The organism is Caballeronia telluris (genome assembly GCF_001544495.1).
Lineage (GTDB): Bacteria > Pseudomonadota > Gammaproteobacteria > Burkholderiales > Burkholderiaceae > Caballeronia > Caballeronia telluris.
The window spans coordinates 1-51,495 of record NZ_FCNZ02000030.1; the positions used below are offsets into that span (position 1 = coordinate 1).

The following is a 51,495-nucleotide window of genomic DNA, read 5'->3' on the forward strand; positions in this document are numbered from 1 at the left end:
AGGTTTGCAGGCTCGAGATCCTTTAATTCCCACGCCTCCAGCCTGATGATTAGATCGCGATACTTGGGCGCCGGCGCTCGTGATGCTGGACACCGACGCCCGGGATGCTGGACACCGACGCCATCAACATGATCGTGGTGGCCCGGAAGGCGAGCGTCGATCGATATGATCGCGAGCGTAAGTCGCTTGTTTGGGGTGGAGCGGTCGGTCGAACGTCCACATGAGAGCCGGTGCGAACGTCCGTAGCTGGCCGTTTGCCGAAGATCGCGATTCAGCGCCGTGCATCCGCCGCGCCCTCGGCCCGAACTTCTAGATCCGACCCAAATCAGTCACCCGAGGCCTCTTATTGCCAGCGTCTCATGCCGGTGGTCATGCGCTGCTCAGGCACTTCGGGTTCCACGCCGAAACGGAGCTCGTCGAAGCGAACAACGTCAAGGTCACTAGCGTGCACGGGCCGGGACCCTCGATATTCAGTGGCACGACGTACGCAAGGTGCAGCGGCAGCGTCGTTATAATCTCATCCATTACTATGAGGGATGTTAAACAGTGTTCACTATCATATATGACCGTTACAAACCAGCGAGAATGCACAGTATAGAGGCGAACGATTGGGTTCAGAGAACGATAGACTTTCTAGAGCAGCTGGAAAAAGGCGCGGACTTATCAATTTTGCACGACCGCCACGCGGCTACGATTGAAGCGGGGGAGATCTGCAGTGAAAGCGGCTTGACGCGGGACAGCATAAATGCTCTCAAGCAACTCAGTACATTTCTCCCGGAAATTGCTTCTAGGTGTGGAGTTTCGCCTGATTTTTTTGAGAATCGGGTCGGCGTTGGATTTTCGCTCTATCCTTTACTGCCGGAGCGTGGGCGACAAAAATTCACTAACGATAGGTATTTGGAAAATATATATAGCTACGTAGAAGATTTCTCAGAGTGCCCCGATGCTCATTCGTCGATCAAGTTTTATCTCGACTGTGGAAATGCTCGGACGCATATTTCTTCGAGGACCGTTGCGGCGCTAAAGGCTGCGCTCAATATGAAGAACGAGATAATCGGAATTCTAGCGTCGCAATCTATGTGGTATGCCGATGGCACGTTAATGCACACCAAAGCTGCCAAGGCACTTGAAAAGAAACTGTCCCCGTCCTTCCGCGATCTCCCATCAGTAGAAGCGCTGGTCAAGTATTTTCGAGTAAAACCCGGATCCACGCAGCCCAAGAAAAACAATGGGCAGGAATTTGAGACCAAACTTGAGGCAGTCTTTACCGCACTCGATGTTCCTTGCGAGCGCACGCCTGTTACAGGCGACTTCGGCGTCGATCTAATCATCTCGATCGGTTCAAAACGGATTGCCGTGCAGGCGAAAGACCATGCGGCCGCAATAGGGGTCTCCGCAGTAATGGCGGTGACGGCGGGAGCACGCCATTACCAATGTACAGATGCGGCGGTAATTTCAAAAGGAGACTTCACACCTGCCGCGCTCGAGCTTGCGAGAACAACTGGCACGACGCTGTTATCGGAAGGCGCCCTCTTGCAAATGCTTCGAGATCGAGTACATTCTCTTTTCTGAAGAAGAGTATCAATTTGCGATTTCATGCTGCTAACGGTTGTGCGGTTGACTGACCACAATAATCCTTTCCTCTGCACATCGGCGTGCTGGGGATAAACGCTATTGTCCTCTCCACTTTCAATGATGTTTCAGTCTAGCGTCGATCGGAGAGGTCGTTCGTCGGCTTCGAAAGGATTGCGGGCGCTCAAACCGCCGCCTCCTTCGATAGATGAGTGGCCGCTTTTGGCCGACTGCGGAAGTCCGATTCGTTATTCGCTCAGAAACACAGCGATTACTGGACCAGTGCGTTTTCGCGTACAGTGCCCTAAACAGCTGGAACGGCCGAGGGAGCGCACGATGAAACGGAGCTACGCATACAAGGCGTTCACGGTCGTCGTTGAGACAGATCCAGTTGTACCTGCGTCGCGCAACGCCAAACTGCAAGCGCCCGAAGGCTTCTTCGCCGTCGTACAAATCACATCCGGACAAGGCGCGCCCATCACTTCGCCGGTACGCCTTTCAGGTGTTGGCGAGCGCCCGTTTGCTAGCGAAGCTGAAGCGCTTATGAGCGGGCATACAGCCGGCCAGAGACTGATCGAGGATTTGGCCGAAGGCGAGCGGGACGAGCCTAGCTCGTAAATCCTCCTAAGAAGTAATCGTCGAGTGGGCAGTGCTCCAATCTGCATTAGACACATCGCTGCGGACGGCGGTCGAATCTCTGAACTCCTTACCCGACCTTAACGCGGTCGTTCAACGGTGACATGGCGCAATGAGCGCTGTCGAGACCATCAACCGCCGTAGCCGCCCAGGGAAAGTCGTGCCTCGTGCAGACGACGCTGCTCCGGTTGGCTAGCAAAGCGTCAACCCGCTGTCCCGCGGGCAATTTCGCTTCCACCGGCGGTCACAGGCGTTTGTGCGATGGTCGCTATGCTCGCGTCGTACCGCGATCCTCTGCCGCCGAGTGCAACAGTCGCCCGCCGCGCGCTGTGGAGCAAAGTCGCTAATGCGGAGTTAATGACCGCCGGAACATCGAACCGTCCTTTTGGCCCGGAAAGCGTCAACGCGCCCTGCAACTCCCCGAACGAGTCAAACACAGGCACTGACGCCGATGTCGTTTCGGGGTCCCGCTCCCCGAACGAGACGGCCCATAGCCGATCTCGAATCTCCTGCCAGCGCGGATCCAGCGTCTCGGTGAAAGCCAGCAATACTTTGCCGGAAGCGCCCTTATCGATTGCGAACTCTTCCCCGACGCGAATCGATACCCGCACGCTGCGGCTCGGCTCGAAGCGATAAAGCACGAGCCGATGATCGCCCTGACGCACGTAGAAGCTCGCCGTTTCACCAAGCTCCGTGCTCAACTGCTGTAGCAAGGGTTCGATGACAGGCCCCACCTGGAAGGATCGCTGATAGAGCGTCGCAAGCCTTAACGGCTGATGACCAATCGCATATTGCCCGTCGCTCAGTTTTCGAATGAAGCCGCCGTGTTCCAAAGCGCCGAGCAGTCGCAGAACCGTACTCTTATAAAGGTCGGTTCGGCGTGAAAGCTCGGTGAGCGTCAGGCGGTCGTCGGTTGGTCCGAACGCATCAAGTATGGCGAATGCCCGGTCCAAGACGGCGACGCCGCTGGACGCTTCTTTAGCGTCAGTGGACGGATTTTTCTTCGACGCCTCTTTGTTCATTGGACCTCCCCAGTTAGCGTTCCTCCACTATACAGTTCTGCGTGACAGAACTCCAGTTCTATAATTCTGGGTTAACCCTTCTTCTCTTGTTTCGGTGACGCGCCTATAGTTCTTACTAACGAAACATCATTCTGCCCAACAGAACTCAGGAGCAATATGAGCACCTCACGTCCTCAAGTCTTGATCAGCGAAGTCGGGCCGCGCGACGGTCTGCAAAGCATCAAGAGCGTCATGCCCACGGCGGCCAAACTTCGATGGATTTCGGCGCTGGCAGCAGCCGGACTTCAAGAAATCGAGGTGGGCTCTTTCGTTCCTCCCAAGCTCTTGCCGCAGATGGCCGACATTCGCGACGTCGTCGCGCACGCCTTGACCATTCCGGGCCTGCATGTCGCTGTTCTGGCCCCCAACCTGCGGGGCTCGCAGGGCGCTTTCGAAGCAGGCGTACATAAGATCACGTTGCCGGTGTCAGTAACCGATGAGCACGCATTGGCCAATATCCGTAAAACCACCGAGCAATTGATTGAAGAGGTACGCAAGATCGTCGCATTGCGCGACGAGCAGTTCCCCGGCATCGAGATCGAAGCGGGTGTTTCGGTTGCGTTCGGCTGCACCATCGCGGGCACGGTGACCGACGACCAAACGATTCGCATGTGCCTTGCAATGGCCGAATGCGGCGTCGACGAAATCGGCCTTTCTGACACGAGTGGCTATGCCAACCCCGTTCAGGTTCGTCGCCTGTTCCGTCGGCTGCAATCCGAAGTCGGGGAAAAGGCAGGCGGTGCCCACTTTCATAACACGCGCGGGCAGGGCCTCGCAAACGTCGTCGCCGCACTCGACGTCGGCGTGACCACCATCGATTCAAGCCAAGCGGGCCTCGGAGGCTGTCCCTACGCGCCCGGTGCAACGGGAAATATCGTCACTGAAGACCTTGCATTCCTGTTGGAAGCGATGGGCTACGACACAGGTGTCGATATCGACAAGCTCATCGCGGCACGGGCGATCCTCGCAGAGGCGCTTCCTGGCGAAGGGCTTTACGGACACGTGCAAGACGCGGGTTTGCCGAAAGGCTTCTCGTATGCAGACGGGCGCGCGCCGAGTGCGCCTCAACCGGAAGGCTGTTTGTTGGGAGCGGCGCAATGAGCGAAGTGCAATCGAACCAATCCTTGCCGTACAGCGGCGTGCGTGTCGTGGAGATGACGCACATGGTAATGGGGCCGACATGCGGCATGGTGCTGGCCGACCTCGGCGCGGAAGTCATCAAGGTGGAGCCGATCACCGGCGACAGTACCCGCAACCTTCGCGGTTCCGGAGCCGGCTTCTTCAGTACCTTCAACCGCAACAAGAAGAGCCTCGCCGTTGATCTCAAGGATCCACGGGGTTTGGAAATCGTCCACAAACTTCTTGCCGGCGCAGACGTGTTCAGCGAAAACTTCAAGAGCGGCACGATGGACAAGCTCGGCCTCGGTTATGCCGCGTTGTCCAAACTCAACTCCCGTCTGGTCTACGTTTCGCATAAAGGCTTCCTACCTGGCCCGTATGACCATCGCACCGCGCTCGATGAAGTTGTGCAGATGATGGGGGGCCTCGCCTATATGACTGGGCCCGAAGGAAGACCGCTGCGCGCAGGTACGAGCGTCAACGACATCATGGGCGGCATGTTCGGCGCAATCGGCGCAATGGCGGCGCTCGCGCAGCGCGAACGCACCGGACTTGGACAGGAAGTGCAAAGCGCCTTGTTCGAGAACAACGTGTTCCTCGTCGCGCAGCACATGATGCAGTACGCGGTCACCGGCAAGGCCGCCGCGCCGATGCCAAGCCGCATCTCGGCGTGGGCTGTCTACGATGTTTTCTCGGTCAAGGACGACGAGCAGATCTTTCTGGCGGTTGTCTCGGATACGCAATGGGCGCTCTTCTGCGACGCGTTCGGCCTCGACGAGCTGAAATCCGATGAGCGTATCACCAGCAACAATCAGCGCGTGCAAGCTCGCGAATGGCTGATGCCGCAACTTCGTGAGCATATGAAAGCGTTCTCCGCAGCAGAAATTAGCGCGATCTTCGAGCGCTGCGGACTGCCTTATGCGCCGATTACGAAACCGCAGGACCTGTTCGACGATCCGCATCTTCTTGCAACGGGCGGCCTAGCCGACGTCACCCTTCCTCCTGACGCAAGCGGTGCCGGCCAGTCAGTGTCCACGAAAACAGCACTGCTGCCCTTGACGCTTAGCGGCGAACGACTGCAGTTGCGCGCGGCTCCGCCCTCACTTGGCCAGGACACGCGCGCTCTGCTTCAACAGTTGGGTTACTCGTCAGAAGAGCTCAAGCAACTGGCGGACGCCGGCGTCGTCAAGTGCCAGGCAAGCCAGTCCGGCGATACGTCCAATCCATCTGCCAACGAACTGGCGAGCGCCTGAATCGGAAAGCACCTATTAGAAGCAATGCGCCGCGCGTCGGCATGACAGCGCGCGGCCCGGTGCTTCATCCGGAGACGAAGCATGACATCCATATCATCAAATATTGCGGCCGAAAGCGCCGTCAATACCACCCTTGAACAGCAGGCCGTTAGAAAAGCTGCGTGGCGTTTCATCCCTCTTCTTGCTCTCGCTTACTTCTTTAATTATCTCGATCGCACCAGCGTCGGCTTCGCGGCGCTGACGATGAACCGCGACCTCGGCCTGACCGCGACGCAGTTCGGCTGGGGTGCGGGCATCATGTTCGCGGGCTATTGCCTGTGCGAAGTGCCGAGCAATCTCGCGTTGTATCGGTTTGGCGCCCGACGGTGGCTCGCGCGCATCATGATCACCTGGGGCTTTTTCGCCGCCGCGACGGCGCTCGCGGTCGGACCGACCAGCTTTTATGCAATTCGTCTTCTGCTGGGTATCGGCGAGGCAGGTTTCTTTCCGGGCGTGATCTTCTTTCTGGCGGTGTGGTTTCCGGCCACCTATCGCACGCGAGTACTCGCATGGTTCACGGTCTCGACACCGCTTTCGTCATTGGTAGGCGGGCCTTTGTCCACCTGGCTTCTGAAGATGGACGGCGTCCTCGGGCTTGCCGGATGGAAGTGGATGTTTATTGTCGAAGGCCTGCCGGCGTGCATTTTGGGCTTCTTTGTTTTGAAGATGCTTGCGGACAAGCCCGCAGATGCGAAGTGGCTGTCGCCGGAAGAGCGTCAGGCACTGCAAAGCGCGTTTGACCGAGAGGGCACTGCAAGTTCGAAGAAAAAGAATTTCAGCGCAGCTTTGAAGGATGTACGAATGTACATCCTCGCGATGATCTCCTTCGGCTTCACGATGGGCTCATATGGCATCGGGATCTGGTTGCCGCAGATGCTCAAAGCTCATGGCATGAGCGTAACGCAGACGGGCTGGGTGTCCGCGATACCTTACTTCTTCGCGACCATCGCGCTTCTTTGGTGGGCAAAGCGGGTTGATCGTCGCGGCGGCCACATCGCCAATCTTGCAGCAGGTCTTTTTATCGGCGCGATGGCGCTCGGCGTTTCAACGTATTTCCAGCAGCTTACTCCGGCATTGACGGGCATTACATTGGCATTGATCGGCACTATTGCTGGCCGCACGATCTTTTACACGCTGCCGGCTCGGTTCCTGTCCGGTCAGGCGGCCGCCGGCGGACTCGCACTCATCAACTCTATCGGTGCACTGGGTGGTTTCGCCGGCCCATACCTCGTCGGCTACTTGAAGGACAGTTACGGCACCTTCACCGCAGGCATGCTTGGTTTGGCTGTCGTACTCGGTGTGACGACCTTGTTGACACTTTCCCTGTTGGCCTTCGAAAAGAGGAATCGCGCAGCATGAGCACAACCAGCAATTACCTCCCTGTCCGCGCGGAGTGGCTTGCGTCCGCAACGGAAGCGGCGCTCGAACCGGATATGCCCATTATCGACGCGCATCACCACTTATACGAGCGCCAGGGTTGGACCTATTTGCTCAATGAGTATTTGGAGGATGCGCGCTCGGGGCACAACATCACTGCATCCGTCTTCATGCAGGGACTGACTCGCTACCGCTCCACTGGCCCGGAACAGCTTCGTCCAGTCGGTGAGGTTGAGTATGTGGCTCAAGTCACCGCGCCCATGCAAAAGGAGAGGCCGCAGGTTGCTAAAGGTCTTGTGGGATACGCGGATCTCAGACGCGGCGCTGCGGTACGAGAGGTGCTTGAGGCAGAACTGGAGGCAGGCGACGGCCGCTTACGAGGTGTACGTCACCTGGTAACGTGGGATGCCGATGCGACCCTTGTGAATCCGCTGTCGGCCGTTCCGGGCGGTTTGCTGCTCGATCCCACTTACCGTGCAGGCGTCGCTCAGCTGAAGTCGTTGCGACTGTCTTACGACGCATGGCTGTTTTTTCCTCAACTCCCCGAGTTGTTCGATCTCGCCAAGGCGAATCCAGATACGCCTTTCATCATTAACCACTGCGGGGGCGTGGTGCGAATCGGCAGCTACACGGATCACCGAAGGGAAGTTTTTGATTCGTGGTCGCGCTCAATGCGCGAACTAGCGCGGTTGCCGAACGTTTATGTGAAGTTGGGTGGGCTCGGCATGCGGATCAACGGCTTCGACTTCGAAAAGGGTGAGAAGCCGCCGTCCTCCATCGAACTAGCCGAAACTTGGAAGCCCTGGATGCATACGTGCATCGAGGCGTTCGGTGCTAATCGCTGTATGTTTGAAAGCAATTTTCCGGTTGACAAAGGCTCCTACCCGTTCAGCAACGGCTGGAATGCGTTCAAACGACTTACCGCCGATGCAAGCGCACACGATCGCCACGCTCTGTTTCAGGGCACTGTAACAAACGTCTATCGTCTCGCCTGAGGCGCATACGCGTCGAATAAAGAATTACTAAGGGTTACCAAGGAGACATGCAGATGGCCAGCCTACCCGCCGACGGGATGAACCCGCCACACGTTTCACCGAGTGCCAGTGGACCGGAACGTATCAACGCACGCATCGACCGTCTGCCGGCGACGCGCTCGGTCTGGATGCTGGTATTCATGCTGTCGATCGGCGGATGGTTCGAGTTCTATGACCTGTTCTTTGCCGCGTACGTCGGTCCGGGCCTCGTCAAGAGCGGCTTATATTCCACCACGACGGCCTCGTTCTTCGGCTTCTCTGGACTTGGCGCGTTCGTCGCGGCATCGTTCGCGGGGCTTTTCATCGGCACGTTCTGTTTCACGCGCCTCGCTGACCGCTACGGACGCAAGACGATCTTCACCGTCTCGCTGCTCTGGTATTCGGTCGCGACGTTCGTGATGGCGTGGCAAGACAGCGCCTTTGCCATCAATCTGTGGCGTCTGATCGCGGGCATCGGCGTAGGAGTCGAACTGGTGACAATCGATACATACGTCAGTGAGTTGGTGCCGAAGAATCTGCGCGGCCGCGCTTTTGCGTTCGTGCATCTGGTGCAGTACACGGCGGTTCCCGCCGTCGCGCTGTTCGCGTGGTGGCTAGTGCCGCGCGCTCCGTTGGGCATCGACGGATGGCGCTGGGTCGTGATCATTGGTGCGCTGGGCGCTTTGGTGGTCTGGGCAATCCGCCGCCGCGTGCCCGAGAGCCCACGCTGGCTCGCGCAGCAAGGACGCCTGGACGAAGCCGAAAGCGTGATGCGCGCGCTGGAAGCCAAGGTCGAGCAACAATATGGCGAGATCCTTCCTGCGCCCGCCGAGAACGTCGGGCCCGCCGCCGTCGTCGGCAAGGCGCGCTTTAGCGAGATCTGGCAGCCGCCGTATCGTCGCCGCGCGATTACGATGCTCGTCTTCAACCTCTTCCAGGCCATCGGCTTCTACGGCTTCGCGTCATGGGTGCCGACGCTGCTAGTTTCCAAAGGGGTGACGGTCACGCATAGCCTGATGTACTCGTTCCTCATCGCTGCATCGAATCCTTTCGGGCCTTTGCTGGCGATGGCGTTCGCCGATCGAATCGAACGGAAGACGCTGATCGTACTCTCGGCGCTTGGTATCGCCGTCTTCGGCAGCTTGTTTGCGACGCAGACGTCGCCCGCCATGCTGATGGTGCTCGGCGTGTTGATAACGCTGTCGGGCACACTGCTCTCTGTTGGTTATCACGCATACCAGACTGAGCTTTTTCCAACGCGCATCCGCGCCACGGCGGTCGGCTTCGTCTATTCGATGTCGCGCCTCTCCGCCATGTTCTCGGGGTTCATGATCGCGTCCGCGCTGCGGCACTTCGGTGTCGAGGGTGTGTTCGGCTTAATCAGCGGCGCGATGCTGATGGTCATGGGAGCGATCGGTTTTTTCGGTCCGCGGACAAACAATCGCACACTAGATGAGGTTTCGCATTGAGCAGCGAATCGCGGCGCGACCGCGGCTGTTGTTCCCAGCGCAATGCGAGCGGGCGCGACGTCGCGAAGGGGAACCGATGCGGGGCGAGACCACTGCTACGGCAGGGCGCGGCCTGCAGAGGGCTTCCGTTCGCACAAGAATCACATGCTGAACACCACAGCCGGTCAAACCCAAACGTTCCTGAGTCAGTGACGTCATCCATCATCCGATAACGGTCCGCTGCCTGAGGTCAAGCGGACGTTCGAGCGTCCGAACGGTAGCGCAGTTCACCGACCGAATGTGGCCGATGAACTAAACCGCTCGCGCGGTAGGGGCTACGGTCTGACGCGAGAGGTCAGGGAGAGGCCGGTCACGCGGCTTTATGTTGGCGAATGAGGCAATCCGCCTCGCTCTCCAGCAGGAGCCGAATCATGACCTCCTTACCGGCAAACGCCAGCCCCTTGCGCCAACGCATGATCGACGACATGCGCATGCGACAGCTTGCCCCCAAGACGCAGGACATCTATCTGCACATCGTGCGTGAGTTCGCCCGCTTCCTCGGGCGCTCACCTGACACGGCCACCGTCGAGGACCTGCGCCGCTACCAGCTCTATATGGTCGACCACGGCACATCCGCCGTGTCGCTGAACCACGCGATTACCGGCCTGAAGTTTTTCTTCACAGTCACGCTCGACCGCCCCGAGCTGATGGTCAGGATGCAACCGGTGCGTGTGCCCCGCATATTGCCCGTCGTGCTCAGTCCCGATGAAGTGCGGCGACTCATCGAGGCGGCCGGCAACCTGAAGCACCAGACCGCGCTGTCGGTCGCGTACGGCGCGGGGCTACGCGCCAGCGAAGTGGTGGCGCTGAAGGTCACCGACGTCGACAGCGAACGCATGACACTGCGTATCGAGCAGGGCAAGGGCCGCCGTGACCGCTACGCGATGCTCTCGCCGGTGCTGCTCGAACGTCTGCGTGTGTGGTGGCGCGTGGCCCGTGCGCAGGGCAAGATGCTCGATGGTGGGTGGCTGTTTCCCGGACTCGATCCGCTCGATCAGTTGAGCACGCGACAGTTGAACCGTGCCATTCATGCCGCCGCCGAGACTGCGAACATCGACAAACGCGTGTCCATGCACACACTACGCCATAGCTTTGCGACACATCTCCTCGAACAGAAGGTGGATATCCGCGTGATCCAGGTGCTGCTCGGCCATGCAAAGCTCGAGAACACCGCGCTCTACGTCCAGGTGGCCACCGACCTGCTGCACGAGGTCACCAGTCCGCTGGACCGTCTGCCCTCAGAGTAGACCCGCGGGCTGTAACGCCTCATGCTGGAGGTTGCGGACATCTTCCGCAGCCACGGGCCAGCGTGGCGAGCCACGACACACTTGAGCCTGGGGCAGCTGAAGGTCATGTCGGCCATCGAACGGTGCCGCACGGCGGCACTGGGCGGACATGTGCTGCGCTGTTCAGGCTGCACAAGGACCGAGGTGTCCTTCAACTCGTGCCGGGACCGGCATTGCCCGAAGTGCCAGGCCAGCGCCGCACACCGCTGGCTAGAGGCGCGTCAGGCCGATCTGCTACCCGTCGAGTACTTCCACGTCGTCTTCACGCTGCCCGCGCCAATCAGCGCGATCGCCTGGTACAACAAGCGGGTCATCTACGGGCTGCTGTTCGACATCGCCGCCGACACGCTGCGCTCGATCGCCGAGGATCCCAGGCATCTCGGCGCCCAGATCGGCGCCACGCTCGTGCTGCACACTTGGGGATCGGCGCTCACGCATCACCCGCATGTGCACGGCATCGTCCCCGGTGGCGGGCTGTCGCCTGACGGTGAGCGCTGGATCGCCTGCCGGCCCGGCTTCTTCCTGCCCGTGCGCGTCCTCTCACGCCTGTTCCGACGCCGCTTCCTCGAGGCACTCCAGTCGGTTCACCACCGTGGCGACCTGCAGTTCTTCGGCGAGTACACCGGGCTCGCCGACCCCGCCACCTTCGCCCGATGGCTTGCGCCCCTACGTACTTGCGAATGGGTGGTCTACGCCAAGCGCCCGTTCGCCGGACCGAAGGCGGTGCTCGAGTACCTCTCACGCTACACGCACCGCGTCGCCATCTCCAACCAACGTCTGGTCGCCGTCGATGAGCGTGGCGTGACGTTCCGCTGGAAGGACTACCGTGCGAAGGGACGCACCCGCTACAAGACCATGACCCTCGAAACCGGCGAATTCATGCGCCGCTTCCTGCTCCATGTGCTGCCCGGTGGTTTCCATCGGATCCGCCACTTCGGGCTGCTCGCCAACCCGGTGCGCCGCGCCAATCTCGCAAAGGTGCGCGATCTGCTGCACGTCGCACCCGAGCTCAGCCCGTCGCCGGACGACGCCATCATCGAAACCCGCCCCGTCTTCATCTGTCGGCACTGCGGCGCACCGATGATCGTCATCGAAATCCTCGGGCGCAGCGCCCCGATCCGCGCACCGCCAATGCGCCGGGATCCGGCATGAACTCCACGGTTCCTCGACCTGCCTGTCGAACGTTGGCTCCGCGGCAACGCGGCCCAAGGATGGAAGCCTGCGCGTGTCGCTACGCGAAGCGCTTCGCCCAGCCGCCTCATCATCGCGAATGCACGACTAAACCACTTCGCTACGGCGTCAGCGCCCCTCCGGCACCCCGCCTGAGCTTGCCGCATCCGGCACCACTGACCATTCCGGTCTATCAATCGCCATAGCCGCGAACCCTCCAATCGCAGTGGGGCACTCCGCGGTTTCCTCCATCGGGTTTATTCGACGCCTGCCAACACGCGCAGAGGCACCGTCACATTCCTGTGATCGATGGCAGGCATCGAATAACCCTTAACGACCGCCGCCTGCCGCCGTCGGCTGAACCCGACCCTGAGCCGCCATTGGAACCGCCACTGCGTCAATGCCCGCTTCCGAGGCCCAACGGCCATCCGTGAGTCTGTGGCGGCCGGCACGTTGTCGGCCTAGGCGGCCATTGATACATCCGTGTGCGATTAATCGTGTCGTCAGCTACCGCTCGAGGACTCTGAGCTGACGGAGTTTGGCTACATAGGGAACCCTAAGGGCCCGCGCAAACCCGCCGTTGAATCCTGACGCCAAACGTCCCAGTCAGCCGCGCGCAACCGTGACAAAATGAGACCGGTGATTGGTTGCCGCCAGCGTTTTTCCGCGCGTCTCAAGCGTGGCATTCTTCGTGTAAGATGCAGTGGCCTACGCTGCCCGCTTGAGAAGCGGGAACGTCTCAAATGACTAGCGCATGGATCTCCTGAAAGAGGACGCCGACAGCAAGGTGCGAAACCGGCGTCAGACTTCAAGCGGCACGGGACGCCGGTGGCGCGAAGGCGATCGGAGTCGCAACGCGGGGATTCATGCTGCCGCCGATGTGATGGTGTCATGATCCGGTACGCCTTCATCACCGTTACGGACTGGAATTTCTTTCCCGGCACACTTGCGACCGTCAGCAGCGTGCTCGAATTTCACGCGCAGACGACCGTATACGTCATCAATAACGAGCCGCGGCGCGTGAGCGAATCACAAGCCGACTGCCTGTCCAACGACCCCCGGATACGCCTGATCGACTCATCGGCCTTCGCGCGCGATGGCCGACATATCGATGCATGGGAGCTCAAGGCCTATTGCATGTGCGACCTGGCCGAGCGCGGCGACTTCGATGTGCTAATCGGCATCGACTCAGACTGCGTGCTTTGCTCCGACGTCGATCGCGAAATCCGCATGTGCGCCGAGTCCGGCGGCTTCGTGGGCGGAGCGGACGGCGATGGCGCGCACTACAACGACACCTACGCGGCCTACGGTATCGACACGCCGGCGCACAACGCGCGCTACATGAGCACGTCCTTGTTCTTTTGCGCGGTTAACCCGGCGAATACCGCGATTGTGCGACGCTGGGCCGAGTGCTGCGCGGCGGCGGTGTTCAACGGACTCGGACCTTATCCTGGGCACGGCGACCAAGGCGTGCTGAACGCCGTACTTTATGCCGCCAACCGGTCGGCGAGCGTCCACCTGCTCGACAACGCGCTGTGGAGCCAGCACGGGATCTACTGGCAATCGACGATCGACTTCAAGCACGGCGCTTTCATCAACCACGCCGCCGGCAGACAAAGACAGCGGGCCTTCCATTGCGGTGGCAGCGACAAGTTCTGGGCCATCGAGCATCGCGACCACGTGTTCGGCGCGCATGCGGGCCAGGTCTATCCTTATGTCTGGTTCCTCGCGATGCTATGGTTCGGACGCTGCCGGAACTGGTCGGTCGATCCGTTCCAGTACCTTCCGCCGGCAGCACATCACCTCGCCGACGATCTCGTCCATGCGCTGCCGATGATCCTGCAGGTGTATCCGGTGGCGCGGCAGCGCTGGGACGCGCTGACCGACCGCATGATCGATCGCCTCCTGAACGGTATTCCGCGCGCGATGAGTCTGGGCGAGGGCAGCATGAACGAAACGATCGAACTCGTCGCGTCCTTCCCCGGCGTTCGCCGATATGTCGAGCTCGGTAGCTACGAAGGCGGATCGGTCCTCGCGCTCGGATTGCGATTCGCCAATCGCGACATCCATTTCTATTCGGTCGAATCGTTCGCGGGCAGCCTCGACGGCACGATGGATGGACACCGGCTGCCGTCGCGCAGCGCCTACCTGACCAACTTGTCGCGGTTTCCGTCGTTACGCGTGCAATACGTGCCGGGCGATTCGGCGAGCGCCGCCGCGTTGTTCGCGGACGGCAGCGTCGACATGCTGTTTATCGACGCGAGCCACGAGACCGACGCCGTGCTTCGCGATATTGACGCATGGCGCGCGAAGCTGAATCCTGACGGAATCATCGCGGGCGACGACTACGGCTGGCCATCGGTCGCGCGGGCGGTCGCGCAGCGCTTCCGGGAGATTTGCGTGTCGCCCTCGGGCTGCGTCTGGTGGACGCGGGCGAGCCCATGAGAAAGCTCATCCTGCGCAACGGCCAGTCTCCCGGCGACATCGTGATGCTGACTGCGGCCGTGCGTGACCTACATCGAACCTATCCTGGCGAGTTCGAGACCGACGTGCGCACGCCATGCCCGGAGATCTGGGAGAACAACCCGTACATCACGCCCGTCGCCGACGATGACCCGTCGGTCGAGACCATCGACTGCGAATATCCGCTGATCCATCGCAGCAACGTCACGCCGTATCACTTCATCCACGGCTTCATCGAGCACCTGAACGAGCGGCTCGGGCTGGCGGTGCGTCCCACGGAATTTCGCGGCGACATTCACCTCTCGGACCTCGAGAAGAGCTGGACTTCTCAGGTGGGCGAGATTGTCGGCGAGCAGTTGCCGTTCTGGATCGTGGTCGCGGGCGGCAAGAATGATTTCACGGCCAAGTGGTGGGACCCTGTCCGCTATCAGCGCGTTGTCGACTATTTCTCCGGGCACGTGCTGTTCGTCCAGGTGGGCGAGAACGGCCACGTGCATCCGCGGCTGCGCGGCGTCATCGACCTGCGCGGCAAGACCAGCCTTCGCCAGCTCATACGGCTCGTCTATCACTCGCAGGGCGCGCTGTGCCCGGTAACGATGATGATGCACATGGCCGCGGCGATCGAATGCCGGCCCGGCCTGCCGCGCAACCGGCCGTGCGTCGTCGTCGCGGGTGGTCGCGAGCCGCCGCAGTGGGAGGCCTATCCGCATCACCAGTTCCTGCATCGCGCGGGTGCGCTGCGCTGCTGCGACAACGGTGGATGCTGGCGGTCACGCGCCGTTCCGCTCGGGGATGGCGACGAGAAGGATGCGCCAGAGAACTGCTGCGTTGACGTGGTCGGCACGCTGCCGCGCTGTCTGGACCTGATCACGGCGGAGGACGCCATCCGCGCGATCGAGGTCTATTTCGCCGGCGGCGCCGTGGCATATCTTACGCCGGACGAGCGGCGCCGCGTAACGGAGCTTATGCGCTGAGCGGCAGCGAGCGTGGCTAGGGATTGTCGCTTTCGATGTTGAAGACGGCGTCGACGAACATCGTGTCGCGGATGTAGTGATGCACCTTGAGGAGGGCCGTGCTGTCGGGCGCGGAATTGCTATTGCTCGCCAGCGGCGGCAGAGGCGGCACTTCCTGCAGCGTCGGCAGGTCGCCTGGGAAATTGCTCCAACTGGTCGATGTCGGCAGTTGGACATAAGTTTTCGCCGTCGTGCTTGCCGGAACCCCGCCTTGCCAATAAGCCCGCAAGCGCTTTCCGTGCGGATCGACCAGTATTTGCGGCGTCGAAATTTCGCTGTCGAAATCCCAGACCTCGATGATCTTGCCGTTGTTCGGATCGGCGGCTGCATCGGTCAGGAACTTGTTGAGATAGACGCTCCCGTTGCTGAGCGTGGCAACGATCAGTTTCTTCGGTCGGGTGCAGATGCCATTGACGATGTTCGAATTGATGTCCTGCAGAATGTCGTGAATGACGTTGAACCACTCGCTTGTGGACAGCGTGTACTGAGCCTGCGTCAGGAACGGGAATATGGTCAGCCGATTGGCGGGCGCTCCGGCCCGGATGGCATCGACCATCTGGCCGCCGAGCCGATCGACGTAGGCAAACAATTGCTTCCAGTCCGTCCCACCGCTGGTGCCGGTCTTGGCAGGATAGTCCTGGTCCCTGTAGCCTGCCTGTCCAGGCGTTGGGTGGAAATAGAGGACGACATAGACGTCTGACGACAGATCGAAGCTGTCCGGATTGGGGATCGCGACGCCGAACCAGTTGGGTACTACGCTCACCGCGTTGCCTGTCGGCTTGTCGCGAAGCTCATAGAGAAATGCCTGATAGGCCAGCCCGTTTGCGTGCGTGAAATCGAGAAGCGTGTTGGGCTGGACGGGCACGCCATCGACGACCAGTTTGCTGTCGATCGTCTGCGCACCGGTGCCTCGCGTGAAGTTCGCCTGCGCGGCGAGTTCGATTCGGGTCACCTGAAAATCGCTGCTGGGCGCTCCTAACGGCTCGGTGCACGGCTGCTCGCTGCTGCTGGAGCTCGACGAACTGCTCGAGCTCGGCAAACTGCTGCTCGAATTCGATGAACTGCTCAAATTCGGTGGACTGCTGCTCGAACTCGACAAGCTGCTCGCGCTCGGCAAACTGCTGCTCGAACTCGACTGCGCACCAGGTATCGACGAACTGCTGAGCGCAGAAGAATTGCTGCTGCTCGATGGCTTCGACGAGGTGCTGCTCGTACCCGATAACGAAGAAGATGAAGGTACGCTGCTGCTCGACGACAGCATCGATGAACTGCTCGGCGGAGTGAGTCCGCTGCTCGAGCTGCTGCTGCGCGGCACGTAGCTGCTTGATCGTCCCGGCGGCGCTGAGCCGCTGCTACTGCTGCTTCCCGGCGGCGGGTGGACCGGCGCGCATGGCGGCGCGCAGCAATTCGGCGGATAGCCTGGAAAGGGCGGGAACGGTGGATAGGGAGGAAACGGTGGATACGGCGGATAAGGTGGAAAAGGAGGGTATGGCGGCGCGGGAGCAGTCGCTGCGCCTCCATCGGTGCACGACAGTCGATCGACGCACCGCCCGACCTCGCTTTGCAGGCGTTCGATTTGCAGCCGCAATTCGAAAACATCGCGTTCGCGCTCCGCGCGCTCGCGCCATTTGCCAATATCGCGGCGAAGTCGCTGAATCTCGATCAGCAGGTCATTGTCGCAGCCGCTGCTGCAGCTCTCCGGCGGCGGTTGTCCGTCATCGTCGTGGCCGCAGCAATCGCGGATGTCGTCTTTCAGCCCGACGATCGCGTCACGCAGGGTGTCGATCGCATCGAGCAGACGCGATTCCGGCGTCTCGGATGGCGTGCCCGAAGCGCCCGACGATGGCGAATCGCTGGCATCCGGCGCCGTGGAGGAGGCACCGAGGCGGCGCGACGTGCTGGATGAAGACGGTATGTCGGGCATCGGCTCCTCTCCCGTAACCACAGGTTAATTGACGATCACCTGGGGGACGCTGCTCGAACTGCTACTCGATGGCGGCATAGAAATCACGACGCGTCGCCAACTGCTCAGGCTGCTGCTTTGCGTCGACGATGACGGCGGATTGACCACCCGCGGTGGCGCGGGTACGGGTTCAGACTCAGCGGGTAGCGGCGGCGAACTGCATTTGGGGCATCCGCACGGCGCCGGCGCGCAACAGCAATTCGGCGGATACGGAGGAAATGGTGGATAAGGCGGGAATGAAGTGTAGGGAGGGTACGGCGGAAATGGCGGATAAGGCGGACTCGGCGCGCTCGAGCAAGTTACGCCGGTCACCGGACCCTCCGGACGGGCGCGGAGGCATTCGACCATGTAGCGCAGCCGCTCGACTTCCCGACGCAGGTCGCTCAATCCGCCATCGTGCTCGTGTCCACCTGCGACCGCGCTGCCGCCCTGGACCATCGCCTTGAATTCTTCGCGAAGCTGCATGAGACTCTCGCGTACCGCGCGTCGAGCGTCGATTGCACCTTCACCGGCGGCATCTTTCGATGACATGTAATCCTCCGCTCACGCGAGCAAAAAAAAGTATAGGGTATGGTCTAGGATATTGAAAGGTCGTTGAATTGCCGCGCAGCGCGAAGCAGCGATCGCGCTGAATACCGGAGGAGTGCCAAATGTCGCGAACTCGCCCGAGGCCGCCGTATCCGCCCTTTCCTCCCTACCCGCCTTATTCTCCCTATCCGCCGTATCCGCCTCATCCGCCCTACCCGGCGAATCCGTGTCAGCCATGCTCGCCGGCGGCCGATGCGTCAACGCACCCCGGCGATGCAGGCGATTCGCAGACTGGCATCGCTGCGCCGCCGGAGCAATCGTCTGACCCGCAAACGCCGGAGAGCGAGCAACATGACGGAAGTCAACCGACGTCCGACTCGACAAGTGTTGAGCCGCCCCCCGACGTACCATCTGCCCCCCAACCGCCGCCCTCCTCTGAAGACACGCCGATCACTCCCGGACGGATCTCCGTGCGACGGCCAGACGATCTGCTCGTGTTCGACGCGACCTTCAGCGGCTTTGTGCTGAAGACGGATCCTGCGCGACTCGTACGCTCCGCATCCGATGCATTCATCGTCATCGAATTCCCGCCGCAGAGCTTCGGCGAAGAAGCATTTCTCGAATCCGCCGGGCAGAAGTTCGATACGCCGCCCAAGGATGAAACGACTGAAGTCTCGGACGATCCACGCTATCCGAAGAAGAATGTTCCGGGAGACGACGAGAAGCCGCCGACAGCATTGCCGGCGGCGCGCGTGCGAATGGCCGGGCCGAGCCACGTGGCGGTGACGATGCCCGCAGCGCTTTCCACGACGGGCTACGACGTCGCGAGCCTCTTGCGTGCATTGCGCGACTGGCCGATGCGGCTGGACATCAATGCGGTGGCCGACCGCACCATCGATCTGGATGCGCTCCTCAAAGCCGCGCGCGCCGATGGCGTCGAGCAACTGACGATTGCCGCCGAGCCGATCATGGCCGCAAGCGCGGTAACGAGCGCGCCGGCTGTCGCCCCAAGTCCCGTCAGCGGCGTCGCGGGAGTCGACGATCTCGCCGCGGTCGCCGAAGCAGGCGTCCTCGCGCTGCAGCGTGCGCCGCACGAACCTGCTTCCACCGTGACAGCGCTGGAATTGCCCTATCGCGTCGTGACCTCGCCGCTTGCGCCGGCGCGGTGGCAGCATACGATCGCTCCTGTGGTGCACCGGTCGAGCACCGAGCTGTGGCACACACGTCTCACGACGAGCACCTCCGGGGCCGGCGCGGACATCGCGAGCCGGATCCGTGCATTGTGGTCGCCGGACTATCGCCCGAAGGAGCGAATGGACGAGTTGCTGGCGCTGCTCGTGGCGCCCGGACCGCCGGCCGATCCGCCCCAGCCGAACCCCGATCTCATTCGCATGAGTCTCGATCCGCTCGATCGTTCGATGCTGGTCACCGCGATGTCCGGGTTCGACGAAGAGATCGCAGGCGGCACGGCCTATCGGCCGATATCGAGCGAAGCGAAGCGGCTGCATCTGTCGGCGCTCGGTGCATTGCTAGATGCCGAGGGTACGTGGACGCGCACGCCCGAGCACATCGATTTGCAGCAATGGCGTCACGTCGCCACGCTCGGGCGCGACCAGTACGTGCGCGTGATGTATGCGGGCTACCTGTGGCCGTTCGGGCATGCTGCCTCGCTCATCAAGGTGACGGAGCGCAAGTTCGAGTCGCTCGACGGCAAGCTCTCGCAACGCGTGGCGCTGCTGCGCCAGCGCTTTTTCGTTGCGGTGCGCGAGCCCGTGCGGACCTACAACGGCGCGAACCACGAATTTCAGGGGCGCAACTTTCCATTCACGCGCGTTGAATTGCTCACCCGCGTGACGCCCGATCTGAGCGACCCGGGCGTCGGAGACAGTGCGCTGCAACCCGGGCACGGTGTGACAAAACTCTATGACGGGCTGTCGCAGCGCATGCTGTTCTGGGCGACCGTTCCAGCCGGCGGCGCCAAGCTGGCGGACGTGCCCTTCGACATCACAGCAATTGACATCGCCGGCCGGCCGGTGACGTTCTCGTTGCCGTTGCTGTTCGTCGGCAAGCTCGCCGATGCGAACCGCGCGGCAGACGTCTGCACGTCGTATAACGCCGCGCCCGCGGCAACCAAACGGCGCGCGACGACGGGCGGCGCCGTCGTCACCTATGCGCCGACGGGCCCTGCCGACAAGAGCGACACCGCGCTGCCGACTCAGACACTCGCATTTCGCGCAGCGGCACTGAAGTCGGGCACCCCCAAGGTTTATCCCGAGATCGAGACGGCGCAAGTCGGCATCAAGCCGATCCAGAAGCTGCTCGGGCAGCAGGATTTCATCGCCGAGGTCGCCTATCCCGACTTCTACGCCTCGCATGGATTCGATCCGGCGAAGAACGCTGGGCAGATCTTCCTCAAGCTGACCTCGTCGAAGAAGCTGCCCTTCGGCGGCTCGCCGCAGGACGCGAAGAGCGACACGCTCGGCGCATTGGCGACGCCGCAGATGAGTCTGCTCGGCCTCTCGAAGATCATGGGGCCGGTATCGGGCCAGGACGCCGGGACGGCGCAGCAAGTCGAAGACGGATTGAAGACCGTGAGGGACGGCGCCTTCGATCCCACCCAGTTCTTCCAGGACGCGACACTGCTCGGCGGCATCAGGCTCGCCGAGATTCTTCCGTTTGCGAGCAGCCTCGCCGGCACCGATGTTCCCAAGATGGTCGCGCACGATTTTCCAGATCGCGTCGAGGCGCGCTTCGAGTGGTCTGGCGGCGTCACGAAGAGCGATCAGCTCAATCTGCTCATTCCCACGGCTGACACGAGCAAGCCGCCGACGCGCCTGACGATGAACGGCCTCATGACCACGCCGCTCGATCCTGCGGCGAAGCCGAGCGCCGAAGCCACCGCGACCCTGACGAACTTCAAGCTGAACCTGTTCGGCTTCATCATCCTGTGGTTCGAAGAGGTCGCGTTCACCGCGAGGAACGGCCAGAAGCCCGATGTCACGGTGCAGCTTCGCGAGGGCGACGACGCCGTGTGCTTCGGCGGGCCGCTTGAGTTCGTCAATGATCTGCGGCGGTTCATTCCCGCCAACGGCTTCTCCGATCCGCCAGGGCTGGCCGTGACGCCAAGCGGACTGAGCGCCTCGTATTCGCTGACCCTGCCTTCCGTGGGCGTGGGCGTCTTCGCGCTGACGAACGCTTCGCTCGGCGCGGCGTTCAATCTGCCGTTCGATGGGAAGCCCGTCTCGGTGAAGTTCAACTTTTCTAAGCGCGAACAGCCGTTCAGCCTCACGGTATCAATGCTCGGCGGGGGCGGCTTCTTCGCGATCGGCGTGTCGGCGCGCGGCGTCGACGAGATCGAGGCAGCGCTGGAGTTCGGCGCCGCGATTGTGATCGATCTCGGCGTTGCTTCCGGCGGCGTCGAGGTCAAGGCCGGCATCTACTTTCACTGGCTCGAGGTCATCCCGAACCAAGGGTCAGTCGAGCTCGCCGGTTACGTTCGCATCCACGGCGAGTTGACGGTCCTCGCGATCATCTCGGTGTCCCTGACCTTCAACCTCCAGATCGGCTATCTGAAGGCCGACGGAAAGTCCATGGCGTATGGCGAGGCGACGCTCACGGTCGAAATCGAGATCCTGATGTTCAGTGCGGAGGTCTCGGTGAAATGCCGTCGTGAATTTGCCGGTGGCGCGGCCGATCCGCGCTTCCTCGACCTGATGCCCACACCGCAGTTGTGGGCCGATTACTGCGCCGCATTCGCGGACGAGGGGATCTGATGGCCCGCCAATCGCTGGTCTGGACCGCGCTGCCCAACGGCTACACGCCGGACCGTACCGGGCTGCGCGTTTCGGTAATGCTGTCGCCACGCCTCGATGCAGAAGACCCGCTCGGCCAGTCGCGCAAGCTGAGCGAGTTCTTCCCCGACTGGGAGGACTGGCCGAACACGCTCGCCGACGCGCGCTTCGAAGTCACCTACGGCGGCGAGACCCGATCGATTCCAACGACCGCAACTACCGGGCCGGATCGAATCGACGACACCGCGGGCGTCGCGGACTCGGCGGTGTGGAAGGCGCTGTTCGACGCGAACACCGGCGTGAAGACCTTCGCCTATCGCGATCTGTCGCCGTCGTTCGTGCTGTCGTACGACGCGCTCGCCATGGCGGAGACCGTCGCGAACCTCTACCGCGATCTCGCTCGGAGCGCGACGGACCGCATGCCGCGGGTCACCGAAGTCCTCGACAGCGAGCCCTGGCGGGCCTTCATGAACGCGGTGGCGCGGCTCGATGCTTCGTCGGTCGACCGGCGCACGGGCCTTCGCGATCCCGCCCGGCAATTCGAGTCGCTTCGCAATTCGCGCACGGCGAGCAATCTGCAGCGGTTCCAGCTCTTCCACACGCCGCCGGCGTCACCGGTCGTGAGGGACGTGACGCGCGTCGATGACTCGCGCGTGCAGGCGCGATGGCTCGAACACAAGCGGACCGATCTGCCCAAGCGCGAGGACATCGGCGCGACGATCGACTTCCATCAGATCGTGGCCGCGATGGGCTCGTATCCGACGCTGCTGCGGCGGCTCGGGCTGGTCGTGGATCTCGTGCTGGCGCCCGCCGGCTTCGCCCTGTCCGCGGCGGCCGACCTGTCCGTCAAGGTGGTATTCCCGGCGGGCGCGCTGCTCGTGCCGCGCGGCGCCGACGGGAATCCGGCCACGCGCACGCGGCTCTCCAACCCGCAGTTCGATGCAGTGCCCGATCCGGCCTCGGACGTGCAGCTTGCAGACGGCCTGCTCGACACCACGCCGCCCCGATTCGGGCTGCTGCAACTCGACGTCGATGGAGCGGGCCTCAAGGCGATGAACTTCGCGCGCTCCCTCGGACGCCGCTCCGATGTCGAGGCGCGCGTCGATCCGGTGACGCGCCAGGAAGACGAGATCGGCGCGTCCTCGCTCAGAACGGCCGGTTTGATGCTCATACAGCATGCGCGCAGCATGATCCTCAAAGACCGCTTCGACGCCAACAAGACGCGCAATACACAGCTGGAATCGCAACTCGGCGGCGCGTCCGCCGCTGTGGTGACCTTGCACGCACAGGACCTCGTGCGCGGCTACCGCATCGACGTCTGGGATTCGGTGACGCGCCGGTGGCACTCGCTGTGTCGGCGCAACGCGCGCTACGACCTCGACGACGGCGCCGTCACCGTCGAGGTCGCGCCCGAGGAAGAGACCACCGTGCGCCTCGCGGCGACGCGCTCGAGCGATGCCGCATCGAATGCCGACTTGTTGTACCTGCACGAGGCGCTCGTGTCCTGGATCGGGTGGAGCCTGGCCGCGCGCGTGCCGGGCCGCGCGATCGGCGTGGACGACAGCGTCGACAAGACTAGCGACGACAGCGACGCCGAGGTGCCGCCCGGGCTGAAGTTCAAGTCATCGTTCTCACCGGTGAAGGGATCGCTGCCGCGCCTGCGGTTTGGCCGCTCGTACTGGATCCGCGCGCGCGCAGTGGACCTCGCCGGCAATTCGCTGGACCCGTTCGAGAAGGACTACGGCAATGAGAAGCCGTCGACACACGCGCAGCCTTATCTGCGCTACGAGCCCGTTGCCGCGCCGGTGATCGCGTTGCTGTCGGAGTCCGGCACGATCGGCCGCCCGCTCGAAGGCGAATCGATGGCGCGCGTGGCGATTCGCACGTTCAATGACACGGCCGCCGACAACACGGTGCTCTCGGCGCAGGTCGCGCATCGCGTCGCCGCGCCGGCGCAGGTGAGCCTGCGCGATGCCGAGCAGCATGGAATGCTCGACGCGCAAGGCAAAGTCGACGCAAGCCTCTTCAATCTGCTCGCGCACCAGAAGGACCTCGATCCAAGCAATCCGGCTGCGGCGATCCGCGAAGAGAAGCTGCTCATGCAGGGGCCGCTCGATGCGCAAGCCGTCGAGACGACTTACGCCGTCTACGAAGCGGGACGCGCGCTAACATATCTGCCCGATCCACTGGCCGTGGAGGTCGTGGTGCGTGTGTTCGATCATCCGAACATCGCCGATTCGGACATCATCCGCATTCCCCTCTATACGAAGGACGTCTGGCCCGATGCCCAGCCGTTCGTGATCGACGTCTACGACGATCCTAACGAGGCGCCGCACTACGACGAGACGACACACCGCCTTCGCGTGCCGCTGCCCAAGGCGGTAAGAGCGAAGCTGCGGCTCTCGATGAGGCTGGCGCCCGACACACTCGCGTTGCTCGGCGTATTCCAGTGGCTGACCGCGACCGACCAGGACGCGCAGCGCGACCGTGCGCTCAAGGGTCAGCACTGGATGCTGACGCCGTGGACCGTCGTCGAAGCCGTGCATGCCGTGCAGCGTCCGCTGCTGAACCCTGACTTTGTCATGCTGTCGGTGCTCGATCGCTCGCCGGGGCAGACGTCGGCGCAACCGCTCATCCATGCACGCTGCAGCATCGACAGCACCGATCGCCTCGATCTGTACGGCGAGTGGCACGAACCCGACGACGATGCGGCATCGGCCGAGAGCGCGAACGGTCCCAGCGACCGGCAGCGGCGCGATGTCGCGTTTCAGGTCAAGGTGACGGGCCCCACGCACTATGCGAGCGATGGGGTTGCGCCCGGCGTGCCCGAGCACACCATCACCGCCACGGACGTCATCGCGATCAACGGCGCCGTGCATCAGCGGGTCGCGTCCAAGGCGCACGAATTCCACGACACCCGCTACCGTCGCATCGAATACTGGTTCGAAGCAACGACGCGATTCCGCGAGTTCCTGCCACCGAGCCTCCTGACGGCGCTCGTCGACGGACAGCGTGTGCCGAGCGTGGAGAACATCAAGGTCACCGGCGCACGGCAGGTGACCTGGGTCCCCAATTCGGCGCCGCCGCCCGCGGCCAAGGTGCTATACCTAGTGCCGACGTTCGCGTGGCGACGCGAGCTCGACGAGCACGGCATTCTATCGAGCTGGCGGCGCGGCGGCGGACTACGCGTGTACCTCGATCGCGGATGGAACGCCTCCGGCTATGGCGAGATGCTTGCGGTGGTGCTGCCGCCCAAGGGCTTCGCTGACGATCCCGACACGGCACCGGCGGGCGCGCCGTACAAGAAGTACGTGACGCTCTGGGGCAACGACCCGATCTGGGACTCGGCCTTCGTACCCGCTGTGGCACCGGCGCTCGCGCATTTCCCGCGCGCGCGCACGGCACCCGATCCGACGGGCGCGTGGCTGCCGCCGAACGCCCCAGTCACGGAAAGCGATCAGCGCCCCGGTGCGTTCCTCGTCAACTCGCTGCGCCCGGGCGGCTCGCAGGCCCGCACGGGCGCCGTGGATGTTGCACCTCACGACGTCTTCTACGACGACGAACGGCGGTTGTGGTACTGCGACATCGAGATCGAAGCGGGCGCGTCGTACTTTCCCTTCATTCGGATGGCGCTCGCGCGCTACCAGCCCACCGCGAGCCCGGGCGCGCACTTGTCGAACGCCGTGCTGAGCGACACCATTGCGTTGACGCCGGACCGCTGGCTGAACGTCACGCCGGCGGCCGACGACCGCCGCGTGCGTGTGGCCGTGTTCGGCGCGAGCTTCGACGGGTCGAGCGGGCATGACGAGGCATCGCGCGCGCCCTCGTCGGCGCGCAGAGGTCCGGTGACGGGCCTCGTCGAACTCGCGAGCCCGGCGTCGGTCGCCGAGCGCACTGTCGTCGAGGTGTGGCTCGAACGCCTCGATCCCCGATGGGGCGACGACCTCGGCTGGCAACGAGTCGGCGACGCGCTCGTGACGCAGCGCGTGCCGAGTCCGCAACCATTGCCCAGCGACTCGCCGGTAAGGCTCGAGTCCCTGCTAGGTCGCGCCGTGCAATTCACAACCTCTGCCAGAACGCCCGCTCCCGAACCTTTTGGAAGCCAGGCACATCTCGTGACCAACCAGGTGATCGACAAGATCCAGCTGTGGCAGACGCTCTGGGAAGGCGATGTCGCGTTTCCGCCATCCGATGGTTCACGGCATCGGCTCGTCGTCGTCGAGTACGAGGAATATCTGGTCGACGATGCGCGTCCCTACGACACGACACCGACACGCAAGGACCGGCGGATTGTGTTCGTCGAACATGTCGAACTCGCGTAGCGCGGACGGCGCTGTGCTGGTCAGCGCCTTTGCTGCGGAATGACCGATATTTGAGTGGAAGGGTCTCTCGAACGTCTGCATTGCGCGTTAGGCGAATGACCGCAGATGGCCGGGTCTTGCCTGTTGGGTATCCGCAGGACACCACCCGTCCGAGTCAGCCCCGTTTCGCAAAAGCACACCCTCCGCTACGAGCCAATTATCTCGGCGAAGTGGCAAACTCTCGTCGACAGCAACCCGCATTTGTAAGGTCGCTGGGGACGCGGGTTGTCGCGTCATGGCAAAACGCCTATAATGAGTGGGCATTTTGCCGATATGGAGCCTCGATGGAAACCATCGCTTTTATACCGACCGGCGCCGGAGATCCGCGCCGCGCGGAGTTCGCGTTTCTCGAACGCCTGTTGGCAAGCCGCATTCGCGGCGACGCTGACCTTGCCGACCTGGCTCATGAACGGGTCGACGTCGAGGTGATTGATCGACTCAGTGCGCAAGGCCTCAAGGCAGACGAGTTGACCTTCATTATCCCGCGGCGCACGCTGACGCACCGTCGACAGCAGCATGAACGACTATCGACGGAGGAATCCGACCGTGCCATTCGCCTGGCCAGAATTATCGCGCAGGCGCATGCGGCATTCGGTGGCAACGACAAGGCGATGCGTTGGTTGCGCAATCCACAAAATCGCTTCGCTGGTCGCAGCGCTCTTGTGATGGCGGGTACGGAACAGGGCGCCCGCTTGGTCGAGGAGGCGCTTGTACAGATCGACGAAGGGTATTTCGCTTGATGGTGCTCTGGCGGATCAGTAATTTCGCCGATCTGAAAGGAGTAGGCGGGCTGCGCGCCCCCGGGCGCTGGCATACCACGGGACGACCAGTCGTTTATCTGGCGGAGCATCCCGCCGGCGCGCTTCTGGAAACGCTCGTTCATCAGGAGATCGGCTCCGCCGCTGACCTGCCCGACACCTACCGATTGTTGCGCGTGGAGGTCGGTGAGCGAGTCAAGATCGCCGAGTTGGGAGAGGGCGCACTGCCCGAAGACTGGCGCGAAAATCCGTCCTGGACACAGGCTTCTGGCAGCGAATGGCTTCAGGGAGGCGCCACCGCGTTACTCAAGTTGCCCAGCGCTATCTTGCCCTTCGCATTCAATTACATTCTGAACCCGCTACACGAAGACGCGACCGATATCAGCGTAAGCATGGTCATCGATGTGCGTCATGACCCGCGGATCCTGCGCCTGTTGACACGAGCTTAGTTCGGTAGGGCTATGCTGCGGTTCGTCTATGCGCGGGCTATGCCGGCGTACTCCGCGACGGAGCGATCGCGGCGCGGCCCGCAATTGACTTGGCAACACGCAGCGCCATTTTTTGCTGACTCAGGCATGCTCATGGTGGGCCGTTGTTCGGGCGGAGCCGACGTTCGAACGTCCGCATGAAAGCGTGAGCCAACGTCCGTAGGTGGCCGGTTTGAGTCGGATGATCACGCGGTCCACCAGCATCTGCGGAGAATGGTACTGCTCTGCTCACCGCCATTTGCAAAATTCCTTCGGGTAGAGCTCAGCGCTCTGATCCAGGTCGCCCGTCGCTGCATAGATCAACGGATGGCCAGCCGGGATGAGCACCGCTCCATCGACCACTCGACCCATTACTAGCCGATGATCCCCAGCCTCGACGTCACTGACTACCTGACAGTCGAAGAAAGCTAGCGCGCCGTGCAACAGCGGTGCGCCCGTCCGGCCTGCTCGCCAGCGTATCCCCGCGAGCTTATCGACCGTGCGACCCGATTGTGTCCCGAAGTGCTTGGCCAACGCCTGCTGTTCCGCCCGCAAGACATTAATTGCGAACACCCGGCCGCCCTGAAGAAGCGTGTAAGACGCATGCGCCGGGTTGATGCTGATCGCGAGAAGTAACGGGCGAAAGGAGACTTGTACGACCCAACTTGCCGTAAATGCATTCCGGCGATCGCCGTCCGCAACGCCGATCACGTGGACGCCTGTCGTCAGATGCCTGAAAACGTTCGCGATGCCGTCACTCATAGCGCTTCACCTTTGGATCCCGTATCCTCCGAGCTAGGTCCGCCGCGACGAAAAGAAGCTGGGCCGCAAACCGGGACTCAGGGGGTCTCGATTCCATTGCGCGTCCGATATCGACAGCGACCGCCTGGCGGCTACCAACGTGATATCGTATCGTCGCCTTAGCTACCTTGCAAATGCGCGCGCCGATTCTCCCTTGCCCGCCTGTTGCCATCGTGAAGGTCACATGCCGTCGACCCGTAGCGGACGGTTGGCCTGGTGGCAGCCCAGAGGCAGATCCCAATCCACAACCGTCATTCGTGGCATCGGCGAACGCTTGTGATTCATACTCGGCTGCCTATAGCAAAACCCTTCCCCTGAAGGTCTTTGAAACACAGCTTGATAAGACATCGAGCGACCGAACGCTATCACGAGGTGACCGACATCCTCGTAAAGCCTGCTGGAAAATCGTCACCAATGGGAATATCCCGCGCGGAGCACCCCTGCGACGCATCGGTTACCGGTTCTAGTATGCGCCAACGCGGCCTGCATGATTTAGAAGAGATGATTTGGAGGAGACGATTTGCCCGCGAGAAGCCACGGCCGGTCAGGGCAGGTCCAAGCGAACCTTCATTTGCAAAATCAACTCCGCATGGCTATGACCGGCTATGACCTGCGTAGCTGTTATCACGTCGGAAGTGCTCGCCGCCAGCTTTTCGCTTATAAATCGCTGCCTCCTTGCCAGGAATCCGGTAGTCTATGCCCCTCCAGTTGCGCAGATACAACCCGTCACTATGGGTTGTCCAGTCTGGCAAATGGTTTCGTAGCCGCAATAAATCGGCTAACAACTCGCTGACCGTGGCGCATCTCTTCTCAACCCGACACACTGCAGCCCTCAAAACCCTTTTGACGGAATTTGGAACGAAGAGCGGAACCGTGCGCAAATCAACAAGCGTGCCCCGAACGATCTTTTCTTGGACTAGGGAGTCAACATACTTTGACTTTTCATAGTCTCCTTGAATTCCGTCAAGCGCGGATCTTTGCTTCAATGTCATATGAGACAACAAATCATTTGACAACTTCCCCCCCGAAAAGCAAAAACCCGATGATCCCAGCCTGATATATATCAGAGGAAAAATTGAAAAAAGCGTTCTCTCCAATAGCTTCGGGTGGGCGGTAGAGAATGCTGTGCTTGGATGCCGGCGCAGCGCCGGTTTTTCTGTCGATCCGGCGAACGGACCCAAAGTCTGCGATCAATATCGAGTCATTGTGTACGAGCAGATTTTCAGGTTTTAAGTCTCGATGCACAAGTAGATTAGGTTCTGTGTGCAATGCGGCAATGCCAGACAAAAGCTGGCACAGCATCTTATGGGCAACTGGGAGAGAAACGTCAAACGAATCTAGATATTGCGAAAGGTCCCCGTCGCTCGCAGCCGGCGTCACGAAATATGAGCTGTCTCTACCAACCTTTCTCGCGTCATAGACCTTCAAGACGTTTTCGTGATTGATCTTTGCAATGATGGCTGGCTCCTGATCAATATCATTTTCTCCATGAAAATATATTTTGATGGCAACCTTCTTTTGGAGCACAGTATGTCGACCAATGAGAACGTAGCCATTAGCACCAGAATCATTGAAAGCGGCAATTTCAAATTCAGGAAACTGCTTAAGTGCACTTTTGACGTCGTCGGGCAGGTCGGAATTGTCTAAAGGCATGGCTTAGTTTAAACCTTCGTAAGCCAAGTCATACGCCTTGCCGAGATCGGAGGTCGCGGGGCGGTGAATCTTCTTTGCTGACTCTTTCCGTTCCGTTGCAGCAATAGTTGCAGCGTGGAAAAATACCAGGAACGACGCTGTGACCGTTTAACGTCGACTTCAATTTCGCGGCTTTCGTGTTTGGTGCAATCGCCGATGCGTGTCGTCGCTTGCCACGGAAATCTAGTCGACTTCAGCAACTGAAGCTTCCGGTCGCGCTCGGCGTTCAACCGCCATCATCTGCGAGAAGCGATGCCTGTGCGAGATCGTCCTTCGGCATCGCCTTGGCCTTCGTGACCCGCGGCGGCAGGGGAAACGGCTCTGCATGCATCGCTTCGACCGGGTAAAGCTGCAAAAACGACCGCGCCTCGTCCGTGCTTTTGCAAGAGAGCCAGTCCTCATATTCGGTCGGCGGAATGATCACCACCGACCGCTTCTCGGCACCCGGCCGATGAAATCGCTTCATCAGCGGGTGGTCGTCGGCGTTCACCGTTAGCATCGTAAAGCTGGTGCTTGTTGAGCCGTCGGCAGGGTCCCTCCACTCACGCCATAGCCCAGCGATCGCGAGCGGACCGCCATCGGCCATGCCGATGCGCCAGCGAACTGCCTTGCCGGTCTCGTAGTCGGGCTCGTAAAAACGGCGACATGGGATCAGAGCGAGTTGCAGCTTGTTCCAGGCAGTGCGGAAACTGGTCTTCTGCCCGACCGACTCCGATCGGGCATTCATCGTATCAAACGCTTTCACGCCCTGCGGGATGAACTTGCGGGGGACCATGCCGAACGTCGCGGCGTCAGTCAAATACTCACCGTCGATGCGGCGGAAGATCGGCGCAGCATAGTCCTTGTATATTTCCGGCTTGTAGTCGAAGTTCGGGACGGGAAACAGGCTGAAGACGTCGAAGCGGTCTTTCGGATTAGACTCGTAGCTGGTGCACACTTTTTCTCACCCTCCGTTGCCAGAGTTTCATAGGTAACGGCTCGCCATACGCCCTGACTTTATCCTGTGAAGGCTTCTGGCGCCCGAGGCCGTGGCACCCATTTTGCATGAACTGCCCGTTGGCCATGCCGCCCAGCAGGTTCTAGCCGCTATTCAGCGGCATCGAGCGTGGCCGGCCAGATACCTGCGAGAGGTGCCTATGGCTGCCCGTTCGATCGCGTCGATGACGCTCAGTTTCGGTCTCGTTTCCGTGCCGGTGAAGGTGTATACAGCGACCGAAAGCAAGTCCGGCGTTGGCTTCAACCTGATGCACAAAGACTGCGGCACCCGGCTGCGACAGCAGTACGTCTGCCCGCACGACGGCAAAGTCGTCGAACGCGCCGACATGGTCAAGGGCTACGAGTTTGAGAAAGAGAAGTACGTGATTTTCGAGAAATCGGAACTGGAGGCGCTCGAGGCGAGCGCGAGCCATACGATCGACATCGTGTCGTTTGTGCCAACCGAGGCAATCGACCCGATTTACCTCGACAAGCCCTACTACCTCGCCCCCGACAAGCGCGGCGGCAAACCGTACCGGCTACTGCAGGAAGCCATGAAGGACAGCGGCACTTGCGCCGTAGCCCGCTGGACCTGGAAGGGCAAACAGCACATGGTGCAGGTGCGCGCCGGCAACGACGGTTTGATCCTCCAAACCTTGCTCTACGCGGACGAAGTCCGCTCCCAAGCCGATATTGGCATCGAAGAAACCGACATCCAGCCCACGGAACTGCAGCTCGCCGAGCAACTGATCGAGCAGTACCGCGTAGATAGCTACGACGCGGCAGCCTACAAGGATGAAGAGAAGGAACGCATCCTGGCCGAGATCGACAAAAAGATCGCGGGCAACAAAATCACCGCCGCGCCCGCCGTCGAACAGCCTGGGGCGCAAGTGATCGACCTCGTTGAAGCACTGCGCGCCAGTTTGAAGAGAAAGCCCGTCGCAGAACAACCGGCGGCGGCACCCCGCCCGGCGCGAAAGACAGCCCGAGCGGCCGCGCCCACGCCAGAACCGGCGGAGGAAGCGCCGGCCCCAAAACGCCGCTCAGTTCGACGTGCGGCCGAAGATCAACCCGCACCAGCACGCAAGACCGGCACGAAGAGGTGACATGCCTGATCATGGCTACAGCCTCCGAGAAGTGCAGCGCATGCTGGGCGTCTCTCGGAGCGTCGTAGAGAAGCTGGTCGCGGCCGGTTTCGTCTCTCCAAGCGGCGAGCGGCGCGACTGGCGTTTTACCTTCCAGGACATTGTCATGCTCAGGACCGCGCACGCCTTGCGCGTCGCGGGCGTGTCGCCTTTGAAGATCGTCCGCGCACTCGATCACCTGCGCAACAGCTGGGGACATAAAGGGTCGCTCACCGGTGTGCGCATTGCGGCCGTCGGCGACCGCGTTGCGGTGAGGGACGACGCGAGCCGCCAGTGGGATGCCGAGACCGGTCAACTGTTGCTGGATTTTGACGTGAAACCCGCCGCCCCAAACATCGCTTCGCTGCAGGCGCCGCTTGCAAACAAGGCTCGCGAAGTCGCCACCGACCTCTTTCACCGCGCCCGGTCGCTAGAGGACGAGGACATTGACGCGGCCGAATCTGCATATCGGCAGGCGCTTGCCCGCGCCCCCGACTATACCGACGCGTCGTTGAACCTTGGCGGCATCCTCGTCGACACCGAACGGTTCGACGATGCGATAGCGGTCTACCGCAACGCCCTTCGCTATCAACCGGACGATCCCGTATTGCTATTCAACATCGGCGTCGCGCTGGAAGATGCTGGGCGCTTCCGCGAAGCACTGCGGTCGTACGAGCTTTGCGTGGAGCACGCGCCCGACTTCGCGGACGCGCATTTCAACGCCGCGCGAGTCTACGAGGAACTCGGGGAGCAGGCAGGCGCGATCCGTCATTTCAACAGTTTCCGCAAGCTGCAAAAGCCGTAATGCAAGGAGGCAGTGTTGGTCATCGAATCCCTCTGGTTCCTGATCGTCGGGGCCCTGATGATCCTCATGGCAATCGGCCGCAAGTTTGTCGAGCGCTTGCCGATGACCGGTGCGATGGTTTATCTCGTCGTCGGCTTTTTGCTCGGCCCTGCGTGCGCCGGGTTGCTGACCATCGACCTCCAATGTGATGTCGCGCTTTTGCGCACGCTCACCGAGGCCGGTCTGATTGTGTCGCTGTTCGCGATCGGAATGTACCTGCGAATCGACCTTTCGAACCCGCTTTGGCGTCTGACGCTGCGCCTCGCCGGCCCGGCCATGCTGATCACCATCGGTGCGTTGTTCGTTGCAGCGTACTGGGGACTGGGGCTTGCCGCAGGACCTGCTCTGCTTTTGGCATCTGTGCTGGCGCCGACCGATCCTGTCCTTGCAAACGAATTGCGCGTCGAGGAAGCGGGCGATGATGAGCCCCTGCGCTTCGCCTTGTCATCAGAGGGTGGCCTCAACGACGGTGCGGCCTCGCCGATGGTCTACATCGCGCTCGCGCTTTGCGGTGTTCACACGCTCGGAAGCAGCAATCCGTGGACGTTTGCGCTTGCGATCGCATGGGGACTGGCGAGCGCCGCAATCATCGGATGGGCGTTGGGAACAGGCATCGTGGTCCTCGTGACCAAGCTGCGAACGCACTACGACCATGCGCTCGGTCTGGAAGGATTTCTGGCGCTCGGATTGGTTGCGTTGGCGTATGGAGCGACGCTCATTGTCGATGGCTACGCCTTCATCGCGGTGTTTATCGCAGGCGTCGCGCTACGCCGCCAGGAAATGAAGGCGACTGGCGAAAAGCCGCCGAACGAGGTATTGGAATCGGTTGAGCGTGGCCAGCGAGAAGAGGCGGCCAAGGACCCCGAACTGGCTCACGCCTACATTGCTGAGAACATGATGGGATTCTCGGTCGAAATGGAGCGCTTCGTCGAACTCGGCTTGATGGTCATCGTCGGCAGCGTCGTCTCCGCGCACTGGCAGGAGCTTCTCCACTGGTCCGTTATCTGGCCGGTCCTGTTTCTGTTCTTCGTCGCGCGCCCGCTGGGCAGCAGCCTCTCGCTTGTTGGCTCGTCGATGGATCGGCACCAGCGCGCGCTTTCAGGGTGGCTCGGCTTACGCGGCGTCAGTGCCTTTTATTACCTGCTGTTCTCGTTGGAAAAGGCAGGCAGCGCGACCGTCGCCAACCTGCTGCCCGTCATCGTTGCGGCGATTGTCCTTTCCGTCTTTCTACACGGTAGCAGCGCGACGATACTGCTCGACCGGTACCTGAGCAAACGGTAATCGGACAGGAACAAGACTTGCTGGGCGGTTGGCAAAAGTGACCTCCGGAGAATGAGATGGCAGACCAGCACAAGCCCGGCGAGAAGGTGCAGACCTCGGGTATCTACAAGGTAGTGAAGGAAGGCGACGGCGAGTCGGAGTTTGAGGTGACGTGCGTCGAGGGCGAGCATTTTCCGCCGACCCGAAGCGGCAAAGGCGCTCACTATGAACTCGTCCACGCGGCCACGCACTCGCACAAGCACAGCGAACTCGGCAGCGGCGACTAACTGCGGATGGCGATCGTGGGCGCAAGAGGAAAACACTGGCTGATCGCCTTTGCGTCGGCATCTGTGCTCGCCGGTTGCGCCGTCCGCGAGATGCCGCCCCCGGGCAGGTACCTCACGGACCGCGAGTGCCACGACCTGACTGCATTGAAGACAAATGCAAGCCCAACGATGGCCGAGCACCAGTCAGAGTTAGCCGCGTTGCGAAAAGCGGGATATGACCCATCCCCCTTCTGGGACGACCCCTACTATCCCGAGGACCTGCAGGCCGCGCAGCGCCTCGTCGACTACTGGTTCCAGACGGAATGCCTGGCAGCACGGACGCAGTGACCAGTGAACGACGCAGACTGGATCGCAACGAGGAACACGCGGCAATTGGCAATCGGCATCAGCAAGGCCCGCGTGATTCCGGGCTCGCCAGCAAAGATCACGTTTGTCCTGCTGAACCGATGCGAGTGGGACTTTGAGGTCGTCAGCAGCGCGTTTGAAATCAAGCGTACGTACATCGGCGCACGACACGCTCTGCCGAAACCTGGGTGGGGTTACGCCGTCACGGACGCGGTGGAGCCGGGCACGTTGCTGCCAGCGCGCAGCGAGCTTTGGACGACGTTCGGGGCGGACACACGCACGACATTTCACGGAGCCGTTCCAGCGACGGCACCAGCTCCGCGTGAGCCGCACTATTACTTCGCCGGGCGAATTCTGTATCGCCGGTTTCGCCGCGAACTGCTTGAGACCAGCTTATACCGCCGACTTGCGTATCCCGAGCTCGAATGTTCGATCATTGAGCCGAACGATGCGGGCCTAAACAAGGAAGGCAGGGTCGTCTTCGCCTCAGTCTGATTTGCCCCACGCGCTAATGGTCACCGGATCAGTCTTACTTGCGTTGCTCGATCTCTCGGGGTGGCCATGTTGCGGTGCTCAGGGATCCATCTTCGGCTTCAGCGACCGGTCCGAGCCCCTCTCCGAACCATGGCACCTGCGCGCGCAGCAACGCAAGGTACGCGTCCCACCCGGATTGATTGCCGGCGAATAGGTCATGTTGAACCGTGTACGCCAAGAGCTTGCGATTTAGCGTCGGCTCAAGCAACTCCTTGGTCCAGAGGAAGAAAGCGGTCGCTGCTCGCGCAGCGTAGTCATGCGGCGTCAGATGCGGCGTGACGAGGCCCAGTAACGGAAAGCCGGCGAGGGATTCCTCATTGGCTGCCGCCTCGCCGATCGTTCTGTGTCGCTCAGCGCACTTCAAGACGCAGCCGATCGATTCCACCACGTCACCGAAATGCAGCAGGAGCGCTCGCCGCTCGTTGGCGTCTTTCGGGCTGGCAGGTTGTACTTCAATGCCGTCTCGTTGTGTTTCGCCCATCTCCCCTCCCTTCGCTCATGAGAACGCGGCCGACGGCCTCGGTTGCATTGAACTGGCTAGGATCAAGAGCAAGTCACGCGCCTTGGCGGGCGCCACCAAGGAAGCGCTGAAAAACACGCCGGAGTTCCAGCACAACAAGGTCAAGCCCCCGCCCAAACCACACGAGCTGGGGGACGCGCAATAGACGCAAAAAAGACGAAGCCCCAACCGATGATCGGGCCGGGGCTTCGTCTACTGCGACTGCGTCAACTTCCTACAACGTCTCTATACCGCCGGACAGCAACAACTTTCCAGTAACGACTTATCTCTTGGAGCGGAGCGATGAAACCCGAGACGCACGCGCGGCAACCGCTTGTCCGGATAGGCGTAAGGTTGGGCCGGATACTCGGTGACTGCCATTGTGCGACTCGTGCTTGCGTTTCATCGCCACAGAAAGAAGTGTACGGGGCCAGCGGCGATTACCAAGCGTCGAACAGAGGCATGAGTAGCGCTCTTTCCGGACAAACGAATCCCGCTCCGCTACCGACTAAACGTAGGGCTGAGCCGCGCGCTTAGTCGCGTATGATCGGTGGTCGGGCGCGGCAGCCGCGCGGCGAGCGCGTCCGGCCGCAGAAACCAGACAAAAAAAGACGGGACGCTCAATTGAGACCAAATCTTTTCAGATACGCCACATCCGAATTATCGCAGGACGCCTTCATTTGCTGGCTCCTAGAGTCAGCCGATCAAAAATATCGACGCACTTGCCCTGAACTGCACGCCGTCGGCCAAGCATTCGTCGGCATGATCTTCGCTCGCCACACAGCTTCGCCGCCGTCGCCGTGCATTCAAACGGTCGATATCTTTCGGCAGGAAGGGAGAATTGACATTCTGGCCTGGGTAAATCAAGACATTGCAATAGTGATTGAAGACAAGGTCGGCACTAAGCAAAGCCGAACTCAACTCGGCCGATATCGAGAACACGCTGAAACCCAACTTGGACGGCCCGTCAGTCACATTCTGTTCGTGTACATTCAGTCCGGCGATCAAAGCGACTATTCACCCGTCCACCTGGACGGCTACGCAGTATTCAATCGCTCCGACTTGCTTGCACTGTTCGAAGGCAGAATCGGGACGGACGCGCGCGCGACGAATCAGATCCTCGATGACTTTGCCATTCGCCTGCGGCAAATCGAGGACCAGGTGCAAAGTTACGCTGTCAAGCCGGTAGAAAATTGGGGGGCGAGAGCGAGGATCGGCTTCGTGTCCCGTTTGAAGAGCGAATTGGGCGTCGGTCAGTGGGACTACGTCAATAACAAAGCCGGAGGTTTCTACGGGTACTTCGGCAAGCGCATTCGGCTAGACGACGGCGCGATGTACCTCCAAGTCGAGATGAGCGCGCGTGAGAATAAACTCTGCATTAAGATCGACGTGAAGGACGACGATCGGACGAAGCATTTCGGCCATCGCTGGAGTAAGAGGTGCGTTGCTGATTCCAGGAAGCAAGGGCTTTTCGTCTTAGAGCCTGGACGCATTAGGGTGGGCCAAACAATGACTGTCGCGAAGAACGAGAAGCCTTTTCCCGTGACCGACGAGCACGGTTATGTCGACATTACGGCGACAGTTGAGTTGCTGCGCTCGTGGCAGTCATTTATCGAACTGTATGCACGAGTCGATGACGCACCGTTACCGCCCCTCGACGCGATTGTAGAGGGAGTTGCAGCGAACGTGAGCCTCTAACCGGTGCGGTTCAGTCACATGAAGGTATTCCTAGATGACGAGCGCCCAACCCCGCCTGGCTGGGTGCGGGTCTACTGGCCGGCCGAAGCGATACGGCTGCTTGGGTCCGGCGAAGTGACGGATCTCAGTTTGGACCACGACCTGGGTGACGACGCACGCGGTACGGGTTACGACGTGATCGTCTGGATCGAGGAGGCGGTTGCGCTTCGGGGGTTCATCCCACCGAAAATCAGCGTTCACTCGGCCAATGCCTCTGCTGCTCAAAAAATGCGTGCCGGAATCGTTTCGATCGAGAAATTGGCGCTGTAGACGGGACACCGGCGCGACCGAGCGACAAGCCCTGCTACCGCGCACACCGCGTGCGTTCAGCGCAGGCCGACAGCCCTTCGCATCGCCACGGTGATGCCTTGCCGCGTGCGGTGGAAGCCGTCCCAAGGATCGGCCCCTAGCGAATGCATGCGAGGTGCGGCCGTTTTGATCGTCCACTGATCGGCGCGGCCGATGTCCGTTAGTTCGTCCCACGCGATGGGCATCGACACGCCCATGCCTGATCGGGCGCGCGCCGAGAAAACGGCGACGGTGCTCGCTCCTTTGCTGTTGCGCAGATAGTCGATGAAGATCTTCTTCACCCTGTTTTTGGGCCCGAGGACGGCGGAGAATCGCTCGGGCATCAGCCGCGCCATGTAGCGCGCGACCGCGTGCGAGAAGTCTTTAACCTCGTCCCACTGCTGCCGGCGCGTGAGCGGCACGACGATGTGAAAGCCCTTGCCCCCGCTCGTCTTGATGAAGCTTTTCAGTCCGATCTCGTCGAGCAACACTTTCGATAGCGTCGCGGCATCGACCATCATCTGCCACGACAGGTCGGGGTCCGGGTCCAGGTCGAGGATGAAGCGGTCAGGATGCTCGAGGTCCGGCTGCACGGCGTTCCAGCTATGCAGTTCGACGACGTTCATCTGGGCAAGGCCGATGAGCGCTTCGTGACGATCGACGACCAGCAGCGGCGGGTGGCGAGGATGCAGTTCGACCGGCAGCCGGGTAATGCCGGGGATATTTGAACGCTCCTCGTGCTTCTGGAAGAATAGCTCGCCGTGGATGCCTTCCGGCGCGCGCACCAGCGAGACCGGCCTATCCTTAAGGTACGGCAACGCAAACTCCGCGATCTCGTCGTAATAGCGAACAAGGTCGATCTTTTTCATGCGCGTCACGTCGTCAATGACGCGCTCGGCGTTGGACACTTTCACGCCCGCGATGACGAGTGTTCCTGCCCGGCCGGGTGATACTCGCGTGGTTCCCTTCGCTTGAGGCAGGCTCTCAGGTTCGTCAACGTCGACAACCGTCTCTTCGGTCACGGCCGTCGCGGGTTTGTCCTCTCGCATGCCTTGGAAAACGGGATGGCGCACCTCGCCAGCAGGCGTCCATTCCAGGAATGACGCTTCGACGACGAGTTCGGGCTGCAGCCACAAGAAGTCGCGATCTTTCTCGCGCGGGGGCGGGTTGTAGAAAGGCGGATTGTCGCGAAGGAGCTTTGCCGCCTTCTTTTCGAGGTCGGCAAGCGGGCGCGGCTTCAATTCGGCTTTTACGGTACCCGCAAACCGCAGACTGCCGTCTCGCTCGTGCACGCCGAGCATCAACGATCGCATCCCGCGCTTTGCGCCGGCTAGTCTCGTGTAGCCGCCGACGACAAACTCCTGGCGTTGTAAGCACTTGAGTTTTATCCAATCGGTCGAGCGGCCCGAGCGGTACGGCGCATCGGCGCGTTTGCCGATGATGCCCTCGAGCCGCATGCGGCACGCGGACGCGAGCAGCGATTGCGGGTCCTCCGTGAATGACTCACTAAAGCGAATGCGCTCGCTCGATGTCTGTGCGACCAACTCGCCGAGTAGCTCTCTGCGCTGGGAGAGCGGCACTTCCCGCAGATCGCGTCCGTTGAGGAACGGGATGTCGAACGCGAAAAAGGTCAGTTGCGCCGTACTGCGGCGGTCAGACGCATTCTGTAGTGCGTTGAAGTCGGGAACGCCGCTCTCGGTGAGCACCACCACCTCGCCGTCAAGCCATGCATTTTCGACCGGCAATCCGTCGATAGCGGTCGCCAGCGTGCGCATCTTCTCTGTCCAGTCGTGTCCCCCGCGCGTGATGAGCTTTGCTGTGCCTTGCTCGACTCGGCACATCAGGCGATAACCGTCGAACTTGATTTCGTAGAGCCAGTCGCCGCTCGCGGGCGGCCGCCGCGCGAGCGTCGCTAGTTGCGGAGCAATCGTCTCCGGCAATGGTTCATCAGCGGTTCGCCCGCCTCCGCTCGAGGAGCGTCTTTTCATATGCTGACGGGAGCATCATCGATAACGCGAATCTGCGCTACCGGATAGAGCTGCGCGGCGAGGTCCAGCGCCTCTTGCTTTTGAGCCACGATCGTCACAAAGACTCCTCCCCGTCTGTCGGCATCGAGAACCTTAATGCGCCATTCATGTTCGTTGCGCCGGACGCCCACCTCGTCCACCGGTCCATCACTGATCGTCATAGCGCGTTTTCAAAGCGTATCGCCCAATCCGTGCGCAAAGTCCTCGCCCGTACTAGGCAACCCTTCCTAGAAGTTCTCTTCTATCCACGCCTTCGCCCATGCGATGGCGCGGTCATGCGCCGCGCGCTCAGTGTCGAAATAGCCGATATCGGAAAAGTGAAAGATTTGGCCGTCGGCCTCGTCTTCAGTCGGTTTGCGCTCAACCTCGCACCATGAGTGCCAGTGTTTGGCCGCTTCGCTTAGGCCGAGAATCGATCGTCCAGTCACCGTACTCGATCTTCGGCGCTGAATCGTCTACGGCCTGCGGCTTGTCCGGCATTGGGAGCGTCATTGTCATCCGTGTAGGTTTTTCCAATTAGATTGTCGTAGTCGGTGCTCGCAGCACTAACAATCGCCCGCAGCATCCGGGTGAGTGCATCGTCGGGAGGCTTGCTTTCCACGATCACGCGGGCAGTGCGCAGCGAGATTGAGTGGGTTTTGTGCAAGCCTTTGCCGCCGCTCGTTTCAAAACGGAACCGGTGAATCTCGCCCGCCGACCCCGGCGAAGGATTCTCGTGGGAAACAATGGTCACTTTCATACTATCAAAGCGGTCGAACGCTATTTACGTCCCCTCAGCAACTATCGTGCTGGTTGGTAAACCGCTCGTATTCGAATCTTCCACGCAATTCTTTTACGTTTTTACCTTATTTTGAGCCGGAGTATTGCGCCCGAGCGGTGGCCGACCAATGCAAGCCGAAAGCGGAACGCCGCGTGCTCGACATACGATGCGATTCGCTGCACGGAGGAACCTATGAACCCCGTCTTCAACGAAAAGACGCGCGACGGCGAAATCGCCCGGGCGTTAAATATGGCGTTGCACGCACTCAGCGTTCATTCCGGGGCGATGGTCCTATTGGACGACAGCGAGCCAGTCACCCTGAATTTTTCCCGCGAGACCGCGGCGATCCTGCACGCCATGCAATTGCTGGGCGTGAACCCGGGGGAGACGCTGCCAGCGCCGAATCTCGATGATTTCGATCTCGGAAAAAAAAACGTCCCGGGGTTTTAACCCCGGGACGTGTTCACAAAGCAATGGGCGGCTAGGCCGCTTCGGCAAAAAGGCTTAACTGCGTCGGGTCGAATCCCAACAGCGCGTCGTGTGCATCGCCGCCAATGGCGTTCGCGATCAGATGCGCATCTAGCTCGGCCGGCGTCAGGTTCAGACGCTGAGCGAGTCGTGAGAAGTACTGCCCGCGTTTCGCCATGTCCTGATACCGCTGGGCCATGCCGGTCGGCAACTTCACGATGCCCTCGTTCAGCCAGAAATGCGCTGAATCGATCGCGTCGCGATGCTGCGTGTCCAGCATGAATGCCGTGTCGTACGTGCAGGTGACGAACAAACACGCTGCTTCCGCATCGACGTCGAACTGCGACGTCTCCTCGAAATACACCGTCTGCTCACCGCCTGTCGTCCTCGCGTATCGCCCGGGCCGACCGGGATGCCGGTACGGATTCCACTGCTCGGCATCGAACGAGCGCAACCCTGTCACCGGAGCTTCCTTGTCGTACTGACCCACCGGATACCAACCGTGCAGCACGATTTCCTTCTTCGGCAGGGATTCGAGCGTCGGGATCGGATAGCGACGCCCCAACACATTTACGTCGTGCCAGACCGCAAGCGCAGGAAACGCATGCGGCGCGTAGTGATGCATGGATAGGAAAAAGTCGATGGCCACCAACTGCTGCGGTGTCACGAACTCGAACTGCGGCTCGCACAGCACCCGGTTCTCTTCAGTGTCGGGAATCGAACCGGTAGTCAGTGCGCCAGAGTGCGCTTCTGCACGATCTCGCTCGGCGGCGTCGATACTCAGCAGCTTGCGCAGCAAATCGATGCGCGTCGCGTAGCTATAGGTGTCGGCCTGGATGCGCGTGTATCCCGCATCGCTCAGCGAACGCCCTACCAACTCCCGGCGCGACATGTCCCACTGGATTGCGAGCAGATAGTTCCGATAGTCGTTGAGCGGACGAAGATGTCCGTATTGCTCATCTTCGATCATCGCCTCGAGCGACTTGTCACGGTCGCCAGAGACAAGACAAATTGCGCAGCCGAACCTCGATCCGCACGCGGCGCGGGCACCAGCATCGCCCACCACGACACCGCACGTTCCTCCGTTTCCTGCCCGGTAGATATCGGACAGGCGATGGATCGTGGCGGGTGCCAATGGCGACGGAAAGGTCAGGTCCCGAGCATCGGCCAGCAGCGCGAGCATCGTCCAAACATCATCGGACGTCCAGTCGCTGAGGGGAGAGATCGTAAGCGCTCCGGTCCTGCTTGTAACCGCTTGATCGGCGCTATCGCGTCTCTCAGCCATCGCGACCGCACGCGAGGTACTTTCGTCCCTGCGCAGCCCGAGCACCGTAATGACTTCGCGAGCACCGTCATCCGCCGCTCGTCGTTCAAGCAGTGTTCGAAGCCGACCTCCCGGCCGTACCTTCCATTCATCGGCGCACGGACGGGTACGTCTACCGTCGCGAACGCCATTCTCGGGCGTGCGTGCCAACGTACCGCGACCCATCGTTGAGACGACGAACTGGCTTGCCAACGACGGTGTCGTCACGTGAACCTGTACAGGCAACGCCGACGCTTCGATATACAACTGCAGCTCGTCCAGCACTGAGTGCAGGAAGTTTGCGATCGTAGGATTCTCGATTGTCGTGTCGGCCGACTGAACATGGTGGGTGATCGCCGTGCCGCCGGCACGGCGAATCGCCACAAGCATTAACACCAGGGTACATGTGCTGTCCTTGCCGCCCGAATAGGCGCAGCTCAGGCTATGCCCAAGTTCGGTGTATCGCTGCATCACGCTGATTGCAGCTTCCATCTTCGAGAGAACTTCCTGTTCCATTTTTTTTCGCTCCAGAAAAGTAGGAGCGGCCCTTTCGGGATGCGCTCCCGAAAGGGTTCAAAGGGTCAATGGTTAGATCAAACCAAGAGGTCGGCCGTCGCGCGTTGGGCCTCTTCGAGGCCATCGTGCGCTGCGGCGAACATGTCGGCTTGCCGCGTTGCACGATCCAGCCGCGGAAGCGTCTTCGCATACCGGCTCACGCTGGTACCGTCGAAGCTATCAGCGCCGGCCGCCGCACAGATGCGTATGCGCCGCGCGGAATTGACGCGACCAACGTGCAGATAGCAGTGACGGCGCCGCGCGAGCGAGCCCCACACGTGCGCGGTCTGCTCTTTCCACTCCGTTGAGCCGCCGATGAAGATGCCAACCGCAGGGGACAAAAGCGACGCAAGGTCATCGACCTGCATACCATTCTGAACGGCGATCAGCATCCGGCAGGGCATCCCGCGAAGTCGTTCCAACCACTTCAGCGAGTAGTCAAGCGAGGCCATGCCACCCATGACCGATGATCAAGAACACTTTCGTATCGACGTTGCGGACCCAAGGGCGGACTTCACCCGCGTGCGTCGCCGTGCCGGCGATGTAGCCAATCGCCGCTTCGAGGTTGGTGAACTGCTCCGGCGATGCGCCCAGCTTCGCTGCTTCAAACATAACAACACTCCACAAAAAGAACGCGGAGCGACCCCAGCGGGCCGCTTGCCCGCAAGGGTTGAGAAAAGAACATCAGCACGCGGCCAAATTGCGCCACGTGAACATCGAGGTATTTACGATTCGAACGTCACGGTGCGCGGTAGGCTTCACCGAGCGCCGTCACTTCCGACCAGTTGGCCAGGTATGCTCGCGCGATGTCCGGACGGTTTGAGATCACCAGGACATTCTCTGAATTCACCCGAGCAGCCGCTTGGCTGTAGTTATAGGAACCGGTCTCAACAGTCGCCTGATCGATCACGATCAGCTTGGAATGCTGAATGGGAAAGACGCGTACAACGCGCACCGGCACGCCCGCATACGACAACGCGTTCAGTGCCGCGGCCGCTTTGCCGCTGCGGTCCTGTTCAATGTTGTTCTTGTAGTCCACGGTCACCGCGACATCTACGCCGCGATGCTTTGCGGCCAGCAACGCCTTAACTACCGGCGCCGCAGTGAACGAGTACGCAAGGACGCGTATCGAGGACCGCGCGCTGTTAATCGTTTTCAGGACCAACGCTTCGGCACCCCCATTCGGCGAGAAAGCAACCTGCACATCATCGGCAGCCACCGCAGGCGCGGTAGCCGAGAAAGAAAGCGCACCGATCAGCGCCGCGGAAATCACGGCAATACGAAACTTCATAGAAACACTCCAAGGAAAGGTTTACTCGCAAAGCCCCGCGTCCTTTCGGAACGCGGGGCTAGGTACAAGAGAGTTGTGAAATCAGGCATAACAACACTCTACAAAAGGAACGCGGAGCGACCACAGCGGGCCGCTTGCCCACAGGGTTAAGAAAAAAGTTAGAGGGCGATTTGTGCCGCTTACTCGATCAGCTTGACGCTCTGCCACCAGCGACCGCCCGAAGGCAGGTCTCTGACGAAGGAGAAGTTTTCCGCTTCATCGTGCGTGAGCTCGATCACACCGCCCTTCAAGATGGCGGTCTGGAGATAGACGACATTCGCGAGGGCGAGCGCGCCGTGCTGTTCGGCGATGCCGGTCAGCGTTTCGACGGAATCCAGCAGCTCTGCATGAAATTGCTTGGCGTCTGCGGCGAGGTGAAGCGATACATCCGCATCGCCGATCGCGCCCAACACCGCATCGCACTGAGCTTGCGGGTCGTCAGGCCCATACTGGTCGGGCTTGATCCAGCTTCGGATCACCATGTCGTTAAGTACGTCGTCGACGAAATCAGTGCAGGAATAGGCCATGGAAGGCTCCAGTCAAGAAGTGAAAGACAGATAGCCGGTGTCAGATGCGACGCAGACGGCCGTTTTCGAACGCGGATGCGCGACGCAGGTACGGCGGGCGCGGCGGCTGCGATTGAGCAGTAGCCGGTGCGGCTTGCTGCGCTGGTGGCTGGTGAGGCACCGCGTTCGAGTGAGACGGACTACCGGCTGCCGCAAGCAGCAGCATCAAAAGGTTTGCCATTTGAAATAGCGCCGTAGGGCGCGAGAAAGGAGGGAAACGGGAAGCGCCCCTTGCGGGGCAACTCCCCACAAGGGTTGATGAAAAATTCAGGCGGCAAGCGCCTGTACGTCGATGACCGCGTCGGCTTCCGCGACAAGCTCGGGCGTCTGCGAGATGAAAAACTCTCGCTGATACCCGCCTTGGCGCAAAACCTCACGCTTCATTCGCATGAACTGAACTTTGCGCTCCGGATCGAGCGGGCCGTCTGACTCGTCGCTGAACAAGGTCTGATAAGGCTGACCGGTGTTCTGCGCGAGATAAAGGGCGATGCCACGCGTGAGGCACTCGTTGATCCAGACCTTCTGACCGCCGGACATAACGGAGACCGACTTGCTGCTGTCGGACTCGGCGTCGTGAACGAGGATCTCGAAGCCCTCCCGCAGTTCACCGCTCGCGAGCGTGCGCTGCGTTCGGATCTCCACCGTGAAGCGCATGCCATAACAAGCCAGCAGTAGCTCGTTGACGGTATGCGTGAGCGCCGGGCCTGCGTCATCGATGGTCAGCGCGATCACGCCGTCGTTGCCCAGGCCCTTAGCGAGCAGCTTCCACCGCGCGATCTCGTCGGAGAGGCGATCGGCACGCGACTGCGTCGCCGAAAACTTTTCCAACTCCAACGCCAGCGCTTCCGCTTCGGCCTGCAAGACACTCTGCGAGCGGATCGATTGCTCGATCCGGCCATCAAGTGCCGCGACGGTCTCCCGGTTCGCTGCGATGTCACGGTCCAGCTTCGCAATCGCGGCGGTCACATCGACGGCGGCCAGTCGCCCGACCTCCTCGGTAATGCGGACAAGCTCCGCTTCCGTACGCGTCTTCTCAGACTGGTACTTCGCGGTTCGTGCCGTACTTTCCTCAGTGATCGAGCGCAGTTCGGCTTGCGCCCCCTCCAGTCCCGATACGGCGGCATCCAGCAATGGCTTAGTGGCAGCAAGCTCTGCCGCCGCCTGCAAGGCACGGCGAAGTTGCGCGGCCGCATCCGTGATGGCGAGCATCTCGACACGCTTTGCTGCCAACTCGGCCGGCACGAGAGCCAAGGCATCGGCTTGCGCTTTCTTCTCGCGATACTCCGCGCGAAGATTGGCGACCGACACCCGCTGCACCTCCACTTGTGCTTTCGCCTGCAATGCTTGAGTGAGGAGCGGACATTGCGCGTGCATCGAATGACCGACGCACGGCACCTGATCCACCACCGCTGCCTGCTTGCTCAACGTGTCGAAGTGGGCGGCTTTCGTCGTGCCCTGGCTCATCAAACCGGTAAGCGTCGCATCGAGTGTGGTCAACGTCGCGCGTTTGACCTCCAAATCGGCAATGTCGCGCTGCAGAGGAGCAAACCTCGCTTCCTCACGCGCAATCGCCAACTCGGCCTCCTCGCGCTTCGCTGCCGCACCCAGGATCGCTTCACGGCGAGCCAGCGTTGCTTGGTGCGTGGCCACCGTCCGACTCAGCACGGCGACGCGTTGCTGGCAGCGAACCGCTGCTGCTTGCTCGTCGTCGGCCGCGCTTTTCACGGCACGGGCCAACTCGTCGCGGCGCACGCCCAGCTCTCGCAGGCGCGCCTCGGTCGTGGCCGATTCACTCTGCTTCGCCGCAAGCGTTGCCCGCTCCTGAGTCAGCTTGCTCGCCTGCTCAAGCGCGGCATCGCGTTGCTCCCGAGCGGCACGCAAGGTGTTGCCCTGCGCGACGATCGACTGCTCAGCGTCCGCTTTGCGTTGCCGCTTTCCGGCGAGCGCACCAAGCTCTGACTGGATGCCTTCGAGCGACTTGCCGAGCACCTTCGCGACGTCACCGGCTTTCGCCGACAATGCCTTCAGGTGGTCGATGCCAAGGAGTTCGGCCAGCAGCGTCTTGATTTCGCCCGCACCGTAGGTCGCGAGCGGACGCCGGTTCTGAGCCGAGAAGACACTTGTGAAGAACGTTTCCAACGAACCGTTGATCGCCTCGACACAGCGGTTATACGACTCCGCCTTGCCGTCCGACACCGTTCCGTCAGGCAGCGATACCGGGCGCCACGTACCGTCGGCGCCGCGGTAGGCGAGGTAGTACTCCGCCTTGCCTGTCTTGCCGGGCTTACGAAACGTGAAGGACGAGCGATAGCGGATGCCGTCGTGCTCCCATTCGAGTTCCTTCAGCGCACTGGTGCCACAGATGTGATCCCAGTACGAAAAGGCGTCGACCGACAGCTTCGAGGCACGCGACGGCATGATCGGATACGGATGTAAGTTGTCCATGATCGTGGTCTTGCCCGCCCCGTTAGGGCCGGTCAAGGCGATTAGGCCATCTGGCAACGCTTCCAGATCGAGCGTCAAGCTCTCGCGCTTCATGCCATCGCGCACGCCAACGAAGCCTTCCAGTGTCAGTTTCAGAGGCCGCATGACAGATCCTCCGACACGCTCATCGACGCGGACATCGCAGCCATCTTCGAGTAGAACGCGTCGTCGTCCTCGTTGGGAAACGGCTCGTTCATGACGATCGACGGCACGGCGCGCACCGCTGCTTTTGGCGCTTGAAGCGTTCCGTCTAGTGCGGCCGCCACGTTGTCACAGACTCTGCCCAACTCGCGACGCGCGTTCGTCAGAAGCTCGGACCAACCGCTATGCCCGGTGAGGCTATGGATCTCGGCAGCAGACCACTGGCTTGCATAGCCTTCCTTATACGACCATAGAAGGTGCTGCATTTCAACGGTCGGCGTCACTGCAACCTCGCACGCGCCAGGCGTTGTGGCGAGCAGCAACAGCGTCTGACCGAACTGCGCCAGCACTGCGCCGCGGTACTGGCCGAACGGCTGGTGCTGAATGGCAGCGGTAAAGCCAGCCAAATCGACTAACGACTTTTGAAGATTACGCGATGAGCAGTCGCCCAACGCAAAAGTGCGGACCCAGTTCGGGCCAGCGGGATAAAGACCAAACATGATGCACTCCGTTACGGTGAGCGGAGTGCGGCCCCGGCAGGGATCGCTCCCCGCCAGGGTGAAGAAAAAAATGAACTGCCAGAGAAAGGTCCTGCCACTACGAATCGATGCGTCAAAGACGCGGTGAAACCTCTGTTTCGATAGCGACGATGACAGTCGGCTATCGGAACACGGCTTGCGTGTTCAGGCAAAGGAGCCGTACTGGCCTCCCCCGCATGCGCGGCTATCTACGCCGCGAACAAATCATCGTTAAGCCATGAAAGCTGACTTGCTGAGGCCGACTCGACGATTTCAACCGTCGCATCGGGCATTGGCAATGCCGCTTCCCCAGCGTCGTCATGCGCCTCGTGAAAAGTCTTCAGCGCAGGCTCCGCGATGGTCGACAACGCAGGCAGCGAATCATCTGCGCACGGTTGCGCCAAGTCTGCTTCGGTTAGTCGAGCCAAAACGCCAGCGGCGATCGCTTCTGCGTCCCCGGTTTCAAGCAACTGCAGCCGCTCCAGCAACGGCGCCGGATCGACGTCCGTGTGCTCGCACCAGCGCTCGAGCTTCCGATCAATCGACGTTTCGAGGCTGATGCCTTGGGCGCGTGAGCGGACAACGGGAAGAATGCGAGCTTCGACCTTCAGCTCTGCCGCGTTGCCGAACAGCGCCGCGATCGCGTCGCGGTCCACTGACTGTTTGTGCTCCTCGTCGACCTGCCAACGAACTCGGACGAACTTGTCGGTCGCATCGAGCGCGATTGCCGTCAGGCGCTGCAGGTCGGGCGGTCCGTCAAAGTCGATGCAGATCGTCTGTCGAGAAGGCGTAACGACCAGATCAGCTTGGGCCCTTCCAACATCAACATTCCACATCAGAAAGCCCTTGTCGCCTTCCTCACCGTAGTGGAATCGCCCGATGGAACCGGGATAGGCCACGACGCGGCCCGCTCGCTCCCACTGCTGCGCCTTGTGGATGTGTCCAAGCATGAAAGCATCGCATTCAGCCTCGAACAGACTGCCAAGCGAAAACTCGTGGTCGAACCCCGCCATCGTCACGCCGTGCTCGGTCGCGCAGCCGTTGACCGTGCCGTGGGAGACCCCGACAGTACGGATGCCTGCGGCGCGAAGCTGCTGGTTGACGCGCCCGGCAGCAGCCAGATAGTCACCCAGCACGGCTTCAAGACCCGTCCCGGCTTCCTTGGCACCGACCGCGGCCGCGAGTTGCCCCTTGTTGACCGTGGGCAAGCAGGTGAACACGACATCGGCGCCGATCGCGAGCACCTCGCGTAGCTCCTCGTCGGAGTACACCGGGCCGCTTGAGGCGTAAAACCGCCCCTCGTGAAGGCTCACCTGCTGGACCCGTTCGGCCACATAGATCTGATGCGTCGTTGCCATCAGTTCAAAATTGCGCAGCGTGCCCGGCGGCTCATGTGAAAACGTACCCTGCAGCATCAAGACCGGCATACTGCCGCTCAGCCCATTGATGCGCCGTGCAAGGCGGTTTAATGAAGGCGCATGTGCGTCGAGACGATGGTCCGTCGCGTCGCCCGAGATCACCGCAACATCGGCGTGCGCGAGAACGGCGTGGTCGATGGCAAAGCCAAAGCAGCGGTCCGACTCTTCGAGGGTTCCCGGCGCGTAGTGCAAATCAGAAAAATGTGCGATTTTCAAAGTCGCCTCCTAAAAATGAAAAAGGCCACCCGAAGGTAGCCAGTGAGTGTCGATGCGGCCGTATCGCGCGCTCGATAAAAGGTTAGGAACTAAGCGTGTCGCGGACTTTCATCAGTGCTTGGCCCAGGAGGTTCTGGCCACGCCACTTCGATTTGTCCGTGATGTCAGGATGGTGCTCGCTTAAGCCCACGCCCCAGATCACATCGTAGGGACTGGCTTCGACAAGCTCCGTCGGTGCGGTCGCGAGCAACAGCGTGCGTAGGCCTGGATGCTGTGCGAACTTCTCGCGGCATCCGACGTAGACGATCGACTCGCGCTTTGCTTTCCACGTGTCGAGGTCGAAGCCCCTGACCTTGCGGCCGAGTGCTTTTTGTTCCTTCGGCAGATGGGTGGCTAGCACAGCTTCAGCAATGTCCTCGTCGCCGAACAGCTTGGCTTTCGAGAACATCATGAACTGTTCTACCGAGCGGAAATCGACGTCGTGATAGGAAAAGCGGCAAGGATGCCAGTTGCTAAAAGCATCCTCCGCGCCGAAGAACAGCGTGAAGTTGCCGACTTTACGCATCGGAAGCTCCTTCGCGTGAACAAGTAGATGGGGCCGCCGAAGCGGACGGAATTCGATGCGCAGGTACAGCGCGGTCGAAAACATTTGAGCAAGCGGTTCTTGCTGAAATGCTCTCATGCGCGAGTGAGGAAGAAGGTGCCAGTCTCGAAAGAAAGGACGCCAGCCCCCCCACGGGGGACTGGCCAAGGTTAGACGTAAGCAGCTTGCGCAATCGCGTCCTGAATCTCGACGTCAAGCGCAGCGGGATCGTCGAGCGCGGTTTTAAGGCGCGCGTTCATCGCATCGACATCAGCGATCCGTTCGATCCAGCCGCGACCGTACGTCTGGTGCGCGTATTTGCGAAAGCCGTTCTGTCGCTCCGGCTGACTCAGGCCCAGACGATGCAGCAGGTCCGACATGCGGTGACGCTTGTCCTCCAGCGTCTCGTTGGGATCGGGCAAGTCGTCGTCGCTGCTGCCAACGCGGTTATCTTCGTTGTGAACGACCGATGATGAGCCATCGCCTGCCCGTTCGTCCTCCGACTGCCGCTGCTCGGGCTGATGAAGCGGATCGCCGATTGACTGTACCGTCCCGTCCGACTCCAGCAGCGCGACTGCGCGGCTGGCAGCATCGAGCGCCGGTTGAGCTTCGTCCGCGCCATCCAGCAGCGCGCCCAGGTCAATGTCGGCATCGAGCACCGTCAACATCTGCTTCTGACGCACGGCTTGGCCGCTATCGTCGATGCGTGTGATGTCGAACTCCTTCTTCGAGAGCCAGAAGCGAGTGCCGGTGAGCCGGCCGCGTGCCAACGCCACCGTCTGCATCGCCGAATACGCCTTCTGCAGCACGTAGATCGAGTTGGTCGGCAGCTCGATCAGACCGAGTCCCTTCACGTCCGGAACAGCGAACACGAAGTTCGCCGTCAGGTTGCACTTGCGGTCCTGGTACTGCGGACAGACGTGAGGATCGCAGACGCCATCGGGAATGTCGTCGTCTTGCCGGTGAACGACCAGTCGTCCACCGAAGGAGCGCCGCGCCCGCTGTGCGCGTGCATTGCGTTCAACCGGCGCGTACGTCTTGCAGTAGCGCTTGCCGTCGCGGTCGTACTCCGAGAAGTACTGTCGCCCGGTTGTCGTGTACGCGGCCATCTGATTTGGCACATTGCGCAGCCAGTCGTCGAACGCGAACATGATCGGGAAACGGTAGAGCCGCAACCCTTGCCCGCGATCCTCGCCATACAGCCGCAGGATTTCGTCGGCTGTGTCCGGATTGGAGAAGTCGGACCGTCTACAGACGAAGTAATCGACGTTTCTGGGAATCAGCGCTGTTGATTTGCACGGAATCCTGACCCACGATTTGCATTGAATTCTGACCCACCCGTTGGACCAGCTTTGCGGGTTA

46 protein-coding genes and 1 pseudogene are annotated in these 51,495 nt (G+C 61.2%); 27 read left to right on the top strand and 20 right to left on the bottom strand.

The features are described 5' to 3' along the window. The first annotated feature begins 585 nt into the window (after positions 1-585). Positions 586-1,572 carry a restriction endonuclease gene (locus tag AWB66_RS27170; RefSeq protein ID WP_087633179.1) on the top strand — a complete coding sequence of 329 codons (987 nt, stop codon included), beginning with the start codon at positions 586-588 and terminating at the stop codon, positions 1,570-1,572. Positions 1,573-1,908: 336 nt separating this feature from the next. Next, the gene (locus tag AWB66_RS27175) at positions 1,909-2,190 is read left to right on the top strand and encodes a hypothetical protein (RefSeq protein WP_087633180.1); all 282 of its coding nucleotides are present in this window, start codon (positions 1,909-1,911) and stop codon (positions 2,188-2,190) included. Between the two features lie 221 nt (positions 2,191-2,411). Here AWB66_RS27175 and AWB66_RS27180 read toward each other — a convergent pair whose 3' ends face one another. Further along, a complete protein-coding gene (locus AWB66_RS27180) occupies positions 2,412-3,230 on the bottom strand; it encodes an IclR family transcriptional regulator (protein ID WP_087633181.1) in 819 nt (272 codons plus the stop codon). A gap of 156 nt (positions 3,231-3,386) precedes the next feature. On the opposite strand from AWB66_RS27180, the gene AWB66_RS27185 reads away from it, so the two are divergent. The 9 genes and pseudogenes from AWB66_RS27185 (at position 3,387) to AWB66_RS27225 (ending at position 15,471) form a co-directional block, all read left to right on the top strand. Continuing rightward, positions 3,387-4,370: a hydroxymethylglutaryl-CoA lyase gene (locus AWB66_RS27185; protein ID WP_087633182.1), complete on the top strand. Its 984-nt coding sequence runs from the start codon at positions 3,387-3,389 to the stop codon at positions 4,368-4,370. Further along, entirely contained in the window at positions 4,367-5,641 is a 1,275-nt protein-coding gene (locus AWB66_RS27190) for a CaiB/BaiF CoA transferase family protein (protein ID WP_087633183.1), read from the top strand. The genes AWB66_RS27185 and AWB66_RS27190 overlap by 4 nt, the downstream gene beginning before the upstream one ends. An 81-nt stretch (positions 5,642-5,722) precedes the next feature. Continuing rightward, positions 5,723-7,039, top strand: a complete 1,317-nt coding sequence (locus tag AWB66_RS27195; protein WP_087633184.1) for an MFS transporter — start codon at positions 5,723-5,725, stop codon at positions 7,037-7,039. Next, positions 7,018-8,052, top strand: a pseudogene (locus tag AWB66_RS27200) (amidohydrolase family protein); the annotation flags it as partial. The gene AWB66_RS27195 and the pseudogene AWB66_RS27200, both read left to right, overlap by 22 nt. A 53-nt stretch (positions 8,053-8,105) precedes the next feature. After that, positions 8,106-9,539: an MFS transporter gene (locus tag AWB66_RS27205; RefSeq protein ID WP_407642332.1), complete on the top strand. Its 1,434-nt coding sequence runs from the start codon at positions 8,106-8,108 to the stop codon at positions 9,537-9,539. A gap of 410 nt (positions 9,540-9,949) precedes the next feature. Further along, on the top strand, positions 9,950-10,825 hold the full coding sequence (locus tag AWB66_RS27210; RefSeq protein ID WP_087633187.1) for a tyrosine-type recombinase/integrase: 876 nt from the start codon (positions 9,950-9,952) through the stop codon (positions 10,823-10,825). A 21-nt stretch (positions 10,826-10,846) separates the two neighbouring features. Next, the gene (locus AWB66_RS27215; RefSeq protein WP_087633188.1) at positions 10,847-12,016 is read left to right on the top strand and encodes an IS91 family transposase; all 1,170 of its coding nucleotides are present in this window, start codon (positions 10,847-10,849) and stop codon (positions 12,014-12,016) included. Positions 12,017-12,925: 909 nt separating this feature from the next. Further along, the gene (locus tag AWB66_RS27220; RefSeq protein ID WP_087633189.1) at positions 12,926-14,479 is read left to right on the top strand and encodes a class I SAM-dependent methyltransferase; all 1,554 of its coding nucleotides are present in this window, start codon (positions 12,926-12,928) and stop codon (positions 14,477-14,479) included. Further along, the gene (locus AWB66_RS27225; RefSeq protein ID WP_087633216.1) at positions 14,476-15,471 is read left to right on the top strand and encodes a glycosyltransferase family protein; all 996 of its coding nucleotides are present in this window, start codon (positions 14,476-14,478) and stop codon (positions 15,469-15,471) included. Before AWB66_RS27220 ends, AWB66_RS27225 begins: the two co-directional genes overlap by 4 nt. 16 nt (positions 15,472-15,487) lie before the next feature. Here the strand turns inward: AWB66_RS27225 and AWB66_RS33785 are convergent, their stop codons facing one another. After that, a complete protein-coding gene (locus tag AWB66_RS33785; RefSeq protein ID WP_159462950.1) occupies positions 15,488-16,462 on the bottom strand; it encodes a hypothetical protein in 975 nt (324 codons plus the stop codon). Between the two features lie 34 nt (positions 16,463-16,496). Here AWB66_RS33785 and AWB66_RS33790 point away from each other — a divergent pair, with 34 nt between their 5' ends. The 7 genes from AWB66_RS33790 (at position 16,497) to AWB66_RS27255 (ending at position 27,360) form a co-directional block, all read left to right on the top strand. Continuing rightward, positions 16,497-16,829 (top strand): hypothetical protein, encoded by a 333-nt coding sequence (locus tag AWB66_RS33790; protein ID WP_159462951.1) that lies wholly within the window; start codon positions 16,497-16,499, stop codon positions 16,827-16,829. Positions 16,830-17,183: 354 nt separating this feature from the next. Further along, on the top strand, positions 17,184-17,462 hold the full coding sequence (locus AWB66_RS33795; RefSeq protein ID WP_159462952.1) for a hypothetical protein: 279 nt from the start codon (positions 17,184-17,186) through the stop codon (positions 17,460-17,462). After that, the gene (locus AWB66_RS33800; protein WP_159462953.1) at positions 17,463-17,702 is read left to right on the top strand and encodes a hypothetical protein; all 240 of its coding nucleotides are present in this window, start codon (positions 17,463-17,465) and stop codon (positions 17,700-17,702) included. Positions 17,703-18,471: 769 nt separating this feature from the next. After that, positions 18,472-21,774, top strand: coding sequence for a hypothetical protein (locus AWB66_RS27240; RefSeq protein ID WP_125469793.1), 3,303 nt, complete (start codon positions 18,472-18,474; stop codon positions 21,772-21,774). Next, entirely contained in the window at positions 21,774-26,114 is a 4,341-nt protein-coding gene (locus AWB66_RS27245; RefSeq protein WP_087633192.1) for a hypothetical protein, read from the top strand. Before AWB66_RS27240 ends, AWB66_RS27245 begins: the two co-directional genes overlap by 1 nt. Before the next feature lie 323 nt (positions 26,115-26,437). Next, on the top strand, positions 26,438-26,893 hold the full coding sequence (locus AWB66_RS27250; protein WP_087633193.1) for an antitoxin Xre/MbcA/ParS toxin-binding domain-containing protein: 456 nt from the start codon (positions 26,438-26,440) through the stop codon (positions 26,891-26,893). After that, positions 26,890-27,360, top strand: coding sequence for an RES family NAD+ phosphorylase (locus AWB66_RS27255; RefSeq protein ID WP_087633194.1), 471 nt, complete (start codon positions 26,890-26,892; stop codon positions 27,358-27,360). Before AWB66_RS27250 ends, AWB66_RS27255 begins: the two co-directional genes overlap by 4 nt. Before the next feature lie 267 nt (positions 27,361-27,627). Here AWB66_RS27255 and AWB66_RS27260 read toward each other — a convergent pair whose 3' ends face one another. The 3 genes from AWB66_RS27260 to AWB66_RS27270 all read right to left on the bottom strand — a co-directional run bounded on the left by AWB66_RS27260 (position 27,628) and on the right by AWB66_RS27270 (position 30,808). Beyond that, on the bottom strand, positions 27,628-28,140 hold the full coding sequence (locus AWB66_RS27260; RefSeq protein ID WP_087633195.1) for a flavin reductase family protein: 513 nt from the start codon (positions 28,138-28,140) through the stop codon (positions 27,628-27,630). Positions 28,141-29,184: 1,044 nt separating this feature from the next. Beyond that, on the bottom strand, positions 29,185-29,832 hold the full coding sequence (locus AWB66_RS27265) for a protein kinase family protein (RefSeq protein ID WP_087633196.1): 648 nt from the start codon (positions 29,830-29,832) through the stop codon (positions 29,185-29,187). Between the two features lie 265 nt (positions 29,833-30,097). Continuing rightward, positions 30,098-30,808, bottom strand: a complete 711-nt coding sequence (locus AWB66_RS27270; RefSeq protein WP_087633197.1) for an SOS response-associated peptidase — start codon at positions 30,806-30,808, stop codon at positions 30,098-30,100. A gap of 199 nt (positions 30,809-31,007) precedes the next feature. On the opposite strand from AWB66_RS27270, the gene ku reads away from it, so the two are divergent. Genes ku through AWB66_RS27300 form a run of 6 tightly spaced genes read left to right on the top strand, consistent with a single transcriptional unit; the run spans position 31,008 to position 35,201 of the window. After that, positions 31,008-31,952, top strand: a complete 945-nt coding sequence (gene ku, locus AWB66_RS27275) for a non-homologous end joining protein Ku (protein ID WP_087633198.1) — start codon at positions 31,008-31,010, stop codon at positions 31,950-31,952. Between the two features lies 1 nt (position 31,953). After that, positions 31,954-32,775 (top strand): tetratricopeptide repeat protein, encoded by an 822-nt coding sequence (locus AWB66_RS27280; protein WP_087633199.1) that lies wholly within the window; start codon positions 31,954-31,956, stop codon positions 32,773-32,775. 12 nt (positions 32,776-32,787) lie between these two features. Continuing rightward, positions 32,788-34,095 carry a cation:proton antiporter domain-containing protein gene (locus AWB66_RS27285; RefSeq protein ID WP_235021251.1) on the top strand — a complete coding sequence of 436 codons (1,308 nt, stop codon included), beginning with the start codon at positions 32,788-32,790 and terminating at the stop codon, positions 34,093-34,095. A 56-nt stretch (positions 34,096-34,151) separates the two neighbouring features. Then, positions 34,152-34,361 (top strand): YjzC family protein, encoded by a 210-nt coding sequence (locus tag AWB66_RS27290; RefSeq protein WP_087633201.1) that lies wholly within the window; start codon positions 34,152-34,154, stop codon positions 34,359-34,361. A 6-nt stretch (positions 34,362-34,367) separates the two neighbouring features. Then, complete coding sequence (locus AWB66_RS27295) at positions 34,368-34,688, top strand: DUF4148 domain-containing protein (protein WP_087633202.1); 321 nt, start codon at positions 34,368-34,370, stop codon at positions 34,686-34,688. A gap of 3 nt (positions 34,689-34,691) precedes the next feature. After that, complete coding sequence (locus AWB66_RS27300) at positions 34,692-35,201, top strand: hypothetical protein (protein WP_087633203.1); 510 nt, start codon at positions 34,692-34,694, stop codon at positions 35,199-35,201. A 34-nt stretch (positions 35,202-35,235) separates the two neighbouring features. On the opposite strand, the gene AWB66_RS27305 is transcribed toward AWB66_RS27300, so the two are convergent. Further along, a complete protein-coding gene (locus AWB66_RS27305) occupies positions 35,236-35,721 on the bottom strand; it encodes a hypothetical protein (protein ID WP_087633204.1) in 486 nt (161 codons plus the stop codon). A 561-nt stretch (positions 35,722-36,282) separates the two neighbouring features. Here AWB66_RS27305 and AWB66_RS27310 point away from each other — a divergent pair. Together AWB66_RS27310 and AWB66_RS27315 are read left to right on the top strand one after the other, a co-directional pair. Beyond that, the gene (locus AWB66_RS27310; protein ID WP_087633205.1) at positions 36,283-37,437 is read left to right on the top strand and encodes a PD-(D/E)XK nuclease family protein; all 1,155 of its coding nucleotides are present in this window, start codon (positions 36,283-36,285) and stop codon (positions 37,435-37,437) included. 18 nt (positions 37,438-37,455) lie between these two features. Then, on the top strand, positions 37,456-37,746 hold the full coding sequence (locus AWB66_RS27315; protein WP_087633206.1) for a cyclic-phosphate processing receiver domain-containing protein: 291 nt from the start codon (positions 37,456-37,458) through the stop codon (positions 37,744-37,746). A gap of 56 nt (positions 37,747-37,802) precedes the next feature. Here the strand turns inward: AWB66_RS27315 and ligD are convergent, their stop codons facing one another. The 4 genes from ligD to AWB66_RS33140 all read right to left on the bottom strand — a co-directional run bounded on the left by ligD (position 37,803) and on the right by AWB66_RS33140 (position 40,530). Then, complete coding sequence (ligD, locus tag AWB66_RS27320) at positions 37,803-39,704, bottom strand: DNA ligase D (RefSeq protein ID WP_087633207.1); 1,902 nt, start codon at positions 39,702-39,704, stop codon at positions 37,803-37,805. 44 nt (positions 39,705-39,748) lie between these two features. After that, positions 39,749-39,952, bottom strand: a complete 204-nt coding sequence (locus tag AWB66_RS33130) for a hypothetical protein (protein WP_097191143.1) — start codon at positions 39,950-39,952, stop codon at positions 39,749-39,751. A 66-nt stretch (positions 39,953-40,018) separates the two neighbouring features. After that, positions 40,019-40,219 (bottom strand): hypothetical protein, encoded by a 201-nt coding sequence (locus tag AWB66_RS33135; protein WP_125469794.1) that lies wholly within the window; start codon positions 40,217-40,219, stop codon positions 40,019-40,021. Further along, positions 40,216-40,530: a hypothetical protein gene (locus AWB66_RS33140; RefSeq protein WP_125469795.1), complete on the bottom strand. Its 315-nt coding sequence runs from the start codon at positions 40,528-40,530 to the stop codon at positions 40,216-40,218. The genes AWB66_RS33135 and AWB66_RS33140 overlap by 4 nt, the downstream gene beginning before the upstream one ends. Positions 40,531-40,743: 213 nt before the next feature. Here AWB66_RS33140 and AWB66_RS27330 point away from each other — a divergent pair, with 213 nt between their 5' ends. Then, positions 40,744-41,001: a hypothetical protein gene (locus AWB66_RS27330; RefSeq protein ID WP_087633209.1), complete on the top strand. Its 258-nt coding sequence runs from the start codon at positions 40,744-40,746 to the stop codon at positions 40,999-41,001. A 31-nt stretch (positions 41,002-41,032) separates the two neighbouring features. On the opposite strand, the gene AWB66_RS27335 is transcribed toward AWB66_RS27330, so the two are convergent. The 10 genes from AWB66_RS27335 to AWB66_RS27375 form a co-directional block, all read right to left on the bottom strand. Further along, the gene (locus AWB66_RS27335; RefSeq protein ID WP_087633210.1) at positions 41,033-42,838 is read right to left on the bottom strand and encodes a phosphoadenosine phosphosulfate reductase domain-containing protein; all 1,806 of its coding nucleotides are present in this window, start codon (positions 42,836-42,838) and stop codon (positions 41,033-41,035) included. 77 nt (positions 42,839-42,915) lie between these two features. Continuing rightward, positions 42,916-43,329, bottom strand: coding sequence for a hypothetical protein (locus tag AWB66_RS27340; RefSeq protein WP_200819076.1), 414 nt, complete (start codon positions 43,327-43,329; stop codon positions 42,916-42,918). Further along, entirely contained in the window at positions 43,316-43,489 is a 174-nt protein-coding gene (locus AWB66_RS33805) for a hypothetical protein (RefSeq protein WP_159462955.1), read from the bottom strand. The genes AWB66_RS27340 and AWB66_RS33805 overlap by 14 nt, the downstream gene beginning before the upstream one ends. Before the next feature lie 127 nt (positions 43,490-43,616). Next, positions 43,617-44,168 carry a phospholipase D family nuclease gene (locus AWB66_RS27345; protein ID WP_087633211.1) on the bottom strand — a complete coding sequence of 184 codons (552 nt, stop codon included), beginning with the start codon at positions 44,166-44,168 and terminating at the stop codon, positions 43,617-43,619. A 179-nt stretch (positions 44,169-44,347) separates the two neighbouring features. After that, on the bottom strand, positions 44,348-44,734 hold the full coding sequence (locus tag AWB66_RS27350) for a hypothetical protein (protein WP_087633212.1): 387 nt from the start codon (positions 44,732-44,734) through the stop codon (positions 44,348-44,350). A gap of 306 nt (positions 44,735-45,040) precedes the next feature. Continuing rightward, positions 45,041-47,362 carry a sbcc family protein gene (locus AWB66_RS27355; RefSeq protein WP_087633213.1) on the bottom strand — a complete coding sequence of 774 codons (2,322 nt, stop codon included), beginning with the start codon at positions 47,360-47,362 and terminating at the stop codon, positions 45,041-45,043. Further along, complete coding sequence (locus tag AWB66_RS27360) at positions 47,350-47,898, bottom strand: hypothetical protein (RefSeq protein WP_087633214.1); 549 nt, start codon at positions 47,896-47,898, stop codon at positions 47,350-47,352. Before AWB66_RS27360 ends, AWB66_RS27355 begins: the two co-directional genes overlap by 13 nt. 227 nt (positions 47,899-48,125) lie before the next feature. After that, a complete protein-coding gene (locus AWB66_RS27365; protein WP_087633215.1) occupies positions 48,126-49,550 on the bottom strand; it encodes a metallophosphoesterase family protein in 1,425 nt (474 codons plus the stop codon). 82 nt (positions 49,551-49,632) lie between these two features. Continuing rightward, a complete protein-coding gene (locus AWB66_RS27370) occupies positions 49,633-50,115 on the bottom strand; it encodes an NADAR family protein (RefSeq protein ID WP_087633217.1) in 483 nt (160 codons plus the stop codon). A gap of 188 nt (positions 50,116-50,303) precedes the next feature. Continuing rightward, on the bottom strand, positions 50,304-51,495 hold a 1,192-nt coding region (locus AWB66_RS27375), incomplete at its 5' end, for a recombination directionality factor (RefSeq protein WP_235021253.1).

Excerpts from the sequence above, each read along its gene's own strand:
- AWB66_RS27170 (WP_087633179.1), top strand. The coding sequence starts at position 586 with ATGCACAGTATAGAGGCGAACGATTGGGTTCAGAGAACGATAGACTTT.
- AWB66_RS27175 (WP_087633180.1), top strand. The coding sequence starts at position 1,909 with ATGAAACGGAGCTACGCATACAAGGCGTTCACGGTCGTCGTTGAGACA.
- AWB66_RS27180 (WP_087633181.1), bottom strand. The coding sequence starts at position 3,230 with ATGAACAAAGAGGCGTCGAAGAAAAATCCGTCCACTGACGCTAAAGAA.
- AWB66_RS27185 (WP_087633182.1), top strand. The coding sequence starts at position 3,387 with ATGAGCACCTCACGTCCTCAAGTCTTGATCAGCGAAGTCGGGCCGCGC.
- AWB66_RS27190 (WP_087633183.1), top strand. The coding sequence starts at position 4,367 with ATGAGCGAAGTGCAATCGAACCAATCCTTGCCGTACAGCGGCGTGCGT.
- AWB66_RS27195 (WP_087633184.1), top strand. The coding sequence starts at position 5,723 with ATGACATCCATATCATCAAATATTGCGGCCGAAAGCGCCGTCAATACC.
- AWB66_RS27205 (WP_407642332.1), top strand. The coding sequence starts at position 8,106 with ATGGCCAGCCTACCCGCCGACGGGATGAACCCGCCACACGTTTCACCG.
- AWB66_RS27210 (WP_087633187.1), top strand. The coding sequence starts at position 9,950 with ATGACCTCCTTACCGGCAAACGCCAGCCCCTTGCGCCAACGCATGATC.
- AWB66_RS27215 (WP_087633188.1), top strand. The coding sequence starts at position 10,847 with ATGCTGGAGGTTGCGGACATCTTCCGCAGCCACGGGCCAGCGTGGCGA.
- AWB66_RS27220 (WP_087633189.1), top strand. The coding sequence starts at position 12,926 with ATGATCCGGTACGCCTTCATCACCGTTACGGACTGGAATTTCTTTCCC.
- AWB66_RS27225 (WP_087633216.1), top strand. The coding sequence starts at position 14,476 with ATGAGAAAGCTCATCCTGCGCAACGGCCAGTCTCCCGGCGACATCGTG.
- AWB66_RS27245 (WP_087633192.1), top strand. The coding sequence starts at position 21,774 with ATGGCCCGCCAATCGCTGGTCTGGACCGCGCTGCCCAACGGCTACACG.
- AWB66_RS27250 (WP_087633193.1), top strand. The coding sequence starts at position 26,438 with ATGGAAACCATCGCTTTTATACCGACCGGCGCCGGAGATCCGCGCCGC.
- AWB66_RS27260 (WP_087633195.1), bottom strand. The coding sequence starts at position 28,140 with ATGAGTGACGGCATCGCGAACGTTTTCAGGCATCTGACGACAGGCGTC.
- AWB66_RS27265 (WP_087633196.1), bottom strand. The coding sequence starts at position 29,832 with ATGCCTTTAGACAATTCCGACCTGCCCGACGACGTCAAAAGTGCACTT.
- ku (WP_087633198.1), top strand. The coding sequence starts at position 31,008 with ATGGCTGCCCGTTCGATCGCGTCGATGACGCTCAGTTTCGGTCTCGTT.
- AWB66_RS27280 (WP_087633199.1), top strand. The coding sequence starts at position 31,954 with ATGCCTGATCATGGCTACAGCCTCCGAGAAGTGCAGCGCATGCTGGGC.
- AWB66_RS27290 (WP_087633201.1), top strand. The coding sequence starts at position 34,152 with ATGGCAGACCAGCACAAGCCCGGCGAGAAGGTGCAGACCTCGGGTATC.
- AWB66_RS27295 (WP_087633202.1), top strand. The coding sequence starts at position 34,368 with ATGGCGATCGTGGGCGCAAGAGGAAAACACTGGCTGATCGCCTTTGCG.
- AWB66_RS27305 (WP_087633204.1), bottom strand. The coding sequence starts at position 35,721 with ATGGGCGAAACACAACGAGACGGCATTGAAGTACAACCTGCCAGCCCG.
- AWB66_RS27310 (WP_087633205.1), top strand. The coding sequence starts at position 36,283 with ATGATCGGTGGTCGGGCGCGGCAGCCGCGCGGCGAGCGCGTCCGGCCG.
- AWB66_RS27315 (WP_087633206.1), top strand. The coding sequence starts at position 37,456 with ATGAAGGTATTCCTAGATGACGAGCGCCCAACCCCGCCTGGCTGGGTG.
- AWB66_RS33130 (WP_097191143.1), bottom strand. The coding sequence starts at position 39,952 with ATGACGATCAGTGATGGACCGGTGGACGAGGTGGGCGTCCGGCGCAAC.
- AWB66_RS33140 (WP_125469795.1), bottom strand. The coding sequence starts at position 40,530 with ATGAAAGTGACCATTGTTTCCCACGAGAATCCTTCGCCGGGGTCGGCG.
- AWB66_RS27330 (WP_087633209.1), top strand. The coding sequence starts at position 40,744 with ATGAACCCCGTCTTCAACGAAAAGACGCGCGACGGCGAAATCGCCCGG.
- AWB66_RS27335 (WP_087633210.1), bottom strand. The coding sequence starts at position 42,838 with ATGGAACAGGAAGTTCTCTCGAAGATGGAAGCTGCAATCAGCGTGATG.
- AWB66_RS27340 (WP_200819076.1), bottom strand. The coding sequence starts at position 43,329 with ATGGCCTCGCTTGACTACTCGCTGAAGTGGTTGGAACGACTTCGCGGG.
- AWB66_RS33805 (WP_159462955.1), bottom strand. The coding sequence starts at position 43,489 with ATGTTTGAAGCAGCGAAGCTGGGCGCATCGCCGGAGCAGTTCACCAAC.
- AWB66_RS27345 (WP_087633211.1), bottom strand. The coding sequence starts at position 44,168 with ATGAAGTTTCGTATTGCCGTGATTTCCGCGGCGCTGATCGGTGCGCTT.
- AWB66_RS27350 (WP_087633212.1), bottom strand. The coding sequence starts at position 44,734 with ATGGCCTATTCCTGCACTGATTTCGTCGACGACGTACTTAACGACATG.
- AWB66_RS27355 (WP_087633213.1), bottom strand. The coding sequence starts at position 47,362 with ATGCGGCCTCTGAAACTGACACTGGAAGGCTTCGTTGGCGTGCGCGAT.
- AWB66_RS27360 (WP_087633214.1), bottom strand. The coding sequence starts at position 47,898 with ATGTTTGGTCTTTATCCCGCTGGCCCGAACTGGGTCCGCACTTTTGCG.
- AWB66_RS27370 (WP_087633217.1), bottom strand. The coding sequence starts at position 50,115 with ATGCGTAAAGTCGGCAACTTCACGCTGTTCTTCGGCGCGGAGGATGCT.